This is a genomic window from Streptomyces sp. NPDC048254 (assembly GCF_043201895.1).
In the GTDB taxonomy this organism is placed as follows: domain Bacteria; phylum Actinomycetota; class Actinomycetes; order Streptomycetales; family Streptomycetaceae; genus Streptomyces.
This window is the reverse complement of record NZ_JBICZJ010000003.1, coordinates 624,471-682,141: the sequence shown is the minus strand read 5'-3', so window position 1 is coordinate 682,141 and position 57,671 is coordinate 624,471. Positions and strand designations below refer to the sequence as shown.

The following is a 57,671-nucleotide window of genomic DNA, read 5'->3' as shown; positions in this document are numbered from 1 at the left end:
TGCCCGGCGCCGTGTTCGGGCCGGTGCTGACGGCGGACGCCGCCGGTTCCGTCGGGATCATCGCCCGGATGCTCTCCGGGGCGATGCCCGGCGTGCCCCGGATCGGGCTGGAGGTGGTGGACGTCCGGGACCTGGTCGACGTCCACCTCAGGGCGATGACCTCACCGGCCGCCGCCGGCGAACGGTTCCTGGCCACCGGCGAGTTCGTGTGGATGGCGGACCTGGCGCGGTTCCTGCGGGAGGGCCTCGGCGAGCGCGGACAGCAGGTACCGACGCGTCGGCTGCCGGACTTCGCGGTGCGGTTCGCGGCCCGCTTCCGGGACCCCGCGCTGCGCGAGATCACCCCGGCGCTGGGCCGGCGCAACCGGCACACCACCGAGAAGGCGGCGCGGCTGCTGGGCTGGCAGCCGCGCCCGGCCCGGGAGACGGTGCTGGACTGCGCCGAGAGCCTGCTCGCCCACGGCGCGGTCCCGGTCCCGGCGGCTCAGAGGCCGTAACGCACCGCGAACTCGTCCGGGTCGTAGGCGTCCCGGTCCGGGTCGTGCCCGATCGCCGGCCTGGTCTCGACCATGTCCTCCGGGCGGATCCGCTCCGGCAGCGCGCCGAAACGCTGGTGCCGCAGCACCTCGTCGGCAGCGTCGACGTCCGGCTCCGCGTGCTCTTCGTGTGTCATCCTCGCCCCCATCGCCCGTGTCCTCCGCCGCGGCGGCGGCATGGTGGCCGCCGCGACGGAGTCCGGTTTCGTCCCGTCGTCCGGAAGAACGTCCGGGTCCTGGCGTGTGTTCCCGGGCTCAGGCGCCGCAGGACCGCAGGAACTGCCGGGTGCGCACCGCGATGGGCAGCGGCTTGTCCGGCTCGCAGGGGTACATGTCCTGCTCGACTATGGCGAACAGGTCGACGCCCAGCCGCTGCGCCGCCTCCATCACCGGGCCCAGCTCCGGTACCCCGGTGGGCGGTTCGCACATCACGCCCTGGGCCACGGCCGGCCCGAACGGGGTGCCCTTGGCCTGGACGTCGGCCAGGATCGCCGGGTCCACCTGCTTGAGGTGGAGGTAGCCGATCCGCTCGCCGTAGGTCTCGATCAGCTTGACGCTGTCGCCGCCGCAGTAGGCGTAGTGGCCGGTGTCCAGGCAGAGGTTGACCAGGTCCGTGTCGGTCGAGTCGAGGAAGCGCTCCACGTGCTCCTCGGTGTCGATGTGGGTGTCGGCGTGCGGATGGACGACGATGTCCAGGCCGTACGTCTCCTTCACCTCGTGGCCGAGCCGTTCCATGCCCTTGGTGAGGTGGGCCCACTGCTCGCCGGTCAGCTCGTGCGGCTCCAGGATCTCGGCGGTCTTGTCGTCCCGCCAGAAGGACGGGATGACCACCAGGTGCTTCGCGTCCATCGCCTGGGTGAGCGCGGCGACCTGGCTGACGTGCTCCCAGGTGGCGTCCCAGACGGCGGGGCCGCGGTGCAGGCCGGTGAAGACGGTGCCGGCCGAGACCTTCAGGTTCCGCCGGGCGATCTCGTCGGTGAGGCGGGCCGGGTCGGTGGGGAGGTAGCCGTACGGGCCGAGTTCGATCCAGGAGTACCCGGCCTCGGAGACCTCGTCCAGGAAGCGTTCCCAGGGGACCTGCTGGGGGTCGTCCGGGAACCAGACGCCCCAGGAGTCGGGGGCCGAGCCGACGCGGATGCGGTCGAGGGCGTTCGCCATGGGTCAGGACTTTCCTTCCGGACCGGTCACCGCGGGGGCGGTGAGGTCCTCCTCTTCCGGGAGTTCCTCGGTGTCGACTCCGCGGACCTGGGACAGTTCGTGCTTGAGGGCGGCGAGTTCGGTGCCGCCGGCCATGTGGTTGGTGAGTTCCTCGAGGGTGATCTCGCTGCGCTCGGCGGAGAGTTCGAGGGTGCCCAGGCGCAGCACGCTGAAGTGGTCGCCGACCATGTAGGCGTGGTGCGGGTTGTGGGTGATGAAGATGACGCCCAGGCCGCGTTCGCGGGCGGCGGCGATGTACTTCAGCACCACCCCGGACTGCTTGACGCCGAGGGCTGCGGTGGGCTCGTCCAGGATGAGGACCCGGGCGCCGAAGTAGACGGCGCGGGCGATGGCCACACACTGGCGCTGACCGCCGGAGAGCGTGCCGATGGGCTGGTCCAGGTCGTCCAGGACGATGCCCATGTTCCGCAGTTCGCGGTCGGCGGTCTCCTTCATCCTGGTGATGTCCAGACGGCGCACGGGCCAGGGGCCCCGGGTCATCTCGGAGCCGAGGAAGAAGTTCCGCCACACCGGCATCAGGGGAACGGTGGCGAGGTCCTGGTAGACGGTGGCGATGCCCTTGTCCAGGGCCTCGCGCGGGGTGGTGAAGCGCACCGGATCGCCGTCGACCAGGAAGTCGCCCTCGGTGTGCTGGTGCAACCCCGAGATGATCTTGATGAGGGTCGACTTGCCGGCCCCGTTGTCGCCCAGGACACAGGTGACCCGGCCGGGAAAGACCCTGAGGTCGACGCCGTGCAGGGCGCGGATGTTGCCGTAGGACTTGCCCGCGCCGCGCAGTTCCACGATCGGGGCGCTCTCGGCGGGTGCCGTGTCCTTGAGGATGGCGCCGTGGGTTCCGGTTCCGTTGTCTGTCATCGGGTCACCTCCTGGTCGCGGTGCGCTGGACCCACAGGTTGATCAGGACGGCGCCGAGCAGCATCACGCCGAGGAAGGCCTTGAACCAGTCCGGGTTCCAGCCCGCGTAGACGATGCCCTGCTGCACCATGCCGAACATGAAGGCACCGAAGACCGGGCCGATCGCCGAGCCCGCACCACCCGTCAGCAGACAGCCGCCGATCACCGCCGCGGAGATGTAGATCAGCTCCTGGCCCACGCCCTCACCGGACTGCACCGTGTTGAACGAGAACAGCTGGTGCATGCCGACGAACCAGGCACCGAAACCGACCAGCATGAACAGCGAGATCTTGGTGAAGGTCACCGGCACACCGACCGCGCGCGCCGACTCCTTGTTGCCACCGACCGCGAAGACCCAGTTGCCGTACTTCGTACGCAGCAGCACCCAGGTGGCGATGGCCGCGAAGACCAGCCACCACACGATGGTGATCTTCACTTCGACGCCCCCGATGTGGAAGGAGGACGCGAAGACGCTCCTGACCTGGTCGAAGCCGTCCATGTTGCTGATGTCGTCGGTGGCGACGTTGCCGGTGACCAGCTTGGTCACCGCGAGGTTCACGCCCTGGAGGATCAGGAAGCTTCCCAGGGTGATCAGGAAGCTGGGCAGACCCGTCTTGACGACCAGCCAGCCGTTCAGGAAGCCGATCGCCAGCGACACGACGAGCGCGACGATCACGCCCACCCACACGTTGAGGGTCAGCTGGTAGCTGAGCATGGCGGCGGTGAGCGCCGAGGTGATGACGGCGACGCCTGCCGACAGGTCGAACTCGCCGCCGATCATCAGCAGGGCGACCGGCAGGGCCATGATGCCGATGGTCGACGACTGGTAGAGGATGTTCGCCATCGAGCTGGCCTCGCGCACCGGCGGTGCGGCGACCAGGAAGAAGACGTAGACCGCGACGGCGCCGAGGAAGACGCCGACGTCCGGACGGGCCAGCACCCGGAGCGCCAGCGGGCGTTGTGCGGTGCGGCCGTCCTTCTCCTTGGGGCCGGGGGCCGGCGGTGTGGACACCGCCGGCTGTGCCTGCTGGCTCATACGATCACCGAGTGCCCTTCGCCGCGAACTGGGCGACCTTGTCCACGTTGGTCTTGTCGACGAAGGCCGGCCCGGTCAGCACCGGCTGCTCACCGCCGCCCATGTAGTTGCCGTTGTTCTTGTAGAGCCACAGCGAGTCGACCGCCAGGTAGCCCTGGAGGTAGGGCTGCTGATCCACGGCGAACTCGATGGTCCCCTTGCTGATGGCGCCGGTCAGGTCCTTGTTGAGGTCGAAGGTGGCGATCTTCGCCTTGCTGCCCGCGTCGGACACCGACTGCACGGCGATCAGCGCGATGGGGGCGCCGAGCGTGACCACGTGGTCGATGGCGCTGTCCGTCTTGAGCTTGGCGGTGATCGTGGACTTGACCGCGGTCGGGGACGTGCCGTCCACGTACAGGGTCTCCGTCGTCCCCGAGAAAGTCTTCTTCACGCCGTCGCACCGCTGGGTGAGGCCGACGTTGCCCTGCTCCTGGATGACACAGACGACCTTCTTGGCGCCTTCCGTGTTCAGCCGGTTGCCGAGCGCCTCGCCCGCCACCGTCTCGTCCTGGCCGAAGAACTCCAGCAGGCCGAGCTTCTTCCAGTCGCTCACACCGGAGTTGAGCCCGACGACCGGGATGTTCGCCGTGGTCGCCTTGCCGATGACGGTCTTGAGGGCGTCCGGCTTGGCGAGGGTGACGGCGATCCCGTCGACCTTCTGGTCGATCGCGTTCTGCACCAGGTTGGCCTGGTTGCCGGCGTTCGGGTCGGCGGAGTAGACGAGCTTGACGTTGTCCTTGGCGGCGGCCGCCTCGGCACCCTTGCGGACGATGTCCCAGAAGGTGTCGCCGGGCGCCTGGTGGGTGACCAGCGCGACCGTCATGCGCGGGGTGCTCGCCTTGCCGGCGGAGGCGGACGCACCGCCCTCCTCCGACTTCTTTCCTCCGGAGCTGCTGGAGCAGCCGGCGAGGGTCAGGGTGGCCGCCACGGCCACGGCCACGAAGGGGGCCAGTCTCCGCGGACGGATACGGGATGAGCGGTCCATCTTGCCTGCACCTCACTGTGCGACGGGAAAGAAAGGGGGATCCGCGAGGATCCTGGACCCGGTCCGGAAAGCGCCGGTCCGGGTCGGTGCTGTGCGTTGGGACGGGATACAAGTCCCTGCGCGGCCCGCTGTCAATACTTTGTTAAGACATCATTTCACATTCAGGTCCGAATGTAAGTACAAACCATTGACAGCTCGGCCTGCCCCGATCTACACCTGAGAGGCATCCCGCCCCACCCGGGGAGCCTCGCGATCCCTACCCGCTCCCGCCCGGCGTACCCCTGCACACCACCCCGCCCGAATGAGGTCCCCATGAGCCAGCCGACCACCCGCCTGACCGTCGCCCAGGCACTGGTCCGGTTCCTGTCCGCCCAGTACACCGAGCGCGACGGCGTCCGGCACCGGCTGATCGCCGGCACCTGGGGCATCTTCGGCCACGGCAATGTGGCGGGTATCGGCCAGGCGCTCCTGGAGTACGGCGACGTCATGCCGTACCACCAGGGCCGCAACGAGCAGGCGATGGTGCACGCGGCCGTCGGCCACGCCCGCCAGCTGGACCGGCTCTCCGCGCAGGCGGTGACCACGTCCATCGGCCCGGGCGCCACCAACCTGGTGACCGGCGCCGCCCTCGCCACGATCAACCGGCTTCCGGTGCTGCTGCTCCCCGGCGACTACTTCGCGAGCCACGCGCCCGATCCGCTGCTGCAACAGCTGGAGCACCCGGTCGAGTTCGACGTCTCCGTCAACGACACGCTGCGCCCGGTCTCCCGCTACTTCGACCGGATCACCCGCCCGGAGGCGCTGATCCCGTCCGCCCTGAACGCCATGCGGGTGCTCGCCGACCCGGCCGAGACCGGCGCGGTCACCCTCGCCCTGCCCCAGGACGTCCAGGCGGAGGCGTACGACTGGCCCGAGGAGTTCTTCGCCGAGCGCGTCTGGCGGGTCCGCCGGCCCGCCCCCGACCCGGTCGAGCTGGCGGCCGCCGTGAGCGCCGTACGGGCCGCTCAGCGGCCGCTGATCGTGGCGGGCGGCGGAGTCCACCACAGCCGCGCCGAGGACGCCCTGAGGGCCCTTGTGGAGGCCACCGGCATCCCCGTGGCCTCGACCCAGGCGGGCAAGGGCGCGCTGCGCCACGACCACCCGGCCGACCTGGGCGGTATCGGCCACACCGGGACCGCCGTCGCCGACGACCTGGCCCGCACCGCCGACCTGGTCATCGGGGTCGGCACCCGGTACTCGGACTTCACCACGGCATCCGGCACCCTCTTCCAGAACCCGGACGTCCGCTTCGTCAACCTGAACATCACCGGCTTCGACGCCCACAAGCTGTCCGCCCGCACCCTCGTCTGCGACGCGCTGGCGGGGCTGGGCGCCCTCACGGAGGCCCTCGCCGGGCACCGGGTGGCCGCGGACTACGAGGCCGAGTACCGGGCCGGCAAGGAGCGTTGGGAGGCCGTCGTCGAGGCCGTCTACCGCGCGGACGACGAGGACGCCGTGCCGACCCAGACACAGGTGCTCGGCGCCCTGGACGCGGTGGTGGGCGATGACGACGTTGTCATCAACGCGGCCGGCTCGCTCCCGGGCGACCTCCACAAGCTCTGGCGGGCCCGCTCACCGCGCCAGTACCACCTGGAGTACGGCTACTCCTGCATGGGCTACGAGATCCCGGCCGGCATCGGCGTCCAGCAGGCGGCCCCGGACACCGTGGTCTGGTCGCTGGTCGGCGACGGCACTTATCTGATGAATCCGACCGAGATCGTCACCGCCGTCCAGGAGGGCCTGCCCGTCAACCTGGTGCTGATCCAGAACCACGGGTACGCCTCCATCGGCGGCCTCTCCGAGTCGGTGGGCGGCGAGCGGTTCGGCACCGCCTACCGCTACCGCCTGGCCGACGGCACCTTCGGCGGCGCCCCGCTGCCGGTCGACCTCGCCGCCAACGCGGCCAGCCTCGGCATGGAGGTGCTGCGCGCCAAGACCGTGCGCGAGCTGCGCGAGGCCCTCGCCGCGGCCCGGGCGAGCGACCGGCCCACCTGTGTGTACGTCGAGACGGACCCGGCGCCCACCGCTCCCCCGGCCGAGGCCTGGTGGGACGTGCCGGTCGCCGAGACCGCCGCCCGCGAGGCCGCCGTACGGGCCCGCGAGGACTACGACCGGCAGCGCGCGGAGCGCCGTCGGCACCTGTGAACCCACGAATCCCGGAAGGAGGTGTCCCGGTGGCCCGAACCGGTGGTTCCGCCCGCACCGCGACCGTATCGGCGCTCGACTCCCTGGACTTCGCCCTGGACCGCGGCAGTCCCGTACCGCTCTACTACCAGCTCGCCCAGCAGCTGGAGGAGGCCATAGAGCACGGCGTCCTCGCCCCGGGAAACCTCCTGGGCAACGAGATCGACCTGTCGGTGCGGCTCGGCCTGTCCCGGCCCACGGTCCGCCAGGCCATCCAGTCGCTGGTCGACAAGGGCCTCCTCGTGCGCCGCCGGGGCGTGGGCACCCAGGTGGTGCACAGCCAGGTCAAGCGGCCGCTGGAGCTGAGCAGCCTCTACGACGACCTGGAGTCGGCAGGGCAGGGCCCGACCACCCGGGTGCTGCGCAACGAGCGGATCCCGGCGACCGGCGAGGTGGCCGCCGCGCTCGGCATCGCGGAGGGCGCGGAGGTGGTCGTGCTGGAGCGGCTGCGCTGCACGCACGGCCAGCCGGTGGCGTTCCTCTGCAACTACCTGCCCGCCGCCCTGCTCGAACTCGACACGGAACGTCTGGAGTCGACCGGCCTGTACCGGTTGATGCGCACGGCGGGCATCACCCTGCACAGCGCCCGGCAGACCGTGGGCGCCCGCAGCGCCACCGCCGAGGAGGCCGGCCGCCTCGACGAGAAGGCGGGCGCCGCCCTGCTCACCATGCGGCGCACGGCCTACGACGACACCGGGCGCCCGGTGGAGTACGGCAGCCATGTCTACCGGGCGTCCCGGTACGCCTTCGACTTCCAGCTGCTCGTACGGCCGTAGCACGGGCGTGGAACGGTGCGCGGAACGGTGCGTGGCGGTACGGCCGCCGCGGGTTTAACCGCTGGTCCCGCCACGGGAAACCAACATGCCCGCACACGAGCCCCCAGGGAGTTCGTCCCCTGGGGGCTCGGTTGTACCGCTCTGTTCAACAAACCGGCAGGCAACCATGTCGATTACGTTTCGGGCAAGAGACGGGTGAGAGGGACGCAGGCTATTGACGCATGAGCGGACAAGCGGCTGTTATTGCGCCCACGATGTTCGGCCGAGTTGGTTTCTGATCGGTTTCGGGACCTTTCGAAGATCAGCTCTTCCCCTTGCCGAACCCTGTTACTCAGGAGCCGCCATGCGCATCTCCCCGTCCGGTCTTCACCTGCCGGGTCCGAGCCGCCGTAACGTCCTGCGTGGGGCCGGTTCGGCCGCCCTCCTCGCCGGTGCCGGCATACCCCTGCTGTCCGCGTGCGGCGGCAGCGGGTCCTCCTCCGACCCGAAGACGGTCTCTCTCGGCTCCAACGGCTCGGACGCCGTGCCGAAGAAGGCCTACGCGGAGATGTACGCGACCTTCAAGAAGCAGTCGGGCATCACGGTCGATGTCAACACGAAGGACCACAACACCTTCCAGGAGCAGATCAACTCCTACCTGCAGGGCACGCCGGACGACGTGTTCAACTGGTTCGCCGGGTACCGGATGCAGTTCTTCGCGAAGAAGGGCCTCGCCACTCCGATCGACGAGGTCTGGGACAAGATCGGCGACGGCTTCCCCGACGCGATGAAGAAGCTCAGCAAGGGCGAGGACGGCAAGTACTACTTCGTGCCGCTGGACACCTACCCCTGGGCGATCTTCTACCGCAAGAGCGTCTTCCAGGAGAAGGGCTACAAGGTTCCCACCACCTGGGACGACTTCGTGGCTCTGTGCAAGCAGATGAAGAAGGACAACCTGGTCCCGATCGCGTTCGGCGACAAGGACGCGTGGCCGGCGATGGGCACCTTCGACCAGCTCAACTTCCGCATCAACGGGTACGACTTCCACGTCGACCTGATGGGCGGCAAGGCCCAGTGGACCGACCCGAAGGTCAAGGCCGTCTTCGACCACTGGGCCGAGATCCTCCCCTACCACCAGGACGGCTTCATGGGCCGCACCTGGCAGGACGCCGCGCAGACCCTGGTCTCCAAGAAGGCCGGCATGTACCTCCTCGGCTCCTTCGTGGCCCAGCAGTTCACCAACAAGGCCGACCTGGACGACCTCGACTTCTTCGCCTTCCCGGAGATCAACTCCGCGTACGGCCAGGACACCGTCGAGGCGCCCACCGACGGCTACATGGTCAGCAAGGCCCCGAAGAACAAGTCCGGCGCCTTCAAGCTGATGGAGTACCTCGGCACCCCCGCGGCGGAGCAGATCTACCTCAAGGCCGACTCCAGCGTGGTCGCCGCCTCCTCCAAGGCGGACACTTCGTCGTACTCCGCCCTGCAGAAGAAGGCGTACGACATGATCAGCAACGCCAAGAGCCTGACCCAGTTCATGGACCGCGACTCCCGCCCGGACTTCACCTCGACGGTGATGCAGCCCGGCCTGCAGAAGTTCCTGCAGAACCCGAAGGGCGTCGACAGCCTGCTCTCGTCGATCGAGCGCCAGAAGAAGACCATCTTCGCGTCCGAGTGAGCCTGCTGAATGACGACTGAAACCACCACGAAGTCCCAGGAGGCGGCCGCCGTGCCGCCTCCTGGGCGCGCGTCCGAGAAGAAGCGGGTCCGGCAGGGGCACAAGCGCCTGCTGACCCGCCGCGACCGCATCACGCTGGCCTTCATGGCCGGCGTGCCGACGGTGCTCCATGTCCTGCTCGTCTGGGTGACCGCACTCGCCTCGATCCTGCTGGCCTTCACCACCTGGGACGGCATCGGCTTCGACTCCATCAAGTGGGTCGGGCTCGACAACTTCCAGCAACTCTTCAGCGACAACCCGCAGTTCTGGCCCGCGGTCCAGCACAACATCATCTGGTTCGTCGTACTCATCCTGATCCCGACGCCGTTCGGCCTGTTCCTGGCCGTACAGCTGGACAAGCGGATCCGGTTCACCCGGGTCTACCAGACGGCGTTCTTCCTGCCGGTCGTCATCTCCATGGCGTGCATCGGGTTCGTCTGGCAGCTGATCTACAACCCGGACACGGGCCTGATCAACAGCATCATCGGCGCCAACAAGCCGGGCCACTACATCGACTGGATCGGTGACCCGAAGCTCAACCTGTGGGCGGTCCTGATCGCCGCGTCCTGGCGGCACGCCGGTTACATGATGATCCTGTACCTGGCCGGTCTGAAGAGCGTCGACCCGTCGCTGCGCGAGGCCTCGGCCCTCGACGGCGCCAACGAGTGGCAGACGTTCAAGAACGTCATCTTCCCGACCCTGCGGCCGACCAACACGGTCGTCCTGGTCGTCACCATCATCGAGGCGCTGCGCGCCTTCGACCTGGTCTTCGTCTTCAACAAGGGCGCCCAGGGCACCGAGTTGCTCTCCATCCTGGTGACCAACAACATCATCGGCGAGTCCAGCCGCATCGGTTACGGCTCGGCGATCGCGGTGGTGCTGCTGTTCATCTCCCTGATCGTGATCATCCCGTATCTGATCGCGACCTTCCGGAAGGAGCGGCGCGCATGAGCACCGTGAGCGCGCTGGCCAAACAGCGCACCCCGATCCGTCCGGCCCGCGTCCTGCTGCACGTCTTCCTCGCCGTCACGGCGCTGGCATGGCTCGCCCCGCTGCTGTGGGCGATCTTCTCGGCGCTGCGCCCGTACAGCGAGACCAGCGACCGCGGTTACGTGTCCTGGCCGCACACGCTGAACTTCGACAACTTCAAGAACGCGTTCACGCAGTCGGACATGACCCACTACTTCATGAACACGCTGATCATCGCGGTCCCGGCCGTGCTGCTCACGCTGTTCCTGTCGTCGATGGTCGCGTTCTACGTCAGCCGCTTCGACTTCCGGCTCAACCTGGCGCTGCTGCTGGTGTTCACGGCGGGCAACCTGCTGCCGCAGCAGGTCATCATCACCCCGCTGTACCGGCTGTACCTGCTGACGAACCTGCCGGGCATCACGGAGAGCGGCAAGCTGTACGACTCGGCGCTCGGCCTGGTGCTGATCCATGTGGCGTTCCAGTCCGGGTTCTGCGCGTTCGTGCTCAGCAACTACATGCGGTCGCTGCCGCACGAGCTGACCGAGGCCGCGCTGGTGGACGGCGCGTCGGTGTGGCGGCTGTACTGGCAGATCACGCTGCCGCTGTGCCGGCCGGCGATGGCGGCCCTGGCGACCCTGTTGTCGATCTGGATCTACAACGACTTCTTCTGGGCCCTGGTGCTGATCTCAACCGGAGAGAACATGCCGATCACCTCGGCGCTGAACAACCTCTCGGGTCAGTACTTCACCGACCCGAACCTGGTCGCCGCCGGTTCCCTGCTCACCGCGATCCCGACGCTGGTCGTGTACTTCGCGCTCCAGAAGCAGTTCGTCAGCGGTCTGACCCTGGGCTCCGCCAAGGGCTGACCGCCCCCCTCCGAAAGAGAACCCCGTGCACAACCCGTTCACCCCGGTCGCCTCCGTGCCCGTGGACACGCGCACCGCCCGTGTCCACGAGGAGGGCTGGCAGTCCTGGTCGCCGAGCGGCTCCTACGCCCTCGGCGCCGCCCCGCACCGCCCGACGAACGACAACTGGGCGACCGTGTGCTACCGCCCCGGCCGCGGTGTGCCCGCCGGGGCCTTCCAGGGCGAGGGCCTGCTGGCGCTCGACCCGGGCGACGGCTCCCCGGTCCGGCTCTGGGCGGCGACGGACCCGCTGCACGAGGTGCCGTCGATCCGGCTGACCGTCACGGGCGGTGTCGCCGAGATCGAGGCGGACGGCCCGGTCAAGGAGTGGACCGGCACGGACATCCAGTCCGTGCCGGCCGACTGGGCGGACTCCCTGGCCCTCCCGGCGCCCCGCCCGGCGCCCACCGTCTGGTGCTCCTGGTACGAGTACTTCACGGCCGTCACCGAGGACGACATCCACGAGAACCTGCGTGCGATGGACACCCTCGACCTGCCGATCGACGTGGTGCAGATCGACGACGGCTACCAGAGTGCCCTGGGCGACTGGCTGAACCTGTCCGGCCGCTTCCGCTCCCGGCGGGGCATCGCGGACGCCATCCGCGCCCGCGGCCGCCGGGCGGGCATCTGGACGGCGCCCTTCCTGGTCGACCCGTCGAGCGCGCTCGCCGAGACGTACCCGGACTGGCTGGTCCGCGACCCCGACGGCAACCCGCTGCACGCGGGCCGCAACTGGGGCCACGACCTGTACGTCCTGGACACCACCCACCCGGCCGCCGCGGCCTACCTCACCGACGTCTTCGCCACGCTGCGCGCCGAGGGCTACGACTACTTCAAGGTCGACTTCCTCTACGCGGGCGCGCTGGACGGCGTACGGCACTCGGGCGCGGACCCGCTCACCGCGTACCGGCTCGGCATCGCCCTGATCCGGGAGGCCATCGGCGCCGACGCCTACCTCCTGGGCTGCGGAGCGCCGATCCTGCCTTCCATCGGCCTGTTCGACGCGATGCGGGTCAGCCCGGACACGGCCCCGCACCGCCGCCCCGAGGCCGGCGACTACAGCCAACCGGGCCAGGACCCGGCCGAGTTCACCGGTGTCGGCCGCCAGTGGCAGCACGGCCGGCTCTGGATCAACGACCCCGACTGCCTGATGGCCCGCCCCGCCGTGGAGACCCGCGCCCGGTGGGCGGCCCATGTGGAGGCCGTCGGCGGCCTGGTCGCCTCCAGCGACCGGCTGCTCTCCCTCGACCCGTGGGGCGTGGACACGACCCGCCGCCTTCTCACCGGAGCAACCGGAGTCAACCGATGAGCGACCGCACCCTCTCCGTCCCGGGCATCGCCTACGGCGGCGACTACAACCCCGAGCAGTGGCCCGAGGAGGTGTGGGCCGAGGACGTCCGTCTGATGCGCGAGGCGGGCGTCACCATGGTGAGCGTCGGCATCTTCTCGTGGGCGCTGATGGAGCCGTCCGAGGGCGTCCACGACTTCTCGCGGATGGACAAGATCCTCGATCTCCTCCACGAGAACGGCATCGCCGCCGACCTCGCCACCCCGACGGCCGCCCCGCCGGCCTGGTTCTTCCGCGCCCACCCGGAGGCGCTCCCGGTCGACCACGACGGCCGCACCCTGTCGTACGGCAGCCGGCAGACGTTCTGCCCCAGCAGCCCCGCCTACCGCGAGGCCGCGCTCCGGATCGCGGGCGCGATCGCCGAGCGGTACGCGAGCCACCCGGCCGTCAAGATGTGGCACGTCCACAACGAGTACGGCTGCCACAACGCCGCCTGCTACTGCGACGCCAGCGCGGAGTCCTTCCGCCGCTGGCTGCGGGCCCGGTACGGCGACGACCTGGCCGCCCTCAACCACGCCTGGGGCACCACCTTCTGGAGCCAGTGGTACTACGACTGGGACGAGATCCTGCCGCCCCGCGCGACCGGTGCCGTACCCAACCCGACGCACCAGCTGGACTGGCGGCGCTTCTGCTCGGACGAGCTGCTCTCGCTGTACACGGCGGAGCGGGACGTCCTCCGGGCGGCGGCGCCCGCGATCCCGGCCACCACCAACTTCATGGTGATGCACAACTTCGACGCCCTCGACTACTGGCGCTGGGCACCGGAGCTGGACGTGGTGGCCAACGACCACTATCTGATGTCCGCCGACCCCGAGTCGGAGATCGACGTCGCGCTCAGCGGCGATCTGATGCGGTCGCTGGCGGGCGGGCCGTGGCTGCTGATGGAGCACTCGACGGGCGCGGTCAACTGGCAGCCCGTCAACCGGGCGAAGAAATCCGGTGAGTTGCGCCGCAACGCGCTCGCCCATGTGGCGCACGGCGCGGACGGCATCTGCTACTTCCAGTGGCGGGCGGCGAAGGCCGGCGCCGAGCAGTGGCACTCGGCGATGCTGCCGCACGCCGGGACCGACAGCCAGATCTGGCGGGACGTGGTCCGGCTGGGCGCGGATCTCGGGGCGCTGGCCGAGGTGCGCGGCAGCAGCGGTACGGCGGAGGTGGCCGTCGTCTGGGACTGGGACGCCCGCTGGGCGGTGGAGTTCCCCTCCCAGCCGAGCGGTGAACTGCGCTACCTGGAGCTGGCCCGCTCCTGGTACGAGCCGCTGTGGCGGGCGGGCGTGGCCGTGGACTTCGTGCGCCCGGACGCGGACCTGTCGGCTTACAAGGTGGTCCTGGCCCCGAACCTGTACCTGGTGGACGACGCGGGCGCGGCCAACCTGACGTCTTTCGCCGAGGCCGGCGGCACCCTCGCCGTGGGCTTCCACAGCGGCATGGTGGACGAGAACAGCCATGTGCGGCTGGGCGGTTACCCGGGTGCGTTCCGGGACGTCCTGGGCGTCCGGACGGACGAGCTGTTCCCGCTGCTGCCGGGTGAGCGGGTGGCGCTCAGCGAGGGCGGCACGGGCTCGCTGTGGTCGGAGCGGGTGCGGCCGGAGGGCGCCGAGGTGGTCACGTCCTTCGCCGACGGCCCTCTGGCCGGTGTCGCGGCGGTGACGCGGCACGCGTACGGCACGGGCAGCGCCTGGTACCTGGCGACCCTGCCGGACGCGGAGACCCTGGCGGGGCTGCTCGCCCGGATCCGCGGGGAGGCGGGCGTGGCCGTGGGCCGTACCGCGCCGGCGGGCGTGGAGGTCGTCCTGCGGCGCGGCACGGACGCGGACTACGTGTTCGTGATCGACCACGCCGGACAGGGCGCCGAGGTCGCGGTGGCGGCGGGGTCGGTGGAGCTGCTCTCCGGGAAGCCGGCCGACGGGACGGTCGTCGTGGCGCCGGGCGACATCGCCGTGGTGCGGGAGCGTCGGGCGTTCGCCTAGCGCCAAGCCGACAAGGCCGTTCGGCGACTGCGAGTCCGTCGTGGCTGGTCGCGCGGTTCCCCGCGCCCCTTCGGGGGCGCGGAGGTTGGCGCATGTCGAGACAGCCCCCGCGTCCTGGAAGGGGCGCGGGGGCTGGTCTCACTTGGATGCGAACGGGCCTTCCAGCGCTGCCCACTGGAGCAGCATGATCGTCTTGGCGTCGGCGATCTCGCCCGTCCTGATCATCTCCAGGGACCGGCGGAAGGGGAGTTCGAGGATCTCGATGTCCTCGCCCTCCTCGTCCAGGCCGCCGCCCTCGTGGGTGCGGGTGGAAGGGCCGTAGGCGGCCGCGTAGAAGGAGATCCGTTCGGTGACCGAGCCGGGGCTCATGTAGACGTCGAAGACGTGCTGGACGGCGCCGACCGTGTGGCCGGTCTCCTCGACGACCTCCCGGCGGACCGCGTGTTCCGGGTGCTCGTCGGCGGCGTCCAGGAGGCCCGCCGGGGTCTCGATCAGCATGCCGTCGGAGTGGCCGTTGACGTACACCGGGAAGCGGAACTGGCGGGTGAGCAGGACGGTTTCACGCTCGGCGTCGTAGAGGAGGAGCGTCGCGCCGTTGCCGCGGTCGTGGGTCTCGCGTTCCTCGGTGTGCCAGGTGCCGTCGGCGTGCCGGTAGTCGAAGGTGGTGGCCCGCTCGACGTACCAGTGGCTGGACAGCAGTTTCACCTCCCGGACCCGCACGCGCGGATTGCCGGTCAGGTCCAGGCCGGTGCGGTCGAGTCCGGTGCGGCCCCGGCGGTCGGGGGTGTCGATCCCGGCGGTCATCGGGGACCGTCCGGGCAGGCGGGGGTAGAGAGGTCACTCATGATCACCTGTCTACCACCCGCCCGCGGCAGCGCCCCCGAAGGGGCGCGGGGCTGTATCAATATGCAGCTCCGCCGCGTGGGCGCGACCAGCCACGACGGCGCCGTGGGCGACCGACAACCGACACCCGCGCCACCCGGCGGAGCGCTCAGTGCACTTCGGCCCGTGCCGGGCCCTCGTCGAGGAAACCGCCCGACTGGTGCTGCCACAGCTTGGCGTAGGCGCCCTCGGCGGCGAGCAGTTCGTGGTGCGTGCCCTGCTCGACGATCCGGCCGCGGTCCAGGACCACGAGCCGGTCCATGGAGGCGACCGTGCTCAGCCGGTGCGCCACCACCAGCGCCGTACGCCCCTCCATGAGCCGCCACAGCGCCTCCTGGACGAGCATCTCGCTCTCGGAGTCCAGCGCGCTGGTCGCCTCGTCCAGGAGCAGGATCGGGGCGTCCCGCAGGATCGCCCGGGCCAGGGCGACCCGCTGGCGCTGGCCGCCGGAGAGCTTGACGCCGCGCTCCCCCACCATCGTCTCGAACCCGTCCGGCAGCGCGTCGGCGAACTCCGTGACGTGCGCGGCCTCGGCGGCCAGCCGGATCTCGGCGTCGGTGGCGTCGGGCCGGGCGAAGGCGATGTTGTCCCGCAGGGTGCGGTGGAACATCGCCGGGTCCTGCGGGACGTAGGCGATCTGGCTGCGCAGGTCGGTCTGGCGCAGCCGGCTGATGTCCTGGCCGCCGATGGTGATCCGTCCGGCGTCGATGTCGGTCATCCGCAGCAGCAGCCGGGTGAGGGTGGTCTTGCCGCCTCCCGACCGGCCGACGAACCCGAACTTCGAGCCGCTGGGCACGTCCAGTTCAAGCCCCTCGAACAGCGGTTTGGCGCCCGCGTGGGTGAAGGAGACCTTCTCGAAGCGGACGTCGGCGGCCCGCGGCGCGAGCGGTTCCGGGGTCACCGGGTCCAGCACGGTCGGCTGCTCCAGAAGGAGTTCGGTGAACTGGGCCGCCTCCGTCATGGAGCTCTCCATGCGCCGGTAGATCTGGTTGAACTCGAACATGATCCGGGTCGCGTTGGTGTAGTAGGTGAAGGCGACCACGACCCCCTCCACACTGTGCCCGCCGCCGGCCAGGCCCACCGCGAGCAGCAGGCCCAGCGCGTTGGTCGCGACGGACATCGGCGCGACGAACGTGTCGATGCGCAGGTTGCCGTAGTCCCAGGAGCGCAGGGTGCGCCGCCTCGACTCGGCCACCCGGGACCGGTGTTCGGCGGCCTCCCGCCCCTCGGCGGCGAACGCCCGGACCGTGTCCATGTTCATCAGGCTGTCGGCGACATGGCCGGACACCCGCGCGATGGCCTCCTCCCGCTGGGCGACCAGCCGCTGCCGCCGCCGGATCAGCGGCACCACGCACACCGCGGTGACCGCGATCATCGTCAGCAGCGCGACGACCAGGAGCGGTTCGTAGCGCCACAGCACCACCGACCCGAACAGCAGGGGCACGAAGCTGCCCACGATGTTGAAGGTGAGCGTGTCGGCGAACTCCTCGAAGCGGGTGGCGAAGCTCAGCACCCGCTTGGTGAGCGACCCCGCGAAGTTGTCGTGGAAGAACGCGGAGTCCTTGGCGAACAGTTCGTCCATGCCGATGACGTACAGCTGCTCGATGCCGAGCGCGTCCAGACGGTTGAGGCAGTGCAGACCGATCCGCCAGAACACCTCCGCCAGCAGCAGGACACCGCCGAAGCCGAGGACGTACGGCAGTGCGGCGCCGAAGCCCAGGCCATGGGCGTCGGCGATCCGGCCGACCAGCTTGGCGACGACCAGCGGCGCCACGTAGTTGATTCCGATGTTGCCGAGCGCCGGCAGCAGCGTTCCGGGCAGGGTGAACCGCTTGAGCCGCGCCAGTTCCCGTCCGTAGTAACGAAGTGCGAGCACGACGGCACCTTTTTGCGGTCCGCTCGCCGGTAAATCGACCGAGGATGTCATCTCAACCCTGTGTAATCGTCGCACGGCATGCCGAGTCGGCCGCCGTGTGTGCGCGGCGGCCTGGAATCGGCAGGTCAGGAAAGGGAAGTGTGCCGCGACGGCGGGCACGGAGTCCACGTGTTTTCCGGTCGGCGGCTACTGTGCGAACACACGGTCGACGCCGCTGCGGGGTTCAGCCCAGCAGCAGGGACCTCGGCTGGGCGGAGAGGGCCTGGTCGAGGACGAGGGAGGCCGCGCCCACGGCGGCGACGTTCTCGCCGAGGGTGGTGGAGAGCACCGTCGTGGGGTGGGTCGCCTTCACGAACGGGGAGCGGGCGACCATCGGTTCGATGACGGGCAGCAGGCGGTCGGCGAGCAGCTTCCAGGTCGGTCCGCCGAACACGATGGTGTCGACGTCCAGCAGCGTCGCCGCCGCGCAGACGCCCCGCCCGATCCGGATCGCGAGGCGCTCGATGATGCCGTCCGCCTGGGCCTCGCCCTCGGCCGCGAGCACCGCGAGACGCTCCAGACCGCGCTGGGCGTCGGCCGGGTTCGTCACCGTGTACTCGGCGCCGAGCACGCCCAGGGCGACGGCCTCCTCGACGAGCGTCTTGGTCGAGGAGGCGGCGCCGAGGCCGCCGACCTCGCCGGCGTTCCCGGAGACCCCGCGCAGCACGGTGTCCTCCACCACCAGGCCCATGCCGGAGCCGGTGCCGAGGTAGAAGAAGAGCAGGTTGCGGCTGTCGGTGGCGGCTCCGGTCCAGCGCTCGGCGACCACGGCGGCCGTGACGTCCTTGTCGAGCAGCGCCGGGAATCCGGTCGCCTCGCTGAGCCGGTCGCGCAGCGGGTAGCGGCCCCAGCCGGGCAGTTCGGGCGGGTCCACGACCCAGCCGGCGTCCGCGTCGATGGGGCCCGGCGCGGCGATCCCGAGGCCCAGGACCCGCTCCCGGTCGGCGCCGGACTCGGCCACGATCGCGGACACCGAGGCCGCCATGTCCGCGGCGATCTCGTCGGTGTCGCCGCCGCTCGGCGTCACCACACTGCGCTGGGCGACGACGGTGCCGAGCAGGTCCACCAGGACGCAGGTGATGACCGCCGGGTCGAGGTGCACACCCACCGCGTACCGGGACGCGGGGTCGATTTCGAGGAGGGTGCGGGGCTTTCCGCTGCCGGTGCTCCGCTTGCCCGACTCCCGTGCGATGCCCTGGTCGATCAGCCGGCGGGTGATGTTCGAGACCGTCTGCGCGGACAGCCCGGTGGCCTGGGCGAGTTCCACCCGGCTCAGGCCGGTGGGGTGGCGGCGGATGGCGTCCAGGATCACGGACTCGTTGAAGTCACCGAGGCGCGGCAGGTTGGTACCACGCCGGATGGTGGGCTTCCCGGTGCTCGCCGTGGTCCCCGTCATGCTCGTCAACGTGCTTCTCCCTGCCTCGGCCGGCGGCGCCCCGCGTCCGCTCCTCCGACGCATTCAGTTGGTGGAATGTTATGCCACGGCTGTGCGGCCGGGGATGGTCCTGGCGCGTACACGTCAGGCACCGTCCGAGGGTCCGGCGGCCGGGCGCAGGCGCAGCGTGCGGATCTGGAACGGCCGGAACCGGAGCTGGACGGCGGCCTCGCCGGGCCGCGGCGCGAGCCGTTGTTCCGGCCGCTCCAGCAGGTCGCAGTCGTGTACGGCGGCGGTCGCGAAGCCCGCCGACAGACGTGCCGAGACCGCTCCCCCGCAGGCCTCGTACAGGCGCACCACGATGTCGCCGCTGCGGTCGTCGGCGAGCTTCACCGACTCCACGACCACATCGGTGGTGTCGAGGGCGACCAGCGGCCGGGCCTCGGCCGGGGCGGGCCGCAGCGGCAGGTTCATGGCGTAGCCGCCGGCGACGGCCTCCTCGATCCCGGCACCGGCGAGCAGTGCGTAGCCGAAACTGTGCCGGCCGCGGTCGGCCCCCGGGTCGGGGCTGTGCGGGGCGCGCAGCAGGGAGAGCCGGAGGGTCGTGGTCGTACCTCCGTCCTCGCGTGTGTCGCGGCGGACGTCGTGCCCGTAGGTGGAGTCGGTGAGCAGGGCGGCGCCCCAGTGCCGTTCGCCGACGTGCACCCAGCGGTGCGCCCACAGTTCGAAGCGGGCCGCGTCCCAGCTGGTGTTCTCGTGGGTGGGCCGCCGGACATGCCCGAACTGGATCTCGGCGCTCTCCTGGTCCGCGTGCACGTCCAGCGGCCAGGCCGCCTTCAGTACGGTGTCGCGCTCCTGCCAGTCGATGTCGTTGCGGACGGTCACCCGGCGGCTCTCGGCGGCCACCTCGATGTGCTGGACGAACCGTGAGGCGCCGTGGGCGCGCTCGACCCGCACCGCGGCGAGCAGCGGTCCCTCGTCCACGAGCGTCACCGACTCGGCCTCGTCCAGGTCGTGCACGGTGTCCCGGTAGTACGGGTCGAGGTTCCACGCCGACCACAGGTTGGGGTCGTCCGGGTGAAGTTGGAGGAGGTTGCCGGCGGCGCCGGGGGCGATGGCCTCGCGCCGGGCGGCGTGGTCGTACACCGAGGTGAGCAGACCGCGCCGGTCGACGACGACCGTCAGCACGCCGTTGCCGAGGACGAAACCGCCGTCCCGGGCGGTGGCGGTGACCGAGCCCCGGTGGTCGTCCACCGTGCCGCCGGAGGCGAGCGCGCCGGCCTCGGCGAGGACGGCCGTACGCCCGTCCGACAGACGCTGGCCGCCGGCGGACCCGGCGACGACCACCACCTCACGGCGGGCGTACGGCCCGGCGTTGAGCAGGGCGGCCGGGCCGGGGAGAGCGGCGACGGCCTCGGCGATCAGTGTCTCCAGCTCCGCGTGGATCTCCGCGTACTCCCGCTCGGCCTGCTGGTGCACCCACGCGATGGACGAGCCGGGCAGGATGTCGTGGAACTGGTTGAGCAGCACCCGCCGCCACAGCGACTCCAGCCGCTCGTACGGGTACGGCGCCCCGGCCCGGACGGCGGCCGTGGCGGCCCACAGCTCGGCCTCGCGCAGCAGTGCCTCGGCGCGCCGGTTGCCGCGCTTGGTGCGGGCCTGACTGGTGTAGGTGCCGCGATGGTTCTCCAGGTACAACTCGCCTCGCCACACGGGTAGTTGGTCGTGCTCGGCGCGGGCCGCGGCGAAGAACGCGTCGGGGGACTCGATGACGACCTTGGGCGAGCCCTCCAGGTCGCGCAGGCGGCGGGCCTTCTCCAGCATCGAGCGGGTGGGACCGCCTCCGCCGTCGCCGTGGCCGAACGGGGCCAGCGAGCGGGTGGCCACCCCCTTCTCCGCGAAGTTCCGCTCGGCATGGGCGAGTTCGGCCGCCGTGAGGGAGGCGACGTAGCTGTCGACGGGCGGGAAGTGGGTGAAGATCCGCGATCCGTCGATGCCCTCCCAGGCGAAGGTGTGGTGCGGCAGCTTGTTCGTCTCGTTCCAGGAGAGCTTCTGCGTGAGGAACCACTGGGCGCCGGCCAGCTTGGCGAGCTGGGGGTAGGCGGCGGTGTAGCCGAACGAGTCGGGCAGCCACACCCCGTGCTGCTCGACGCCGAACTCCTTCTCGAAGAACCGGCGTCCGTGGACGAGTTGGCGGGCCAGCGCCTCGCCGCCGGGCAGATTGCCGTCGGCCTCCACCCACATGCCGCCCACCGGCACCCAGTTGCCGTCGGCGGCGGCCTTCTTCATCCGGGCGAAGATCTCCGGCCGCTGCTCCTTCATCCACGCGTACTGCTGTGCCGAGGAGCAGGCGAAGACCAGCTCGGGGTACTCCTGCGCCAGCGTGGTCATGTTGGTGAAGGTGCGGGCGCACTTGCGCACGGTCTCCCGGACCGGCCACAGCCACGCCGAGTCGATATGGGCGTGGCCGACCGCGGCGACCGTGTGCGCGGAGGCGTGCGCGGGCCGGGACAGTACCTCGACGAGGTGCCGGCGGGCCGCGGGCGCCGTCCTCGCCACGTCGGCCGGGTCGACGGCGTCGGCGGCGCGGCGCAGCGCGTGCAGGATCTCGTGCCGTCGGGAAGAGCCCAGCGGCAGCTCGTGCATCAGTTCGTCCAGCACCTCGATGTCGTGGACGAGGTGCCACACCTCGTCCTCGCGCACCGCGATCTCGGCCTGTACGAGCCGGTAGAGAGGCGCGGTACCCGCGGTGTCGAGGGAGCCGTAGTGGATGCCCACGCCGGCGCTGGCGACGATCGGCGGGTTGGCGGCCAGCTCGACCAGCAGGTCGACCGGGGCGCCGCCGGTGGCGGGGTCGGCGAGGAGCACGGTCCGGTGGTACGGGTGCAGGCCCTGGATCGGCGTGCCCTGGGCGTCGTGGACCAGGCCCTCCGCCTGGCCGCCGGGTCCCTTGGTCAGGTCGAAGCCCAGGTCGAAGACGGCCTCGACCCGGTGGCCCGCCCACTCCTCGGGTATGTCCGCGGTCGCCCGCAGCCAGGTCGTCGCCCAGGGGCCGCCCCAGGTGGAGCCGAGCGTGAAGGGCGTGTAGTCGGCGCGCAGCGCGTCGGCCACCGGGACCGGTTCGCCGTCCACGAACCAGGCGTTCAGCTCGAAGGGGCGCGCGGCACTGTAGAGGGCGGGGCGGACGACCCGGTCCAGCAGCTTGCGGATCCGGGTCTCGATGATCCGGCGGTCGTCATGCACGGTGCGGGTCCTTCCGGACGTCGTGCTCGGGGTCGGGCAGCCGGACGGTGTCCTGAGCGCCGTCCGGCCAGGTCACGTCCGCGAGCAGGGTGGTGCCCTCGGCGCGGGCGGTGATGCGGGGCAGGACGGCGGGGTCGGCGCCGCCGAGGTGGATCAGGGCGATGTGCAGGGTGCCGTGGGCGACGGGTCCTTCGGTCTCCACGACAGGGGTCGCGGACGGGGAGCCGAGGGCGTTGCTGTCGATGCCGGGGACCACGGCGGCGCGGGGCAGTCCCCGCACGCCCACGACCAGCGAGACCAGCCCGTCCTCGCCCACCACCCGGGCGGCACCGCCGTCCGCCCGGCCGGCCAGGGCCCAGCCGCCGATGCGCAGCACATGCCCGGCCCCGGGATCGCCGTCGACGCGTACGGCCCGTACCTCGACCGGACCGCGCAGCGCGGACCCGACGGTGATCCAGGGGCCGGGCGTGTAGCGGGTGTCGGGGCCGCCGAACGGGTCCCAGGTCGTGTCCTCGGGCCAGTGCGCGCGGGAGCGCGAGACCGCCGTGCCGCCGTCCAGGGACACCCTGGTCGCGGGGCGCCGGTGCGAGGCGCGGCCGGCCGCGTCCAGCAGCACGACCGCGTTGTCGAGCGGGTCGGCTCGCACGGCGCCGGCCGTGGGATCCCCGGGTGTCTCGGGTGCCGTGTGCGTGGAGTAGGCGAAGCGCGCGTAGCAGGGGTCGTCGGCGTGTGGCCGGCCCGGGTCGGCGTGGTCGCCGCCGTGGTTGACGACGCGGACGACTCCGTCGTCGGCGGTGCCGGAGACGAGCCAGCCGGGTGCGGCCAGGGATCGGGTGAAGTCGCCTTGCTCCACGGCGAGTCGGGCCTCCTGTTCCGTCCACACCGGGTGGTCCGGCGGCAGCAGGAGGCCGATGAAGCCCTTCGACGCCCAGTACGGGGAGGCGGGGCCCGAATACACCTGGAGGATGCCGCGGAACGGGCGCCGCCAGCCGAGGGTGAGCAGCCCGTCCGTGTCCGTGCCGGAGGAGCCGAGGTGGTCGAGCATCCGGTTGGCGATCGCCCGGGTCTCCCCCGGCGCCAGCGGTGTGGCGTCGAAGAGCGCGCCGGTCCACAGCGGGGCGAGTGCCGCGTGGCGGTAGGTGAGCGAGCGGCCCTGGATCAGCGGAGAGCCGTTGGCGCCGACCAGCAGCCGCTGGTCTTCGAGGAAGCGGTGCAGCCGGGCGCGGTAGCGGTCGAGGAGTCCGGTGGGCGCGGCGGTGCCGAGGATGCGGCAGAACCACAGCGGGTACAGGTGCATGGCCCAGCCGTTGTAGTGGTCGAAGTTGCGGTGCTCGCCGCCGGTGAGTCCGTCGGAGTACCAGCCGCCGCCCGCGTACCAGCCGTCGGTGAGCGCGATGACCCGGTCCAGGTCCTGCTGCCGCCACGCTCCGCCGGCCGTGCGGGCGAAGGCCTCGGTGACGCCCTGGAACCAGATCCAGTTGTTGCCGGGCATCGGGTCGCCGGTCATCGGGGCGAGCCAGTCGAGGATCCGCTGTCTGACCCGGTCGTCCAGGCGGTCCCAGATCCAGGGCCGGGTCTCGTGCAGCGCGAGGGCGACGGACGCGGCCTCGACCTTGGCCTGGTCGCACTCGGCGAAGGTCGGCCAGCGGCCCGGGTTCTCCGGGTCGGTGCCGGCGGCCAGTCCGGCCGCGTACCAGCCGGCCAGGTCGTGCGGGTCGGCCCCGCCCGCCCCCGCCAGCCGGAGTCCGGCCAGCAGGAACGTGCGGGCGAAGCCTTCCAGGCCGTCACTGCGTACGCCGTTGGCGCTGGGCACGCCGGGCAACTGGACCAGGGCGTGGTCCTCGGTGGCGTACGGCCGTACGGCGAGCAGTATCCGGTCCGCGGTCCGCTCCCAGTGGGCGCGGTCCTCGGCGGGGGTGCGGTTCATGAGGTGCGGGTCTCCCATGCCTGTTCGAACTCGGCGCGGATCTGGTCGCCGGCTTCCTTCCGCCAGTTCTTCATCGCGTCGTCCCAGGCGCTGAGCGGGAGGCGGCCCTGCATGATGCCCTTGCGGGTGTCGTCCAGGAGGGTGCCGAACAGCTTGGACTTCTTGGAGTCGGTCGGCGAGTACAGCGGCTCGGCGGGGTTGGGGATCAGTACCTTGACGGCTTCCTTCTGGAAGGCGTACTGCTCGCGCACGATGTCCGGCTCGGCCGGGTAGTACAGCGTGAACGGCGCGTCCGTCGCGAAGATGGTCGGCAGCGTGGCCTCGGCCTGGCCCTGCGGGGTGAGGACCGGGTCGGTGCCCTTCAGGGTGTGGTCGGGGCCCCGGACCCCGTACTTGCGCAGCAGGTAGGCGTCGGTGCCGAAGGGGGCCGCCAGGGCGTTCATGGCGCGCAGGATCTGCTGGATGCGGGACTTGGGGGCCTTCTTGACGATGAGGGTGGCGTAGTTGGCCGAGCCCTGCCACTGGCCGCCCCTGCCGCCGTCGTAGCCGGGCGCCATCATGTAGCCGAGTGCGAAGCCCTTCGTCGCCGGGGCGTAGTTGGTGTAGTAGTCGTTCCACGCGGCGGGCGCGTCGGGGTTGATGACGGTCTGTCCGCCGCCGAACCAGTCCTTGGCCTTGCCGAGCACGCTGTACGTGTCCGGGTGCATGACCCCGGCCCTGGTGAGCTGCCGGACCGCGTCGAGGGACCGCCTGGCCTCCTCGGTCTCGTAGTACCAGGTGAACTTGCCGTTCTCCTCGCGCCAGTTGTTGGGGGCCTTCAGCATCTGCATCACGAGGTTCCAGGCGGTGATGCTGTCGCCGAGGGCGTACTGGTTGTGCTTGGGGTCCGTGACGTCCTTGCACAGCTGGACGAACTCGGTCCAGCTCTTCGGATTCGGGTCGAGCCCGCGCTTGTTGATCAGGTCGAGCCGGGTGTAGGCGGGACCGCCGGAGAGCGGGCGGGGCATGGGCAGCGCGTAGATGCCGCCGTTGCGTACGCACGGCGCCCAGGAGGCGGAGGGGATGTTGGCGAGGTAGGGGTAGTCCCGGATGCGGTCGCCGGACAGGTGCGGGGTGAGGTCCTCGAAGAGGGTGTCCAGCATGTCCGGCGTGGCCGCCGAGTTCTGGTCCGGCCTCAGCATCAGCATCGTGTCGGGCAGATCGCCGCCCGCGACGGTCACGGCGAACTTGGCCGGGTAGTCGCCGACCGGGGTGATCTCGAAGTTGAGGTCGCAGCCGACGCTTCTGTTCAGGTTCTGCCAGAGGACGTTGCGTCCGGCCGGCGGCGGCACCGGGTTGAAGATCAACGTCATGATGTCGATGGCGGGGCCCTTGGCGGGCGGCCCGTCCGGGAAGGCCGTGACCGGGTCGGCCGGGTAGTGCAGGTAGCCGGGTGCGACCCCGTCCGCGGTGGCCGGCATCGATGTCGGCACGCCTTTGTACGGGATGTACGTCGGCAGTGGCGCCTGGGCGTTGGCCTCACGCGCGGTGGCGGGGCGGTGGTCCCCGCAGCCGGCCAGGGTCAGGCCCGCCGTGACACCGGCGGCGGAGGCCAGGAAGCCGCGCCGGCTCAGTCGTCGCGTTCGTGGCTTCATCGGGCTGCTCATCCCTTCACCGCCCCGATCATCACGCCCTTGTTCATGTGCCTCTGCAGGAAGGGGTAGATGACCACGATGGGCACGATCGACAGAACCAGGATCGCCGCCTGCAGCGACTGGGCCGGCGGCAGCGGCGCCCCGGCCGTGACATCCACCTGGCCGCCGCTGAGTGCCGCGTTGTTGACGACGTACGTCCGCAGCACCAGTTGCATGGGCCACTTCGACGCGTCGTTCATGTACAGCAGGGCGTTGAAGAACGCGTTCCAGTACGTCACCGCGTAGAACAGGCCGATGACGGCGACGGACGCCTTGGACAGCGGCAGGACGAGCCGGGTGAGGATCTTCCACTCGGAGGCGCCGTCGATCCGGGCCGCGTCGATCAGCTCGGCGGGCAGGCCCATGAAGAAGGAGCGCAGGACGATCACGTTGAACGCGTTGATCATGGTGGGCAGGATCAACGACCAGTAGCTGTTGATCAGATGGAGCTGCTTGACCATCAGATAGCTCGGGATGACACCGGGCACGAACAGCATCGACATCAGCAGGAGCAGCAGCACGGGCTTGTGCCCGAAGGATCCGGGGCGGCTGAGGCCGTACGCCAGGAAGACGGAGGAGACCAGGCTGAGGCCGGTGCCGACGACGGTGACACCGACGCTGACCAGCATGGCCTTGGAGACGATCCCGCCGTTGAGCAGGGCCTGGTACGCGAGGAGCGTGGGGTGGTCGGGCCACAGGACGTAGCCGCCCGACTTGGTGACCTCCGCGGTGTCGGCGAGCGAGGTCGAGACGATCGCCACGAAGGGCAGCACGACCAGGATCACGCAGACCAGCAGGATCAGTGACTTGACGGACCGCCAGGGCAGCGAGCCGGGGGTCTCCCCGGGGACGGCGCTGTAGGCGCGGCGCGGGCGGCGGCGCACGGGGTGGGCCGGTGACAGCGTTGTCATGACCGGTAGACACCTTCTTCCCCGAAGAAGTGGGCGATCTTGTTGGCGCCCAGCACGAGCACCACCCCGACCAGGCCCTTGACGAGACCGACGGCGGCGCTGACGCCCCAGTCCCCGGCGATCAGGCCGTGGTTGTAGACGTACGTGTCGAGCACCTCGCTGTTGTCCAGGCCGACGCCGGTCTGCTGGAGCAGGATCTGCTCGAAGCCGACGGACAGCGCGTCGCCGAGCCGGAGGATCAGCAGCAGGATCACCAGGCCGCGCAGGGCGGGGAGGGTGACGTGCCAGGTCTGCCGCAAGCGGCTGGCGCCGTCCATGGCGGAGGCCTCGTAGAGGTTGTGGTCGACGCGGGAGAGGGCGGCGAGGAAGAGGATCGTGCCCCAGCCGGTGTCCTTCCAGATGACCTGCGAGGTCAGCAGCGTCTTGAACAGCTCGGGGTTGCCGATGATGTTCCAGGTGCCCATGTCGTGGGCCTGGAGGAACAGGTTGACCATGCCGCTGCCGCCCAGCAGCTGCTGGAACAGGGAGACGACGACCACCCAGGACAGGAAGTGCGGCAGGTACAGCACGTTCTGCACCCACTTCTTGACGCGTTCGCTGACCAGGCTGTTCAGGGCGAGCGCCAGGAGGATCGGCGCGGGGAAGACGAACACGACCTGGATCAGGGTGAGTTCGAGGGTGTTGACCAGCGCGTGCAGGAACTGCTCGTCGCCGTTGAACAACACGTCGAAGTTCTTCAGCCCGCTCCACGGGCTGTGCATGATGCCGATGTACGGCTGGTAGTCCTGGAACGCGATGACGTTGCCGAGCAGCGGGATGTAGTGGAACAGCAGCAGGACCGCGAGGCCTGGTATCACGAACCAGAACAGGCCCAGGTCCCGGCGGCGCCCCGGCCGGCCCTGCCTCGGGCGGCCTCTGCCCGGCGGCCCGCCCTCCTCGGCCGGACGAGCGGCCGGTTGTTGCAGCGTTGTCATGACGAGAGAGCCCTTTCGCCTAGAGAGACGTGAGACGGGCGTGTTCCGGCCACCCCCAGGGACCGGCAGAAGTATGTAAATCCAATCGATGGGCTAACGTCAATGCTTCCGACAGGTAAATTCATGCGGCGGGTTCGGCGCTTGTGAGGAGGCGGCGTTGACGCATGCGGGAGGGCGGGCTCGGCGGCCTCCGGAGCCACGAAGTCGCCGGGATCCGGGCGGCCGCCGCTCCTCGGGTGCGCGTGCGGCGGGAGTCGGCCGCTCAGGCGGCCGGGGCGCTCAGGCCAGTCGGTCCAGCGCCTCGCGGGTCACCTCTCCGAGGAGCGGCTCGCCCGACACCCAGCGCCCGGCCTCCGCCAGCGCGTACCGCCCGAGCCGTCGCAGCTCGCTGCCCTGGGCGCCCGCGATGTGCGGGGTGACCAGCACATTGGGCAGGGACAGCAACGGGTGGCCGGGCGGCAGCGGTTCGGGGTCCGTCACGTCGAGATACGCCTCCAGCCGTCCGGACGCGCATTCACGGGTCAGCGCCTCCGTGTCGACGACGGCACCCCGGGCCGTGTTGACGAGCACCCCGCCGTCGGCGATGAGCGCCAGCATCCCGGCGTCGAGCAGACCGGTCGTCTCCGGCAGCAGCGGGGCGTGCACGCTCACCACCGCCGACCGGCGGCACAGTTCGGCCAGTCCGACCCGCTCGGCACCCAGCCGGCGCGCCTCCTCGTCCGTCACGTACGGGTCGCTCAGCAGCAGCCGGTGGCCCGCGTCGGACCGGCGCAGCCCGGCCAGCACCCCACGGCCGATGCGTGACGCGCCGACGATGCCCACCGTGCTGCCGTCGGCGCCCGTACGGCTGCCGAAGGCCGGCCATCCGGCGCCGTGGCCGGCCGCCATGGTGAGCGTGCGCCGCGCGGCGAGCGTGACGAGGGCCAGGGTGTAGGAGACGACGGGGCCGGCGTTGGCGTCGGCCGCCGACGACACGACGATGCCGCGCTCCCACACCGCGTCGCTCACCAGCCCCTTGACGGTGCCGGCGGCGTGCATGACGGCCCGTAGGCGCGGTGCCCGTGCCAGGACGTCGGCGGTGAGGCGCGGGCACCCCCAGCCGCTGATCAGGACCTCCGCCTCGGCGAAGGCGGCCGGGAAGGCCGCGGTCACCGGGCCGGGGGCGAGCCGGACGAGCCGGGAGAGCCGGTCGCGCAGCTCCGCGGGGAGCACCTGATCGGCGACGAGGGGATCCATGACGGAGACGGCCGTGGGCCGGCCGGAGGGGGCGGTCACTGTGCTGGGTCCTCTTTCGATGCGTACGGAAACGGCTCCGGGCCCGGCGGACGCGCCGGGCCCGGAGTGACGGAGCATCACGTCAGGCGCGCGGCAGCCGCAGCGTCACCATCTGGAACGGCCGCAGCGCGAGGACGACGCCGCCGTCCGCCGTGCCGGGCCGTTCGGCGTCGGCGAGCCGGCGCTCCAGGAGGTCCGTGAGGACGGCCCGGTCGGCCGCGAACCCGTCGGCGCGGACGACGGCCCGGGCCCGGCCGCCGCTCGCCTCGTACAGCCGTACCACCAGGTCGCCGCCGCGGTCGTCGGCCTGCTTCACCGCGCTGACGACGACGGCGTCGTTGTCGACGGTCACCAGCGGTGCCACCTCGGCGGCGGCTCCGGTGACCCGGCGCTCGGGCAGGTTGGCCCGGTAGCCCTCGCGGACCGCGTCCCCGACCGTCGCGCCCGGCACCAGCGCGTGCCGGAAGCGGTGCACGCCCTGGTCGGTCTCCGGGTCCGGGTAGCGGGGCGCGCGCAGCAGCGACGCCCGTACGGTGGTCGTCGTACCCGCGTCCCCGCTGCCGGTCCGTACCGCACGGGTCACGTCGTGGCCGTACGTCGAGTCGTTGACGACGGCGACGCCCCAGCCCGGCTCGTCCAGGTGCACGAACCGGTGGTTGCAGGCCTCGAACTTGGCCCACTCCCAGCTGGTGTTCTGATGGGTGGGCCGGTACACATGCCCGAACTGGGTCTCGGCGGCGTACCGGTCGGCCCTGACGTCCAGCGGGAAGGCCAGCTTCAGGAAGCGCTCGGTCTCGTGCCAGTCCACCTCGGTGTCGATGTCGAGGCGCTTGGCGTCCGCCGGGACCGACAGCAGCTGGATGACCCGGGACTTGCCGAAGACCCGCTCGACACGCACCGCGTCGCCCTCGACGCCGAGTTCGGCCACGTCCGTGAGGTCGCTGCCCACGTTCCGGTAGAAGGCGTCGACGTCCCAGGCGTCCCACTGGTTGGGGAAGTCGGGGTGCAGCTGGAGCAGGTTGGCCGCCTGCCCGGGGGCGATCGACTCCCGGTCCGCGGCGATGTCGTACGCCGAGACCACCAGTCCGCGCCCGTCGATCTCGACCCGCAGCAGGCCGTTGTCGAGGAGGTAGCCGCCGTCCGCGCGCGGGACGGGGGTCACGGTGCCGCCCGCCGCGACCGGTGTCGCGGCACCCCCTGCGGGGACCGCACTCCGTTCGTGCGGTGCCGAGTTGAAGACCAGACTCCGCGTCCCCTCCCCCGCCAGGGCCCGCTGGGCCGCGTCGATGATCCCGCCGAGTTCGGCGGCGACCCGCTGATACGTCGCCCGGGCCTCACGGTGCACCCAGGCGATCGACGAACCCGGCAGGATGTCGTGGAACTGGTGCAGCAGGACCGTCTTCCAGATCCGGTCCAGCTCCTCGTACGGATAGGGGAACCCGGTCCGCACCGCCGCCGTGGCCGCCCACAGCTCGGCCTCCCGCAGAAGGTGCTCGCTGCGCCGGTTGCCCTGCTTGGTCCCCGCCTGGCTGGTGAGGGTGGCACGGTGCAGTTCGAGGTACAGCTCGCCGACCCACACCGGCGGGTCGGGGTACTCGGCCTCGGCCTTGGCGAAGAAGTCGGCGGGCGCCTCCCAGGTGACGGCCGCCGAGCCCTCCAGGCTGCGCAGCCGGGCCGCCTTGGCGACCATCTCGCGGGTCGTGCCGCCGCCTCCGTCGCCGTAGCCGGTCGGTGCGAGGGAGCGGGTCGCGGCGCCCTTCTCCTTGAAGTTCCGTGCCGCGTGCGCGACCTGACGTCCAGTCATCTCGCAGTTGTAGGTGTCGACGGGCGGGAAGTGGGTGAAGACGCGGGAGCCGTCGATGCCCTCCCACCGGAAAGTGTGGTGCGGGAAGCTGTTGGTCCGGCTCCAGGAGATCTTCTGGGTGAGGAGCCGGGTGGAGCCCGCCGCCCTGATGATCTGCGGAAGGCCGGCGGCGAAGCCGAAGGTGTCCGGCAGCCACGCCTCGTCGTTCTCGATCCCGAACTCGTCCAGGAAGAACCGCTTCCCGTGCACGAACTGACGGGCCATCGCCTCCGAACCCGGCATGTTGGTGTCCGACTCCACCCACATCCCACCGGCCGGCACGAACCTGCCGTCCGCGACCGCCTTCTTCACCCGCGCCCACACCTCGGGCCGGTGCTCCTTGATCCAGGCGTACTGCTGCGCCTGAGACATGGTGAAGACGAACTCGGGCTCCTCCTCCAGGAGGGCGGTCATGTTGGAGGTCGTACGGGCCACCTTGCGGACCGTCTCGCGCAGCGGCCACAGCCACGCCGAGTCGATGTGCGCGTGACCGACGGCGCTGATGCGATGCGCGGTCGGGCCGGCCGGGACGGCGAGTACTTCGGCGAGGCACGAACGGGCCTGCTGGGCCGTGCCGTTCACGTCCTGGAGGTCCACGGCGTCCAGCGCCCGGCCCACCGCGCGCAGGATCTCCCAGCGGCGGGCGCCGTCGACGGGCAGCTCCGCCATGAGTTCGCCGAGGACCTCCAGGTCCATGACCAGGTTCCACACCGTCTCGTCGAAGACGGCCAGCCGCATCTCGCCGAGCACGTACTGGGGCGCGTCACCGGCGGTCGCCCGGTCGCCCATCGGGGTCGGCCGGAACGGCACACCGCTCGCGTCGAGGTCGGGATTGGAGGCGGCCTCGATGTGCCAGTGGACCTGTTCCCCGCCGGCCACGGGAGAGCCGACGCGGACATGGGAGTTGCGCGGGTGGAGGCCCTTGACCGGGGTGCCGTCGGGCCGGTACACGAGACCCTCGCACTGGAATCCGGGGGTGCGCGGGGTGAAGCCGAGGTCGAGGACGGCCTCGACGGTACGGCCCGCCCAGTCGGCGGGGACCGTGCCGGTGACCTTGAACCAGCTGGTCCCCCACGGCGTGCCCCACGGGGTGCCCGGGGTGATGGGCCGGGTGGGGGCGGCCAGCCCCTCGGCCACCGGGACGGGTTCGTCCGGGGTGGACCAGATCTCCACGGTCAGGGGTGTGGTGACGGGGTGGACGGCGGGACGGACGCGCTCCCTCAGGACGCGTTCCAGGCGTGCTTCGACCAGGTTCCGGTCGTCGTGCATGAAGGGGGTCTCCTGTTGGTCGTTCAGTGGGCGGGGCCGGTCACCGGGGCGGGGCGCTCGCAGGTGCTGGTCACCGGGAGTGCGCGGCCCTCGTCCGCCGCCTCCATGAGGGTGAGCATGACGTCCAGGACGTGGCCGGCGAGTTCGGCCGACGCGCGGTGCGGGCGCCCCTCGGCCAGGGCCTCGGCGAGATCGGCGAGGCCGACGCCGCGGCCGGCGTCCCGGTAGCCGGCGGACACGGGCAGGGTCTCCCAGCCGTCGCCGCGGTGGAGTTCCACGGCGCCGTCGAAGCCGTTCGGGTCGGGCACCGACAACGAGGCCTCGGTGCCGTGCACCTCGATGCGGGGCAGCCGGGCGGCGCGGACGTCGAAGCTCATGATCAGGGTGGACAGCGCGCCGCCCGCGTGCTCCAGGACGCCGGTGATGTGCGTGTCCACCTCCACCGGGAAGACGGTCCCCGCGCGCGGACCGCTGCCGATCGTCCGCTCGGCCCGCGGCCGCGAGGAGGCACCCGTCACCTTCACCACCGGGCCCAGCAGATGGACCAGGGCGGAGAGGTAGTAGGGGCCCATGTCGAGCAGGGGGCCGCCGCCGGGCCGGTAGTAGAACTCCGGGTCCGGATGCCACTTCTCGTGCCCGGCGCCGGTCATGAAGGCGGTGGCCGCCACCGGCCGGCCGATCAGACCGTCGTCGACGGTCTTGCGGGCGGTCTGCGTTCCGGTGCCGAGGACGGTGTCGGGCGCGCAGCCGACCCGCAGTCCGGCCTCCCGGGCCGCCACGAGCACGGCGTCGGCCTCCTTGCGGTTGGCCGCGAGCGGCTTCTCGCCGTAGACGTGCTTGCCGGCGCCGAGCGCCGCGAGGGCGACCTCCGCGTGGGCAGCCGGAATCGTCAGGTTGAGTACGGCGTCCACGTCGTCGCGGGCCACGAGCGCGGCGACGTCCGGCGCCGGCTCCGCGCCGGTCTGCTCGGCCACGCTCCGCGCACGGTCCTGGTCGAGGTCGGTGACGGCGGTCAGCCGTACGGACGTCAGCCGGTCCAGCGTCGAGAGATAGGCGCCGCTGATCTTCCCGGCGCCGACGATCCCGATGTTCAAGGGCTTCAGCGGCTCGCCCACAGCAGTCCCCTTTCGGTCAGCGTACGGACCTCGGGCACGTCGAAGTCGTCGGGCTTGTGCCCGATGGCCGAGACGAACACCCGGCCCGCGCCCCAGGTCCTGGTCCACACGGCGGGCATCACCGCGGGCCGGTCGCGGAGTTCGTCGGGCGGGAAGGTCGTGGTGGCGAGGACGTCGATGTGCGGGTCGGTGAGCAGCCAGTACTGCTCGGTGTGCACGGCGAAGTCGTCGAGCCCGGCGATGACCGGATGGTCGGCGCGCTCGGGCAGCAGGTGCACGGTGTGGTCGTGGAAGCCCGGCGGGTGCATGACGAACTTGCCGCCGGTCAGCAGGTGGTAGCCGTGGTCGTGGAAGCTGTCGACGATGCCGCCGTGCCAGCCGGCCAGGCCGGTGCCCGCGCGCACCGCGGCGGCGAGGTTCTCGCTCTGCTCCCGGGTGATGGTCCCCATGGTCCAGCACTGCACGACCAGGTCGGTGGCGGCCAGGCGCTCCGTGTCCTCGTACACCGCCAGGTCCTCGGAGGTCTCGACGGTGAATCCGTGTTCCTTGAGGAACGGGACGAATCCGTCGCTGATCGTCACGGGCTGATGCCCGTCCCAGCCGCCGCGGACGACGAGCGCCCGCCGGATGTCGGTGGTCAAGGTGATCGCACGCTCCCATCGGCGCCGCGCTGCCGGGCGCGGCGGTCGGCATTGAAAGGGCGGGTCAGAGTGGATGCCATGTGAACCTATGAATGGCCGCCACAGTTTGTCAATACGTTTTATGAACTCCGTGCAGGGACCGGGCGGGGCCCGGCTCGGGACCGAGGAGTGCGGTCGGGTCCGGGCCCCGTACGGGAGCACGGACCCGACCGCGAGGCCGGAAAGGGTGCTTCTCAGCCGCCGATGCGGAACGTGGACGGCGAGTCGTTCTGGGTCGCGACCTGTCCTGCCCGCAGGTTCTGGATCGTGTTGCCGGAGAAGGTCCCGGTGCCGGTGACCCCCGACGCGATCCAGATCCCCTGGTCGGCCGGAGCGTCGATCGTGTTGCCCGTCAGCGTCACGTCGACGTTCTTGCGGTCGATGTAGAGGCCCGCGCGGAAGGCTCCGCGCAGGACGTTGCCGCTGAGGGTGACGTTCGTGCAGGCGTCCGGATACAGCGAGGTGCCGGCCGGCGAGCTGATCCGTACCCCGTGCCGGACGCCGTTCCAACCGCCGCCGCCGATCAGGACGTTGCCGCTGACGGTGGCCGACTCCAGCGGGTGGCCGGTGTCGCCGAACACGCCGATGTCCAGGGCACTGTTGGACGACACGCTGTTGACCAGGTTGTTCGTCATCTCGACGTTCCGGCCGCCGGCGATCCGCAGGCCGTTGGCCCACCAGGGTGCGATCGCGGTGTTGCCGAGGATCTTCGCGCCGTCGACCTGGCCGTTGGTGCCGCTCGCGCCGGCGTCGGAGTAGGTCGCGAAGGAGTCGTCGCCGGTGCCCCGGGCGAAGTTGTTCTGGACGGTGATGTGGTAGCCCAGCTTGTCCGGGTTCGGCGTGTTGCTGTTGTTGATGTTGAAGCCGTCGCCGTAGGAGTCCGCGGTCCGGCTGTCCCGGACCGTGCCGTTGGAGCCGGAGAGCCAGTTGGCGTCGGTGTGCCGCGTCCAGATCCGCTCGACCAGCCAGCCACCGGCACCGCTGGCGTTGATGCCGTAGTCCGCGCCGCCGGAGCCGCCGACGCCGCGCCACACGGCGTTGGAGTCGATCTGGAGGTCCCTCAGCGTGGTGCCCGAGCCCACCAGGATCTGCGACCGCCAGGTGGCCGGCAGCGGCGGCTTGCGGTAGATCGTCGTGTACCACATGCCGGCGCCCTCCACCGTCACGCCGGTGAAGTCGAGCGTCGTACCGGAGAGGCTGTTCGTCAGGTACTTGCCCGGCGGGATCCACACCGACTTGCCCTGTGTCCTGGCGGCGTTCACGGTGTTCTGGATGGCGGCCGTCGCATCGGTCCCGAAGTCCGGATCCGCGCCGTAGTCCAGGACGGACAGCGAATCGGCCGGTCGGGTCCGGGCCGCTGCGACGTTCTCCAGGTCGACGGAGTCGACGTCGTAGACCGCGGCCGTGTTGACGGAGTCCTTCCGGAGGGTGATGGTGCTGCCCGCGGGGACGGCCGCGCCGGTGACCCGGACGGGGAACTCGTTGTAGAAGCGGTAGGGCATTCCGCCCGCGTGGGGGTCGTCCGGGTTCGTGGTCGCGTCGCGGTAGTTCCAGGCCTGCTTGGAGCTGAGCGTGATCGCCTGCCGGTAGGTGCCGTTCACGTACAGGTCCAGCGTCGCGTCGATACCGCCACCCGTCGCCGCGTCGGGGATCGAGGCGCGCACCACCAGGCTGTTGGCCTGCTTGCCCGAGGTGTTCTTCAGGGTCACCGAGTCACCGGTGTTCCCCAGTTCGACCAGCGCGTTCCCGGAGGCCTCGGTCTCCAGGGTGGCCACGGACGGCACCGTGGCCCCCGGCTTGAGGGAGCGGACGGCCGCGGCGCCGCCGAGGGTGCCGGCTTCCGCCTCCACCGTCACGAAGGGCGTCGTGGCACCGGCCGTCGCGGCGACCGGCTCGGCATCGGCGCCGACCGTGACGCCCTCGGTGCCGGGGAGAACGAAGAGGGCACCGGCGGCCAGGGAGGCTGCGCCACCGAGCCAGAACGAGGATCGTCGGAATCTTCGGAGCATGTGTCACCTCTTGAAGAGATCGGAGGCAGCACGGACCGGCGGGTCGCGTACTCCCTCGCTGTCCATTGGGTGCGGGACGCATACTTTTCGGCGCACGAACGCACGCGCATGCCGGCACCGGCGCACGCCCCTACCGGCCCACGCCGAACCCGGGAAAGGCGAAACCCACGGAAGGGCGCGGTCCACGGGAACGCCCTCGGCTGCCGCGCAGGCGAAGGCACACAGGGGGGATCACATCGCCGAACAGACGCCCACGCCCTGGAAACGCCGTCACGGCTACGACCATCTGCACCGCACGGAGCCCGCGACCGGACCCCGCTCCGGGAGCACGATCAGCCGCATCCCTCCTCGGTCCGGCACACAGCTGGATCATGGCATGACCGACGAGGCCGTCCCGTACCCCGCCCATCGCGCTGGCGAGTCTAGCGACGGCCCACCGATTATTCCATCGCCTTGATTAACTAACTTCGCACCGCCCTGAAGCCTTGTCGTCCGCGCCGCCCCGGGCCTCGTACCGCTCCCAGTCCGCGTCCGCGAGGCCGAGGAGCCGCTCGGTCTCCTCCGCCTCGGGCAACGGACCGTGATCCCCCGTCACCTTGAGCGCGGAGACCGCGGTGATGTGGCCGAGCCGCAGGGCACGGGGCGTCGTCTCGCCGCGCAGCAGCCCGGCCAGGAAGCCCGCCGCGAACGCGTCGCCCGCGCCCACCGGTTCCACCACCGCCGTGCGCAGCGCGGGTACCGTGCAGAAGCCGTCCGCGGTGACGGCCGTGGCGGCCAGGGCACCGTCCTTGACGACGAGGATCCGCGGACCGGGCAACAGGTCCCGCACGCCGGTGACGGTCAGCTCCTCGCCCCACAGGTGCTGTGCCTCGTCCAGGCCCACGAGCACGATGTCGGCTCGGTCGGCGAGGGCCCGCAGGGTCCCGGGTGCCGTGCCGTGCGGCCACAGGGCGGCGCGGTGGTTGACGTCGAAGCTGATGGCGTACGGCCGTTCGGTGGCCGGCGTGGCGAGGGCGCGGGTCACCAGTTCGCGGCAGGACGGCGAGAGGGCGGGGGTGATGCCGGTGAGGTGCAGGAGGGCTGCGGAGCGCAGCGGTTCGCCGTCCAGCAGGCCGGGCCCCAGGGCCGAGGCCGCCGAGCCCGTGCGGTAGTAGTGGACGCGGGTTCCGGTGGGGCCGGGGTTCTTGACGAGGAGGCCCGTGGGCCGGTGCGGGTCGGTCCGTACATGTCTGACGTCGACCCCGGCGGCGGCGACTGCGGCGCGCACCCGGTGCCCCAGCGGATCGTCGCCGACGGCCGAGAGCCAGACCGCCGGGATGCCGTGGTCCGCGAGGTACATGGCCACGTTGGACTCGGCGCCCGCGGTGGACAGCCGCAGTTGCTCGGCCTCGGCCAGCGGTCGGGGCGGGTCGGGGGCCAGGGCCGCCATGGTCTCGCCGACGCAGACGACCCGTCCCGGCGCCGGCCGCCAGGGAGCCGTCATGCGTGTCCGTCCTCCGCCACCACGGAAAGGAACGCCCGGACCCGGTCGCGCAGGCCGGCGATGTCGCCGCCGTCGGCCGCGTCGCCGACCAGGGGGGAGCCGACGCCGACGGCGGTCGCCCCGGCGGCCAGGTAGGCCCGGGCGGCGGGCACGTCGACACCGCCCACCGGGACCAGCACGGCGTCGGGGAACGGGCCGCGCAGCGCCTTCAGATAGGCCGTTCCCCCGGCCTCGGCGGCGGGGAAGAGCTTCAGGGCGGCCACGCCCCGGGCCTGCGCGGCGATGACGTCGGTGGGGGTCAGCACGCCCGCCAGGACCGGGATGCCGAGCTGCAGCGCGGTGTCGACGCCGGCGCCCAGGCCGGGGGTGACCGCGAAGGTGGCGCCCGCGTGGTGGGCGGCCCGCGCGTCGTCGGCGGTGAGCACGGTGCCGGCGCCCAGCGGCCGGTCGGGGCCCAGCTCCTTGCGGGCACGGGCGACGACGGTGAGCGCGTCCGTGCCGCTGAGGGACACCTCGATCAGTTCGATGCCCTCCTCGGCCAGGGTCAGCACGGTGCGCAGGGTGGCGTCCGGGTCGCTGCCGCGCACGATGGCCAGCAGTCGGCGGGAGGTGAGGGCGGCTCGCAGATCCACGGCCAGGGCTCCTTCTACGGTTCGGTTTCTCGGGAGGGCGGCGGTCGCCGGCTCAGGGGCAGCGACAGGCGGCGCGTACGGTGAGCCGCCAGCGGACCTCGCCCGAGGCGCCGACACGGGCCGCGTCGTCCGGGCCGGCGTCGGCGAGGTCGAAGACCCGGCCGAGCATGGGCTCGACGCCCGTGCTGCGGTAGGGCCGGCCGGCCGGGAAGCCGCCGAGGTTGCGCCACAGGGCGACGGAGACCGGCTGCCCTTCGGCCTCGACGGCGAAGGACAGCCGGTCACCGTCGTCGTGCACACAGCACCGGCCGTCCGCCACCACGGCCCCGGCCGCCGTCCCGTCGTCCGGCCCGAACCGGTCCAGGCGCAGCCCCAGCGGCGCGGGCCAGTCGCCCTCCAGCCAGCGGGCGCCGTCCGGCCAGGGGCGGTTCACCAGGGGCGCCGCCTCCGGGAACAGCCGGGTCGGCGCCCCGTCCCGGGCCTTCACCACGGCCTCCGCGGAGAGGTCCAGCAGCGCGTGGGCGGCCCACAGGAAGCGGAAGCCGGGCTCGGCCGTCAGGACGTAGTCGGCCTGCACACCGTCGGCCGTACCGCTCAGCTTGCGCGTCAGGGTGAAGCGTTCGCAGCGGACGCGCTCGCCGTCCCCCTCCCGGGTCCAGGCCCGGGACCAGGCGTCCCCGTGGTCGGGAGTGCCGCGCACGGTGGGGACGCACTCCTCCAGTCCCCCCGCGTCCACGAACGCGTCGCCCGGCGCCACACCGTCGCGTTCGGCGGCCTCGCGCCGCCACAGCCATTCGCGGCCGCCGTGCCGCAGCGAGGTCCAGCGGCCACCGTGGGCGAGGTCGGTGACGACGTCCATCACCACTCCGCGAACGAGCCGTCGGGGTGCCGCCACACCGGGTTGCGCCACTGGTGGCCGGACCGGTCGGCCGCACGGACGGCCGCCTCGTCGACGGTGATGCCGAGGCCGGGGGCGTCACCGCGCCGCGCGTGCCCGTCGACGAACCGGAAGGGTTCGGGGTCGACCAGGTAGGAGAGGAGGTCGGCGTCCTTGTTGTAGTGGATGCCCCGGCTCTGCTCCTGGATCAGGAAGTTCGGTGTGGCGAAGGCGACTTGGAGGCTCGCCGCCAGCGCGATGGGCCCGAGCGGGCAGTGCGGGGCGAGCTGTGCGCCGTAGGTCTCCGCGAGCGAGGCGATGCGGTGCACCTCGGAGATGCCGCCCGCGTGGGACAGGTCCGGCTGGGCGACCGCGATGCCGGCGGCGAGGACCGGCAGGAACTCGGCCCGCGAGTACAGGCGTTCACCGGTGGCCAGCGGTACCGGGCTCGCGGTGACCAGGCCGGGCAGCAGGTGGCCCTGCTCGGGGACGACGGGTTCCTCCACGAACAGCGGGTGCAGGGGGGCGAGTTCGGTCAGAACGCGGCGGGCGCTGGCGGCGGTGAAACGGCCGTGGAAGTCGACGGCGACATCACGGTCGGGGCCGAGGGCGTCCCGGGCGGCCGCCACCCGGGCGACCACCGCCGCGGTCTCCGCCGCCGTGGTGATCGGCGAGGTGGCCCCGGCCGCGTTCATCTTCACGGCGGTGAAGCCCGCCTCCACCTGGGCCGTGACCTGCTCGGTGAGCTGGGCCGGTTCGTCGCCGCCGACCCAGGCGTAGACCCGGACCCGGTCGCGTACGGGACCGCCGAGCAGGGAGTGCACGGGTGCGCCGTAGGTCTTGCCGGCGATGTCCCACAGCGCCTGGTCGAGTCCGGCGACGGCGCTGGACAGGACGGGGCCGCCCCGGTAGAAGCCGCCCTTGGTGAGCACCTGCCAGTGGTCCTGGACGCGCAGCGGGTCCTGCCCCACCAGGTACTCGGCGAGCACCTCGATGGCCGCGCGCACCACCTCGGCGCGGCCCTCGACGACGGGTTCGCCCCAGCCCACCACGCCTTCGTCGGTCTCGACGCGGCAGAACAGCCAGCGTGGCGGGACGAGGAAGGTCTCTATTCGTTCGATCTTCACTGGCCGCCGCTGCCTTTCGGTTCGTCGTCGGTGCCGCCCAGCCGGGCCAGGTCGCGGCCCGCCTGGTCGAGCAGGGCCCGCATGGCGCGCTCGGCCGCCTCGGCGTCGCCGTCGCGGACGGCGTCCAGGACGGCGCGGTGGGCGGGGACGGGGGGCTCGCTGTGCGGGGAGCTGTGCACGATGCGGTCGCGGTGGGCGAGCCCCGACTCGATCACCATCTCCATGCGTTCGAGGAGTTCGTTGTGGGTGGCGGCGAGCAGGGCGCGGTGGAAGGCGAGGTCGGCGTCGACGGCGTGGCCCGGGTCGGCGGCGTCGTGCCGTCCCATGGCGTCCAGGGCGTCCTCCAGGGCCACCAGGTCGGCCTCGGTGCGGCGCTGGGCGGCGAGCCGGACGGCGGCGGGTTCGATGATCGCCCGGACCTCGGCGAGGTTGTGCAGCAGCGACCGGTCGGCGTCGGCGGTACCGGCGCCCTCGAACTGCCAGCGCAGCACGTCGGCGTCGAGCAGGTTCCAGTCCGCTCGGGCGCGCACGAAGGTGCCGCGTTTCTGGCGGGCGTCGACCATGCCCTTGGCGGCGAGCACCTTGAGGGACTCGCGCAGGGCGGTGAGGCTGACGCCGAGTTCGCTCTGCAGCGCCACCAGGTCGAGGGTGGCCCCTTCCGGGATCTCGCCGCCCAGGATGCGGCGCGCCAGGGCCTCCACGGTCTGGCCGTGCACACCGCGGCGGGCGTAGGGCGTCATGTCGTACAGCCTTTCTGTTCACGACGTGGTTCGGCGGCGCTCACACGGAGTCCTTCACGACACTCCAGCCGCCGTCCACGACCAGCCTGGCCCCGGTGATGAAGGAGGCCTCGTCGGCGCAGAGGAACGCGATCGCCGCGGCCACCTCCTCGGGCGTGCCGAACCGGCGGGCGGCGGTCTGCGCGACGCTGCGCTCCCGCTCCTCGGGTGTCACCCCGTCCCAGGCGCCGGTCAGGATCGGCCCGGGCAGCACCGCGTTGACGCGTACCTCGGGCCCGTACTCGACGGCGAGCTGCCCGCACAGGGAGAGCAGGGCGCCCTTGGCCGCCGCGTAGGCGGGGTGTCCGGGGATACCGGCATGCGCGTGCACCGACGAGGTGAGCACCACGGCTCCGCGGCCGGCCCGCAGGTCGGGCAGGACCGCCTTGAAGCCGAGGAAGCTCGCGGTGAGGTTGACGGAGAGCTGCCGCTGCCAGGACTCGGCCGACAGCTCGTGCGCCGGTGCGACGTCGACGGTGTAGGCGTTGCTGACGAGCACGTCGACCGGCCCGTAGGCGTGGGCGGCGGTGACGATCCGGGCCCAGTCGTCCTCGGCGGCGACGTCGGCGTGCACGTACCGGGCCTGGCCGCCGTCCTTGGTGATCCCGTCCACCACGGCCTGCCCGCGTTCGTCCGCGATGTCGACGAGGACGACGGCGGCCTCCTCGCGGGCGAGGCGTTCTGCGGTGGCGGCGCCGATGCCGGAGGCGGCACCGGTCACCACGGCGGTACGGCCGGTGAAGCGGGCACCGTACCGTCGTACGGACTGGTCCATCGGGCTCCTTAGAGGGTGAGCTTGCTGGAAACATATGCGTCCTACCGGCGCGTCAGCACCACCAGGTCCGCATCGTGATCGGCGCTCCAGGCGAACGGCAGGCCGTAGTGGAGCAGATGGGCTCCGCTGTACGAGGTTCCCGTCGCCGTGTCCCGGTAGCGCGCCGCCGGGTCCAGGCCCCGCAGCCGGAGCCGGTCGGGGCGGCCGGGCAGCAGCGGGGCGCCGTCGACCCGGCCGGTGGAGAGCGCGGCGACGACGGTACGGTCACCGCGGTCGTACTGCACTCCGCAGCTGGTGTCGTCCGGGGTGCCGAGGAGCCGGGCCTCGCCGTGGTGGACGACGTCCCGGACCTCCTTGTAGCGGGCGATCCACCGGGCGGCCTCGGCCCGCTGCTCCGGCGTCCAGGCGCGCAGGTCCGCGCCGATCCCGAGGGCTCCGCACATGGCGTTGACGAACCGGAAGGCGAGGCTGCGCGGGCGCGGGTCGAAGACGCCGGGGGCGTCGGTGACCCAGGAGCTCATGACGTGCGGCGCGTGGGCGTGCAGGAAGCCGTGCTGGATGCGCAGCCGGTCCAGGGGCGCGGTGTTGTCGCTGGGCCAGACGACGTCGGTGCGGGCGAGGGTGGCGTGCTCGATCCGGCCGCCGCCGCCTGCGCAGCCCTCGACGGTGACGTCGGGGTGGGCGGTGCGCAGGTGGTCGAGGACGCGCAGGTATCCGGCGACGTGCTCGGCGTCCAGGTCGACGGGGCCGGCACCGGGGCGGCCGCGCTCAGTGGGCGGCCGGTTCATGTCCCACTTCAGATAGCCGATGTCGTAGTCGCCGAGCAGCCGGTCCAGGGTGCCGATGACGAACTCCTGGACGTCGGTCCGGCCCAGGTCGAGGAGCAGCTGGTTGCGGACCAGCCGGGAGGGGCGGCCATCGACGCGGTAGACCCACTCGGGGTGTTCGGCGTGCAGCCGACTGCCGGGGCTGATCGCCTCCGGCTCGACCCACAACCCGAAGTCCAGGCCGAGGGCGCGGACCTCCCGCACGAACCGGTCGAAGCCCTGCGGGAACGCCTTCGGGTCCGGATACCAGTCGCCCAGTCCCCCGGTGTCGTCGGCGCGGCCGGTGAACCAGCCGTCGTCCACGACGAACAGCTCGGCGCCGATGTCCGCGGCCGCCTTCGCCAGCTCCAGCTGTCCGGCCGCGTCGACGTCGAAGCCGGTGGCCTCCCAGGAGTTGTAGAGCACCTTGCGGGGGCGGTGCAGCCGGTCGCCGGTGAGCCGGCGCTCGTAGCGGTGCCAGACCCGGGACAGGCCGTCGAGGCCGTCCGGGCTGAACGCGCAGGCGAGCCGGGGGGTTGCGAGGGTCTCCCCCGGGGCCATGAGGACGGCGCCCTCGTGCGGGACCCGTCCGGCGCGCACCCGCACGGCACCGCCGGGCTCGGCCTCCGCCGTGATGTGCCAGTTGCCGGACCATTCGAGGGCGATGCCGTACGCCGCGTCCTCGCTCTGCACGGCCAGCCAGGGCGCGTACGCGTGCCCCGGCGCGCCCTGGAGGCTGCCGATGGTGAACGTGCCCCGGGTCAGGTCGAGTCGGGTGAGCTGGAACTCCTGCGACCACTGTCCGCAGAGGTAGGTCAGCCGGGCCGGGCCGACCACCGGGATGTTCACGGCGGCCGAGTCGAGCCGTTCCAGGCGGAGTTCCTCCCTGGCCGTGAACTCGGCCCAGCGGAGGATCACATCGGTGCCCGGCACGGTCTCGTAGCACAGGACCGTGCGCAGCCCGGTCGTCCCGTCGGTGAAGGCGAGCCGTAGCGCGCCGTCCGTCTGCTGCGCGCCGTCGAACTCCCACCACACGCCCCGCTCCGCCCCGGCGATCAGCTCGGAGCCGGTGAACGGCCGCAGCCCGTACGGCAGATACTCGGCCGGGGCCGCGTCGGCGGGCGTGATGAAGTGGGTGCGGTGGGACCAGTCGAGGGCGGAGGGCCCCTCCTCCACGCCGAGCGGGCCCCAGGCGTCGAGCTCGGCCCACGGGCCGTCCGGGGAGAGGCGGACCGTGTAGGAGGTGTGCTCCGTACGCAAGGTCCAGCGCTTGTAGGTCACTTGACCGCTCCCAGGTTGAGTCCGGCCACGAAGTGCCGCTGGAAGCGCAGGAACACGGCGACCGTGGGTGCGGCGGCGATGACCGACCCGGCGGCGATCACGTTCCACATCGACACGAACTGGCCCTGGAGTCCGATGAGGGCGGCCGTGATCGGCATCTTGGAGTCGCTGCGCAGGACGGTGATCGCCCAGAGCAGGTCGTTGAAGATCCAGGTGAAGGACAGGGCGCTGAGGGCGGCCAGGGCGGGGCGGGTCAGCGGGAGGATGATCCGCCAGAAGATCTGCCACGGCCCGGCACCGTCGACGACCGCCGCCTGCTGGATCTCGACCGGGATCGACCGCATGAACCCGTGCAGGACGAACACGTAGAAGCCGACGCCGAAGCCGATCTGCACGCCGATGAGCGCGGGCAGGGTGTCGTAGACGCCCATCACCTCGCTGAGCTTGGACACCGGGATGAGCAGGATCTGCGGCGGCAGCAGGTTGCCGCCGAGCATCAGGAGCAACAGGGTGCGCCGGAAGGGGAGTTCGTAGCGGCTGAGGCCGAACGCGGCCATCGCGGCGAGGGCCAGGGTCACCAGGACGCAGGGGATGGTGACGAGCAGGCTGTTGATCAGGGCCTGCTGCTGGCCGCCGTCGGTCCAGGCCTGGCCGAAGTTGGACAGGGTGAAGGAGTGCGGCCAACTGCCCAGGCCGTGGGCGGCGATGTCGTCGAAGGTGCGCAGGCTGGTGACCAGGACCAGCACGATGGGCAGTAGCCACAGAACGGACAGAGCGCCCGCGCCCAGATGGAATCCGGCGGTGGCGGCCCGCTTGCGGCGCAGTGCCGTGGAGTTGGCGGACATCAGTCGGCCTCCCGGAACGCGCGGACGAGGTAGGAGGCGATGACCCCGAAGGCGAGGACGAAGATGACGACGGCCAGGGCGGAGCCGTAGCCGAGTCGCAGGGACTGGAAGGCGGTCGAGTACATGTAGGTGCTCAGCAGTTCGGACGAGTGGTAGGGGCCACCGCGGGTGAGCGACCAGACGACGTCGAAGGAGCGCAGCGAGTCGATGACGATGACCGAGAGAACGACCGCGTTGACACTGCGCAGTTGGGGCAGCGTCACGTGCCGGAACCGTTGCAGGGCGCTCGCGCCGTCGACCTTGGCGGCCTCGTAGAGCGCCGGGTCGATGCCCTTCAGGCCGGCGAGGTAGAGCACCATCACATAGCCGATCTGCCGCCACAGCGCGGGCACGATCACCGCGTACAGGGCGGTGTCCTGGTCGGCGAGCCAGGCGTGCCGGAGGCTGCCGAGGCCCACGCCCTGCAACAACTGGTTGAGGACGCCGTCGGGCTGGTAGATCGCCTGCCAGACGAGGGCGGTGGCGACCAGGGAGAAGACCACCGGCAGGAACAGCGCGGCCCGGTAGAAGCCGACCCCGCACCGCTCCTGCTGGAGCAGCAGCGCGACGGCCAGGCCCAGCACGGCGGACAGGCCGCCGAACAGGACCAGCCACAGCACGGTGTGGCCGGCCGCGCTGCGGAAGACGTCGTCGTGGGCCATCTCCCGGAAGTTGTCCAGGCCGACGAACTGCGGCGGGGAGACGCCGTCCCATTTGGTGAGGGCGAGGTAGAAGCCCTGCAGGGCGGGCCAGAACACCCACAGGGCCTCGGCGAGGAGCGGGACCAGGACGAAGGCGAGGACCAGGGGCGGGGTGCGCCGGGGCCCCCGGCCCGCCCGCCACGTACGGGCGGGCGGGCGGGCCGGGGACTTCCGGTCGGGCGCGGTCAGGACGGCCATCTCAGGCGTTCCAGATCTTCTCGGCGTCGCGCTGCCAGTCGGTCAGGATGCTGCCGATCGACTTGGGCTTGGCCAGGAACTTGGTGAGCGCGGTGTCCGCGGTGGGCTGGAGGGCGTCACTGGAGTCCCGGTTGAAGAACTGGGTGATCTCGACGGCCGCGTCGACGTGCGCACGGCCCTTCTTCACGAGTGCCGTGCCGGCGTCCTTGGCGTCCGGGTTGCAGGGCAGCACGGTGCCGGAGGAGCCCTTGATGTAGATCTCCTGGGCCTCGGCCGTGGCGAGATAGCTCATCAGGTCGCGGACCTGGTCGCCGCGGCCGGTCCGGGCGCTGGCGAAGTAGCCGTCGACAGGAGCCTCTTCGGCGAGCGGGACCTTGGAGTCGATGACGGGGAAGCGGAAGAAGTCGATGTCGTCCAGGGCGCTCTTGGGTGCCGCGTCGGCGAAGAAGGTGCCGATGAGCATCATGCCGGTCTTGCCGCTGAGCAGGGCGGTCGTGGCGTCCTGGAAGGCGACGGCGGTGCCGTTCGGGTCGAAGTACGGCAGCACCTCCTGCCAGCGGTCGAAGACCTTGCGCACCTCGGGGTCGTCGAACCGGTGCTTCCCGGCGAGGAGTTCACGGTGGTACTGGGCACCGTTGATCCGGATGTCCAGGTAGTCGAACCAGGCCGACGCCACCCAGGGGGTGTTGCCGCCCGCGCCGAGTCCGATCGGGGCGACGCCCTTGCTCTTGAGCTTGTCGCACAGGTCGAGGAAGTCGTCCCAGCTGGTGGGCTCGCTCACGCCCCACTTGGCGAAGTGGGACTTCCGGTAGAACATGCCCCACCAGTAGTAGGTGTTGGGCACGAAGACCTTCTTGCCGGAGCCCGCCGTGCACAGCGTGTTCAGCGCCTTGGAGTACCGCTTGAGGTCGGGCGACGAGCTCCACACCTCGTCGAGGTCGAGCAGCAGGTTCTTCTTCGCGTAGGCGTCCGCCACCGAGCCGGGGTACCAGGTGTACACGTCCGGCGGGTTGGCCGAGGTGAGGTAGGTCGGCAGCTGGGTGCGGAAGGTCTCGGCGGCGACCGTGTTGAGACTGGCGCTGCCGGACCCCTTCTTCCCGTACGCCGCGACCAGGTCCTCCATCGCGGCCTTGGCCTGCGGGGCGGACAGGTTGGACTGGAGGGTCACCGCGCCCTTCGAGGAGCCCTTGCCGGAGGAGGTGTCGGTGACGCAGCCGCTGAGTAGGGCCGCTGTCCCGGCGGCCCCGAGTCCGGCGAGGAACCGGCGTCGGCTGGGCTGTTGGTTGGCCATGGTTGTTTCCTCAGTCACTTGAGTCGGGTGCGGTACACGTGGCCGTCGACGCCGCGGAACACCGCGTCGACGGCTCCGTCCGGGCCGGCGGCCGCGCCGAGCGCACCGTCGAAGGCCGCGCTCGGGAACTCCTGCCGTTTGCTCCAGCCCTGCCAGGCGCCGTCGCTGTACCACTGCTGCCAGAGGGTGTAGTCGGCGGCCCGCACGTACAGCAGCACCGCGTCCCCGGCGGCGACCAGGGTCGGGCTGCCGCTGACGGTCCCGCCGAGGGCGGCCCAGTCCGACCACGCCCCGGAGGTGTCCCGGGTCCGGGTCCAGACGTCGTCGGCGGCGGTGCGTACGGCGACGTGGACGCGCCCCTGCGCGTCGACGACGGCGGACGGGCGGCCGTAGACCTGCCGGTCACCGGGGGCGCCGAGCGAGGACCAGCCGGACGCCGGACCGCGCTGGACGACCGTGCCGTCGGAGCCACGTGCGAACAGCGTCCAGTGCGCGGGATCCGTGAAGGCTACGGACGGTGCGTCGGTCAACTGCCCGCCCAGGGACTGCCAGTGCCCCCAGCGGCCGTCGGCGTAGACCCGCCGGTAGGCCCGGGAGTCGGCGCCGCGTACGAAGACGTCGAGCCGGCCGCCGGCGGTGGCGTGGACGGCGGGCTGGCCGAGGATCCCGCCGCGCGCCGGGCCACCGAGGTCCCGCACCCGCCCGTCCGCCGTCTCGACGAGCGAGCCGTGCGGTCCGCGGAAGAACGTGGCGCCGCCGCTCGCCACGGCCGGGCTCGCCGTGGCCGTCACGCCGAGGTCGGTGCCCGGCAGGGCGTCGGCGCCGGTGAGCTTCAGGAACGCGGTGCCGTGGGCGGGGACCTCGACGGTGTACGACCCGGTGTGCGTGCCCCGGTCGGCACGTGCCCGCAGATCGCGGACGCGCACCGGGCCGCCGAGGCCGGTGTCCGAGAACTGCACGGTGCGCTGGGCGGGCTGGTCGGACCGGTTGAGCAGGACGACCGCGCGCTGTCCGCGCCCCCGCAGCACCTTGCTGTAGACGTCACCGACCGAGTCGGTGGCGACCCGCACGCCCTGGACGGCGAGGGGGTCCTGGTCCACGGCGATGATCTCCGGGTTGCGCAGGGTCGCGAGCATGGAGTCGGACAGCGTCCGCGGGTCGGAGCCGAGCACCAGCGGCGAGCCCATCTCGGCCCACATCACGAACTGGCTGGTGGACTCCTCCTGCGTCAGCTCGTACGACCCGTCGGTCATCTTCCGCATGGGGATGAGGTAGTCCGGGTCGTTGTAGTGGCCGGGGCCCTGCGCCTCGGGGTGCCAGGCGTTGGCGTCCATGTTGCGCAGGATGTTGGGCCACTCGCCGGGGCTCGGGGTTCCCCAGGCGATGTCGGTGCCGGTGCGCCAGGAGTCGGCGATCGCCGGGGCGTAGACGTAGGTGTTGTGGGCGTCCTGCTCGGGGGTGTGCGGCAGGCCCCAGTCGTCGGTGAGCGGGTTGCAGAGGTTCAGCAGCATCTTGCGGCCGGACTTGGCGACCGCGTCGCTGAACTCCTTGTAGGCGGGCCCCGGATCGAGCTTCGCGCCGATCCCGCAGAGGAAGTCGACCTTGATCGCGTCGATCTTCCAGCTCGCGAACTGCCGTGCGTCCTGGTCGTAGTAGCCGCGGCTGCCGAGGCCGCAGCTCTTGCCGCCGTCGTAGGTGCCGCCGTCGGTGTAGATGCCGGCCCGCAGTCCGCGCTTGTGCAGATAGGAGACGAGGGCCGGGATGCCGGACGGGAAGCGGTCCGGGTTGGCCGTCAACCGCCCTTGTGCGTCACGGGGGTTGTCGGCCTGCCAGCCGCCGTCCAGCCACACGATGTCGTATCCGCTGTCGCGCAGACCGCTGCTCACCAGCCGGTCGGCGACGGAGCGCACCTCCTTCTCGGTGGGCGCGCCCAGTCCGTAGTAGGTGTTCCATCCCATGTAGGGAGTCGGCGCGAGGCCGCTGTCGTAAGCGGCGGGTGCGCCTTGGTCGACGGCCGTCCGGGCGACGGCGTCGGGGGTCACGGTGGCGGCCAGGACCGCCGCGATCGCGGCCGCGAGTGCGGGCCGGGTGAACCGGTGGTGCGTGGGTCTGTGTACGGGCGGGTGCAAAGTCACGTACCTCTCCCGGGGAGTGGGATGCAGGAGAACGTGACGCGGGCCGCTCCGCGGCAGAGGCCTACGACGTCACGGCGATGACTGTGGCCTGTGGCCGAAACCGTGTCAAGATTAATTACTAATTTAGTAGAAGCAGCGTAGAAGCAGCTCGGATGATCGCCACGGACACGGCATCGGCGGTCCCCTCGCCAACCGGGCTGCTCGAACCGCATGTTCGTGATCTGCCGGTCCGGCATCCTGTCCTTCGGCGTCTGCCACCGTCGGCGCCGAGCAGCGGTCCGAACGCTCGACGAGCCAGTCCCCCCTACCCACGAACCCCCGTACTCCCAGGAGCCCCGTTGTCCCCCACGTCACCGTCCGCCGGCACCCGCGTCATGCTGACGGCGGCCCTCCTGCTGCCGGCGGCCTTCGCCGGCGCGTGTTCCGCCGTCGGCGAGGACGGCTGCGACGACACGGGCACCGAACTCAGGCGGCTGGCCGACCAGCCGCTGCTCAGCTCGGCGCCCGCCGGTGCCTCGGCACCCGCCAACTACCGTGGCGTCGGCGTGACCACCGGATGCGACGACGACAGCAGTGGCGCGCCCTGGCTGCACGCGGACCGCCTGTATGTTTTCCCGGGCGGACCCGACGACGTCATCGCCTACTACACGAAGGCGGCCGCCGCGGCCGGCTGGCACTCCGAGCCCGACCCCGCCAGGGTGGCGGAAGCCTGCTGGACCAGGATCGACCGGGGTCGGCACCTGCTGCTGGACGTCGACCTGCGCCCCAGGGGCTTCTCGCCCGAGCCCGAGGCCGGTACGGGCCTCGCCTACTCGGTATCGGTCGGCACCGAACGGGACGGCGGCGAGGAAACCTGCCGGGACTGAGTGGGGTCGGGATGGTCCACGACCGCGGCGAAGTGGGGCCAGCCGTCCACTTCGAGGTTCTGCCGCAGCGGCGGGATGTCCAGGACGGGCGCCGCGGCATCGAGCAGGCGCCTGGCCGTTCCCGGCTCGTAGAGGTTCAACCAGGCGCGGTCGGGCAGGCGCACGACCGTGCCCGCCTCGAAGTACGAGTTCGAGACGATTCTGTCCGGCCCCGGAGTGAAGACCAAGGACAATCGGCGTCGAGCACCCCACCTCGGCACCTGCGCGACGAAAGAGATCGTCAGACGGCAGTCGGCGTAGTCAGGTCTCACCCGCTGCCGGAGGGTCCAGTTCCAGACAGTCCCGTCCACCACGAGGCGGCGGACGCGTCGGTCGCTCCGCATCGAGCCACCGTAGAACGTCGAGGCGACAGCAGCGACAGCATTTCTTCCTACGGCTCACTCCCCCCGTGATCATTTGCCCGGCAGGCCCTGACGGTGCCTCAGGCCGAGCCGTCGCCCCTCATGGTCACCCTGCAACGGGCTTGTGGACGTGATGTGTGGGCACACGGGATTCACCCCTCTGAAAGGAGCCTTCTTATGATCGGCATCGTCGCGGCGGTGTTGTTCTTCATCGCCTTTCTGATCAACGCGGCGGACATCAGCACCAATGACACGTTCACCTCCACGAACCTGATGCTGCTGGGACTGACCGCCCTGGCTCTGCACGTGGCGGGCATCGGCAGCGGATGGTCGTACCGGAGGCGCCGCTGATCGCGCACTCCACGACCGTGGGCCCGGTGACACCCCGCCGCCGGGCCCACCTGCCGGACGCCTGCACCCTCGGACATGACCGCACCGGCCCTCCGGGCCAGAAGGTCACTCCAGGGCGCTGGAGACGTCGGACGTGGGCTGTTCATCCTGAAGTGCGGCCAGGGCGGCGGCTAGCTTGCCCCGGCCGGTGATGCCAAGGCGTGGATAGATGCGGTACAGGTGTGCTCCGACGGTGCGGTGCGAGATGAACAGGCGCTGGCCGATTTCCCGGTTGCTCAGCCCCTGTGACGCCAGCACGGCTATCTGCATTTCCTGGGCGGACAGCTGCTCGCCGGTGTTCGCATGCCGTCGACCGCTCGACTCGCCGGTGGCACGCAGCTGCTCGCGGGCCATCTCGGCCCAGGGCTGCGCGCCGACCCGGTCGAATCCGTCGCGGGCGAGTCGGAGCGGATGCCGAGCGTCCACGTTGCGGCGTTGGCGGCGCAACCAGCGGCCCTGGTGCAGATGCAGCCGGGCACGCGCCGGCGTCCAGTCGGCCGGCAGTACGCCAAGGGCCGCGGCGTAGCGCTCCTCCGCGGTGTCGTCCGGAGCGAGCACCGCGTCGGTGTAGGCGTGAGCCACCACCATCATTTCCGAAGGCAGCCGTCCGGCCAGCTCCGGAAGGTCGGCCAGCAGTTCCCGGGCCTGCTTGACGGTGCCCGCGGCGACCGCGGCGTCCGCGAGGTCCGGCGCGAGCAGCCAGCGGCTCACCGAGTGGTAGTGCGGGTCAACGGGATCGAACGCGCGAGAGAGAACGTCGTACGCCTCCGTGGCGCGGCCGTCGAAGAGGGCGAGCAGGCCGTCGGTCTGCTGCGCCATCGCGGCGACGAACGGCATACCCGGGAACAGGCTGTGCATGCGTAGTTCGCGGATCATCAGCGCCGCTTGCTCGGTTTCTCCGCGCAGCGCCGCCACCAGGCCGGCCGTGGCCTTCAGCCCCAGCCAGACGATCCACTCCCCGGTCTCCTCGGCCAGGGCGAGCCCCTCGGCGGACTCCTCACGAGCTCGCTCGAGCTGGCCGAGGTACACCTGTGGCCAGCTGGCGGCCAGCGACCGGGCGAGCAGCCCGAGTCGGCCCTGTGACCGCCACGCCGCGGCCGCCAGCGCGAGGTACTGGACGGCGCGGCCGATGTCGCCGATGACCATGGCACCGCTACCGAGAAAATGCAGGATCCGGCCGTCTTCGGGGTCTGCTCTGATTCCGTCGAGCCGCGCGATCACGTCGGCCCCGTGCCGGTACGGCTCGGTGTACGCCCGCACCGCCAGCACGTGGGGGGCATCCGGATCGGGATTCCACCGATCGAGTTCCGCTGCGGCCTCCGCGCGCACCTGCGCGTCGCCGTCCTGGAAGAAGCATCGTGCGCTGGCTCGCCACAGCAGGTTCTCCGCGACGTCTCCGGCTCCTGCGTCGAACGCACCGGCCGCCGCGGTGACCATGTCCTGGATCAGCCGCTGCGGCGCGCCCGGTTCGATTGCGCAGTTGTCGGACACCACCATGAGACGAGCCCGCTCGACCCGGCCCAGCATGCTCATGTCGGTGCGGTCCAGCAGCGTCTGGACGCTGATGCGGTGGTTGATCTCGCTGGACAGCTCGGCCGCCCGGACCAGGATGCCGGTCCGGCGCTGCGCGTCGAGGACAAGATCGGCCGCCTGACGCAGCGCCGGGACGGCAGCCGCCACCTTCCCTCGGGCCTGCGACGCATCGGCGAAGCCCTCCAGCCGGGCGGCCAGCTCCTCGTCCGGCCCGATCGTGGCCGCCGCCTCGTGAGCGAGTTGACGCTCCGGGGTGTCGTCCATCACCGAGGCGAGGGCGCGGTGAGTGGCCAGCCGATCGGCGAGCGTGGCGTGGGTGTAGATCGCCGTGCGCATCAGCGGATGGCGGAACTCCGCGCTGTAGCCGACCAGGGTGACCAGATCCGCGTCGACCGCCTCCTGCACCGCGTCGACGGAGACCGCCGAGCCACAGAGGCGACTCGACACGTCCAGCAGCAGGTTCAGGGGCGCGGCCGGCTCGGCGGCAAGGACCAGGAGCAATGTGCGGCATTCGCGGCTCACCGAGTCGGTACGTGCGGAGAACGCGTCCTCCAGCCGCTGAGTCAGCGGCAGGTCGTCCATCTGCGGGGGCACGCCCTGCACGGCCTTGGGCAGCTCCACCAGGGCCAGCGGATTACCCGCGGCACGCTCCAGGATGAGCGCCCGCAACGGCGCCGGCAGGTCGGGCGCGCCGGCGTCGAGCAATTCGGCGGCGGCCGGTCGGCCGAGCGGCTCCAGGGGGAGATCCAGGAGCACGTACGATTCGGAGTACTGGACCCGGGCGGCAGCGAGCACCTGTATGGCGTGGTCGCGGGTGCGCCGGGCAACGAACTTGAGCACGTCCCGACTCGACGAATCGATCCACTGCAGGTCGTCGACCAGCAGCAGGAGCGGCTGTCGGCTGGCCGCGTCGGCGAGCAGTTCGAGTACGGCCAGTCCGACCCGGTATATCTCGGGCTCGGTGTCCCTGACGCTGAACGCGCCGCTCAGTGCCAACCGGTGCGGAGTCGGCAGGTCCTTCACGCCACGGGCGACCGGTTGCAACAGCATCTGCAGCGCGGCGAACGGCAGCCACTGCTCGGGCTCCACTCCGGATGTCCGCAGCACCTTGAAGCCGCTTTCGACGGCCTCGGCCCCGACGGTGCGCAGCAGGGCCGACTTGCCGACGCCGGCGGCGCCGTGGACCAGCAGTGTGCTGCCGTGCCCAGCCGCAGCGTCCGCGAGCAGCCCGCGAAGGGTGCGCAGCTCCCTGTCCCGCCCGATCATCGCACCCGTGCGGATCCCGCCCTCTGCGAGGTTCCCAACAGCCCCGTCCCGACGGGTACGCCCGCTGTGACCGTGAGCTTGCGGACCTGGGCAGGCCGTACGAAGACGAAGCCCGCTGCCGTCCGGCGGTGCCCGCCTGCGGTGCTTCCGTTGACCGTGGCGACGGGATGCTCTGGCAGGGCCGGGCGTTCACTCACCGGCACAGCAGGCATGGCGCACAGCACGTGAAGCTTCTCTCCATCAAGGGGTCGTTCCGGCCACCATCGTACTCGTCAGGTACGGCCGCCCTTATCGGCGAGGCTCAACCATCAGTCAAACGACTCTCGGAACAACACAGCGCACGGCGAGTCCCGGCCGATTCCGGGCGGACCCGCGACTGCCGAGCATGGTCCCGACGGGGGCGGAGAACTGGCGAGGTGGTCCGGCCGTGACCTGAGCTCTTTCAGCGTTGCCACTGCGGGGCGAGGGCAACCGCGGTGATGGACGACATGCGATGCGAGCCGGAGCGGGCCTTACGGAAGACGGGCCCGGACTTCAGGCGGGCCACGCCCTGCCGCACGGGGGCCCTGAACCGCCGAGAGAGCGCGGTTGACTGTGCGTCGGAATCGGCGGCGGGCTGCCGCCCGGATGGGCGCGGTCGGCGAGGACCGGATGCCCTGGCGTTCACGGATCCGCATGACCCGGTGGGCGAGGGCAGCGGTCGGACCTGGGCTCGCCCGGGCAGGACGGATGAGATCCACGACAGCTGCCCTGCCGGATCGGATCGATCAGCAAGGATCGATCAGCACCTGCACGTTCGCCCCCATGCCGAGAGCTCCGCGAATCCGCCGGCGGACCGCCCGGCTGTCGCCTGTCGCGGCGAGCAGCCCCAGTCGTCCGGTCCGGATCGCGCGTAGGGGAGACACCGCCATCAATGAGCGTCTCGAACCTACGACGAGGTTCTCCGGGGACGGGCAGCGCACCCTGCAGGAGCGGAACCACCGGCCGACCAGCGCTCGTCCCAGAGCGGCGCCCACAGCTCATCAAGCCCGCGGCGAGAGGGGATCTTCCCGCTGTCGCACGTCCCAGCAATAGCGGGCCATTACACGATCAAGCCCGATGACGTCACACTTCATCCGACAACTGACTGACGAAACTTTCGACACCCAGAAAGCTTCTCTCCTCTCCCAGGGAAACAACCTCGAAGGTGCGTTTCAGGAATTCGTCGATCACCACTGCTGATGCAGCTACAACAAACGTCTCCCAGCCCGATCTGAACGCCATGTACACCAACTCATGACCGCGGATTTCGGTGGGCCAAATTTGAATATCACCGAAACCGGCGAGCCACTGTCGGCCGGAAGCCAGGAGCTCCCGACCAAATTCCCACTCAATGACCAGATCGGTGCCTGCATTGAATGCCATGACTATTGAATACGGCTCTGCGCTGTCATATCGGAGATCAGCCATGACCGGCAGAGTCACCTCCTCTTCGAGAAGCGCAACGACCGTCCGACATGTCACCGGATCGGGCCGGATGTCCCACTCCGCATGGCCATTTTGCCGACGTCTGCGATCTTTGTGAGCGCACCCGGGCTCATCATCGGTGTCGAAGACCTTCCCACTCATCATTCGTCCTCTCTCCTCTTCCCGCCACGACGGCTCGCGGCCGGCGTCCACGTCACGAGCCTGGGGGCCGACTGAGACCTGATGCATCAGTCAAGTGACCGTCAACGGACGAGTCACGCTCTTGGCGAACCTGGAACCCACGACCGCCCGACCGCCCGGCTCCACCCTTCTGCGAGCGCACACTCAGTTTCAAGTGAAACCGTATCGAATGCACATATGGCTGTAATGTGACCTCGTGACCACCCACTTCCCTCACAGAGCCGCCCCTTCGGCCGGCTCGCGTGCAACCGACCGTCCCGGGGACACCTCGCCTTTCGCTCTCGCCCTGCTGCTGCGGCGGGCGCACTGGCGGGTGGCCGGGGTGATGACGGAGGCACTCCGCCCGCTCGGCATGGAGTTGCGGCACTTCGCGGTGCTTCTCGTTCTGGTCGACCGCGGGCCTACGGTGCAGCGGGACCTGGGGGCGGCGACGGGGTCGGACAAGGTGGGAATCATGCGGGTCGTGGACGACCTGGAGCGCATGGGGCTGGCGGTGCGCAAGGCGGTTCCGGGTGACCGGCGGGTGAGGGCGGTGGAGATCACGCCTCGGGGTGTCGAGCTTTTCGATGCGGCGCATGTGGCGGCGGAGCCGCTGGCCGAGGGCCTGGTCGCCGACCTGGGGTCGGGTGAGCGCGAGCAGCTGACGGGATTGCTGACCCGGTTCGCCCATCCCGCGGAGAACGAGGCGTAAGCGCGCCCGCGCCGCACCGGCCACGCAGCACGCCCCTGAGCGAAACCCCTTCTCCACGCAGGCCACCCAACTCGCCCGAGATAGTATTGAGTGATACCGTCAAGAACGAGACGGTTACAGATGTACCGGATGGAAAAGGGGCGCAAGGCGATCATGAATGTCTATGAAGCGGTCACGAGTCGGCGCGCTGTGCGGGAATTCACCGACCAGCAGGTCCCGCGGGAGGCACTGGAGCGTGTGCTGTCCGCCGCGGCGTGGGCGCCGTCCGCATCGAACCTCCAACCGTGGCACGCCTACGTGCTGACCGGCCGACCACTGGCTGAGCTCAAAAAGCGCGCTGGTGAGCGCATAGCCGCGGGCGACCCCTGGGACGAGCCGGAGTACGAGCAGTACCCCCCGGTGCTCAAGAGCCCCTACCAGGAGCGCCGATCCGCCTTCGGCGAGCAGCGCTACGGCGCACTCGGCATTCCGCGTGCGGACCTGGAGGCGCGTCAGAGGGCCGCTGCCGCGAACTGGGACTGCTTCGGGGCACCCGCCGCACTGTTCTGCTACATCGACCGCTGCATGGGCCGACCCCAGTGGTCCGACGTGGGCGTGTACCTGCAGTCCGTCATGCTGCTGCTCCGCGCCGAAGGGCTGCACAGTTGCACGCAGATGGCCTGGGCCAAGTATCACAGGACCGTCGCGGAGGTCCTGTCGCCCCCGGATGAGCTTCTCCTCTTCTGCGGCATGTCGATCGGGTACGAGGACGTCACGGCAAGCCAACCCCGGATCGGCCGGGCGCCGCTCGAGGAGACAGTGACGTTCGTCGACGGTTGCTGACACGTCCCCGACGCCACCTGGGCCGAGCTGAAGAAGGGCCGCGCGGCAACGCCCGGAGGCGATCAGAGCCGGCCATCGCCTCGCTGTGACGGGCGTCCGGGCGAGCCGGGGTCGCCCTGGGTGGGGAGCTGGTTCCAGGAGCGCAGCTTGTCGGGATTGAGGACAACCCAGACCTGTGCGACCTGGTGATCGGCGATGTCGAGGCTGACGACGGCGGCGACCTGGTGGTCGTAGCGGGCGATGAGACCGGTACGTCCGTTGACGGACTGGCTGGTCAGAGTGGTGCGGGGGTGTCGGGCCAGGAGTGTCAGCAGGCTGTGAGCGACCTGACGGCTGCCGTGCACGGGCCTGCTGAGTGCGCGGACCTTGCCGCCGCCGTCGAAGAACGCCGTGGCGTCCGGACACAGCAGCGACTCAAGCAGTTCGGCATCCTCGTTCACGCAGGCCTGACGGACGGTGCGGGCGAGGAGATCGTGCTCGTCCGGTGGGGTGGAGTGCGAGCGCTGCCTCCGAATACTGTGCCGGGCACGGTCGGCGAGCTCGACGCACTCGGACTCCGGGCGTCCCACGATGTCGGCTACCGTACCGGAGGCCATCCCGAAGACGTCGTTGAGCACGAAGGCCGCCCGCTCGGCCGGCGACAGAGAGTCCAGCGCGTTGAGCAGAACCCGGCTGACCTCCTTCGCCAGGCCCGCCTGAGCTTCCTCGGCGTCGCCCGTCTTCGTGTGGTGCTCCTCTTTCTGGTCCCGCTGACCGGTCGCACCCCGGTGGGGGTGAGCGAGCAGGACCAGACAGAGCCCGCCCGCGGTCTTCGCGAGCCAGTGTCGGGGAGTTGGGATTTCCCCACGCTCCGCCTCGGACAGCCCGTACCACCGACGGTAGGTCTCACCGACGACGCTTTCCGCCTCACGGGAGCTGCCCAGCATCCAGTAGGTGACTTCCAGCAGGTGCCGGCGCTCGTCGAGCAACTCCGCGACCGGCACCGAGTCAGCGTGGTCCATACGGCATCCTCCCCCTCACTAGGCACGGCACTGCACTCAATCCTTTGACCGGGCGTGCACGGGTCGTGTGACATCAGCTGTCCCACATGGCTGCAACGGGCAGTACCCGGAGGAGCGGTTACCGACCTCGCTCACGGCCCGTCGGGCCGCCTCGTGCACGAAGCTGATCTCGGCGGCACTCAGAACCGTTGCTCCGCCGGACATGCCACGTGCCCGCTTCGTCGCGGCGCCGGCCGAAGCACACCGCCCTTGCCGACCACCACCAGACTTGTCTCCCACCTCGGGCAGGTTTCGGTCGGGGGCCTCAATCAGGGTGAACGACACGTCGTCGGTGCTCAGTTCCGGGTAGAACATGGCCATCGCAACCGCCGGCAACAGCAGCTCGCCGACGGCCTCGAC

46 protein-coding genes (2 of these 46 cut by a window edge) are annotated in these 57,671 nt (G+C 71.0%); 12 read left to right on the top strand and 34 right to left on the bottom strand.

The window, feature by feature from the left end; genetic code table 11:
• Nucleotides 1-497, top strand: the 3' portion of a protein-coding gene (locus tag ACGFZQ_RS12825; RefSeq protein ID WP_393840351.1) for an NAD-dependent epimerase/dehydratase family protein. Its footprint begins 544 nt before the window's first position; the window shows 497 of its 1,041 coding nt (coding positions 545-1,041); its start codon lies off the left edge, out of view; the stop codon is at nucleotides 495-497.
• Here the strand turns inward: ACGFZQ_RS12825 and ACGFZQ_RS12820 are convergent.
• From ACGFZQ_RS12820 to ACGFZQ_RS12800, 5 genes are all read right to left on the bottom strand, one after another.
• The gene (locus ACGFZQ_RS12820) at nucleotides 485-673 is read right to left on the bottom strand and encodes a hypothetical protein (RefSeq protein WP_382538914.1); all 189 of its coding nucleotides are present in this window, start codon (nucleotides 671-673) and stop codon (nucleotides 485-487) included. The two genes, ACGFZQ_RS12825 and ACGFZQ_RS12820, sit on opposite strands and share 13 nt — an antisense overlap.
• A gap of 118 nt (nucleotides 674-791) precedes the next feature.
• On the bottom strand, nucleotides 792-1,694 hold the full coding sequence (locus tag ACGFZQ_RS12815) for a sugar phosphate isomerase/epimerase (RefSeq protein WP_351745999.1): 903 nt from the start codon (nucleotides 1,692-1,694) through the stop codon (nucleotides 792-794).
• Nucleotides 1,695-1,697: 3 nt separating this feature from the next.
• Nucleotides 1,698-2,609, bottom strand: coding sequence for an ATP-binding cassette domain-containing protein (locus tag ACGFZQ_RS12810; protein ID WP_393840350.1), 912 nt, complete (start codon nucleotides 2,607-2,609; stop codon nucleotides 1,698-1,700).
• 4 nt (nucleotides 2,610-2,613) lie between these two features.
• Complete coding sequence (locus ACGFZQ_RS12805) at nucleotides 2,614-3,684, bottom strand: ABC transporter permease (RefSeq protein WP_393840349.1); 1,071 nt, start codon at nucleotides 3,682-3,684, stop codon at nucleotides 2,614-2,616.
• Nucleotides 3,685-3,688: 4 nt separating this feature from the next.
• Entirely contained in the window at nucleotides 3,689-4,708 is a 1,020-nt protein-coding gene (locus tag ACGFZQ_RS12800) for a sugar ABC transporter substrate-binding protein (RefSeq protein WP_393840348.1), read from the bottom strand.
• Nucleotides 4,709-5,020: 312 nt separating this feature from the next.
• Between ACGFZQ_RS12800 and iolD the strand changes: the two genes are divergently transcribed.
• From iolD to ACGFZQ_RS12765, 7 genes are all read left to right on the top strand, one after another.
• Complete coding sequence (gene iolD, locus ACGFZQ_RS12795; protein ID WP_393840347.1) at nucleotides 5,021-6,892, top strand: 3D-(3,5/4)-trihydroxycyclohexane-1,2-dione acylhydrolase (decyclizing); 1,872 nt, start codon at nucleotides 5,021-5,023, stop codon at nucleotides 6,890-6,892.
• A 29-nt stretch (nucleotides 6,893-6,921) separates the two neighbouring features.
• Complete coding sequence (locus ACGFZQ_RS12790; protein WP_351748918.1) at nucleotides 6,922-7,707, top strand: GntR family transcriptional regulator; 786 nt, start codon at nucleotides 6,922-6,924, stop codon at nucleotides 7,705-7,707.
• Between the two features lie 343 nt (nucleotides 7,708-8,050).
• Entirely contained in the window at nucleotides 8,051-9,364 is a 1,314-nt protein-coding gene (locus ACGFZQ_RS12785) for an ABC transporter substrate-binding protein (RefSeq protein WP_393840346.1), read from the top strand.
• Between the two features lie 9 nt (nucleotides 9,365-9,373).
• Nucleotides 9,374-10,354 carry a sugar ABC transporter permease gene (locus ACGFZQ_RS12780; protein ID WP_351705786.1) on the top strand — a complete coding sequence of 327 codons (981 nt, stop codon included), beginning with the start codon at nucleotides 9,374-9,376 and terminating at the stop codon, nucleotides 10,352-10,354.
• A complete protein-coding gene (locus ACGFZQ_RS12775) occupies nucleotides 10,351-11,238 on the top strand; it encodes a carbohydrate ABC transporter permease (RefSeq protein ID WP_351748913.1) in 888 nt (295 codons plus the stop codon). The genes ACGFZQ_RS12780 and ACGFZQ_RS12775 overlap by 4 nt, the downstream gene beginning before the upstream one ends.
• 25 nt (nucleotides 11,239-11,263) lie before the next feature.
• A complete protein-coding gene (locus tag ACGFZQ_RS12770) occupies nucleotides 11,264-12,586 on the top strand; it encodes a glycoside hydrolase family 36 protein (RefSeq protein WP_393840345.1) in 1,323 nt (440 codons plus the stop codon).
• A complete protein-coding gene (locus tag ACGFZQ_RS12765; protein ID WP_393840344.1) occupies nucleotides 12,583-14,595 on the top strand; it encodes a beta-galactosidase in 2,013 nt (670 codons plus the stop codon). Before ACGFZQ_RS12770 ends, ACGFZQ_RS12765 begins: the two co-directional genes overlap by 4 nt.
• A gap of 138 nt (nucleotides 14,596-14,733) precedes the next feature.
• Here the strand turns inward: ACGFZQ_RS12765 and ACGFZQ_RS12760 are convergent, their stop codons facing one another.
• From ACGFZQ_RS12760 to ACGFZQ_RS12645, 24 genes are all read right to left on the bottom strand, one after another.
• Nucleotides 14,734-15,399 carry an NUDIX domain-containing protein gene (locus ACGFZQ_RS12760; RefSeq protein ID WP_393840343.1) on the bottom strand — a complete coding sequence of 222 codons (666 nt, stop codon included), beginning with the start codon at nucleotides 15,397-15,399 and terminating at the stop codon, nucleotides 14,734-14,736.
• Nucleotides 15,400-15,586: 187 nt separating this feature from the next.
• The gene (locus tag ACGFZQ_RS12755; RefSeq protein ID WP_393840342.1) at nucleotides 15,587-17,404 is read right to left on the bottom strand and encodes an ABC transporter ATP-binding protein; all 1,818 of its coding nucleotides are present in this window, start codon (nucleotides 17,402-17,404) and stop codon (nucleotides 15,587-15,589) included.
• 172 nt (nucleotides 17,405-17,576) lie between these two features.
• The gene (locus tag ACGFZQ_RS12750) at nucleotides 17,577-18,788 is read right to left on the bottom strand and encodes an ROK family transcriptional regulator (protein WP_393840341.1); all 1,212 of its coding nucleotides are present in this window, start codon (nucleotides 18,786-18,788) and stop codon (nucleotides 17,577-17,579) included.
• Between the two features lie 123 nt (nucleotides 18,789-18,911).
• Nucleotides 18,912-22,010, bottom strand: coding sequence for an alpha-mannosidase (locus ACGFZQ_RS12745; protein WP_393840340.1), 3,099 nt, complete (start codon nucleotides 22,008-22,010; stop codon nucleotides 18,912-18,914).
• Nucleotides 22,003-23,937 (bottom strand): DUF2264 domain-containing protein, encoded by a 1,935-nt coding sequence (locus ACGFZQ_RS12740; protein ID WP_393840339.1) that lies wholly within the window; start codon nucleotides 23,935-23,937, stop codon nucleotides 22,003-22,005. Before ACGFZQ_RS12740 ends, ACGFZQ_RS12745 begins: the two co-directional genes overlap by 8 nt.
• Nucleotides 23,934-25,571, bottom strand: coding sequence for an ABC transporter substrate-binding protein (locus tag ACGFZQ_RS12735; RefSeq protein WP_393840338.1), 1,638 nt, complete (start codon nucleotides 25,569-25,571; stop codon nucleotides 23,934-23,936). Before ACGFZQ_RS12735 ends, ACGFZQ_RS12740 begins: the two co-directional genes overlap by 4 nt.
• Nucleotides 25,572-25,579: 8 nt before the next feature.
• Nucleotides 25,580-26,521, bottom strand: a complete 942-nt coding sequence (locus tag ACGFZQ_RS12730; protein WP_393840337.1) for a carbohydrate ABC transporter permease — start codon at nucleotides 26,519-26,521, stop codon at nucleotides 25,580-25,582.
• Nucleotides 26,518-27,495, bottom strand: a complete 978-nt coding sequence (locus ACGFZQ_RS12725) for an ABC transporter permease (RefSeq protein WP_393840336.1) — start codon at nucleotides 27,493-27,495, stop codon at nucleotides 26,518-26,520. Before ACGFZQ_RS12725 ends, ACGFZQ_RS12730 begins: the two co-directional genes overlap by 4 nt.
• Before the next feature lie 279 nt (nucleotides 27,496-27,774).
• Nucleotides 27,775-28,731, bottom strand: coding sequence for a hydroxyacid dehydrogenase (locus tag ACGFZQ_RS12720; protein WP_393840387.1), 957 nt, complete (start codon nucleotides 28,729-28,731; stop codon nucleotides 27,775-27,777).
• A 121-nt stretch (nucleotides 28,732-28,852) separates the two neighbouring features.
• Nucleotides 28,853-31,882 carry an alpha-mannosidase gene (locus ACGFZQ_RS12715; protein ID WP_393840335.1) on the bottom strand — a complete coding sequence of 1,010 codons (3,030 nt, stop codon included), beginning with the start codon at nucleotides 31,880-31,882 and terminating at the stop codon, nucleotides 28,853-28,855.
• Between the two features lie 23 nt (nucleotides 31,883-31,905).
• Entirely contained in the window at nucleotides 31,906-32,997 is a 1,092-nt protein-coding gene (locus tag ACGFZQ_RS12710; RefSeq protein WP_393840334.1) for a Gfo/Idh/MocA family protein, read from the bottom strand.
• Nucleotides 32,982-33,638 carry a ThuA domain-containing protein gene (locus ACGFZQ_RS12705; protein WP_393840333.1) on the bottom strand — a complete coding sequence of 219 codons (657 nt, stop codon included), beginning with the start codon at nucleotides 33,636-33,638 and terminating at the stop codon, nucleotides 32,982-32,984. Before ACGFZQ_RS12705 ends, ACGFZQ_RS12710 begins: the two co-directional genes overlap by 16 nt.
• Before the next feature lie 233 nt (nucleotides 33,639-33,871).
• The gene (locus ACGFZQ_RS12700; RefSeq protein WP_393840332.1) at nucleotides 33,872-35,686 is read right to left on the bottom strand and encodes a glycosyl hydrolase family 28-related protein; all 1,815 of its coding nucleotides are present in this window, start codon (nucleotides 35,684-35,686) and stop codon (nucleotides 33,872-33,874) included.
• A gap of 457 nt (nucleotides 35,687-36,143) precedes the next feature.
• Nucleotides 36,144-37,169 (bottom strand): sugar kinase, encoded by a 1,026-nt coding sequence (locus ACGFZQ_RS12695; protein ID WP_393840331.1) that lies wholly within the window; start codon nucleotides 37,167-37,169, stop codon nucleotides 36,144-36,146.
• Entirely contained in the window at nucleotides 37,166-37,801 is a 636-nt protein-coding gene (locus ACGFZQ_RS12690; RefSeq protein ID WP_393840330.1) for a bifunctional 4-hydroxy-2-oxoglutarate aldolase/2-dehydro-3-deoxy-phosphogluconate aldolase, read from the bottom strand. Before ACGFZQ_RS12690 ends, ACGFZQ_RS12695 begins: the two co-directional genes overlap by 4 nt.
• Nucleotides 37,802-37,853: 52 nt before the next feature.
• Nucleotides 37,854-38,660: a hypothetical protein gene (locus ACGFZQ_RS12685; protein WP_393840329.1), complete on the bottom strand. Its 807-nt coding sequence runs from the start codon at nucleotides 38,658-38,660 to the stop codon at nucleotides 37,854-37,856.
• The gene (gene dgoD / locus ACGFZQ_RS12680) at nucleotides 38,660-39,805 is read right to left on the bottom strand and encodes a galactonate dehydratase (RefSeq protein WP_393840328.1); all 1,146 of its coding nucleotides are present in this window, start codon (nucleotides 39,803-39,805) and stop codon (nucleotides 38,660-38,662) included. Before dgoD ends, ACGFZQ_RS12685 begins: the two co-directional genes overlap by 1 nt.
• Nucleotides 39,802-40,545 carry a FadR/GntR family transcriptional regulator gene (locus tag ACGFZQ_RS12675; RefSeq protein WP_351748893.1) on the bottom strand — a complete coding sequence of 248 codons (744 nt, stop codon included), beginning with the start codon at nucleotides 40,543-40,545 and terminating at the stop codon, nucleotides 39,802-39,804. The genes dgoD and ACGFZQ_RS12675 overlap by 4 nt, the downstream gene beginning before the upstream one ends.
• A gap of 40 nt (nucleotides 40,546-40,585) precedes the next feature.
• Nucleotides 40,586-41,359 (bottom strand): SDR family NAD(P)-dependent oxidoreductase, encoded by a 774-nt coding sequence (locus ACGFZQ_RS12670; protein ID WP_393840327.1) that lies wholly within the window; start codon nucleotides 41,357-41,359, stop codon nucleotides 40,586-40,588.
• Nucleotides 41,360-41,400: 41 nt separating this feature from the next.
• Nucleotides 41,401-43,446 (bottom strand): alpha-galactosidase, encoded by a 2,046-nt coding sequence (locus tag ACGFZQ_RS12665; protein WP_393840326.1) that lies wholly within the window; start codon nucleotides 43,444-43,446, stop codon nucleotides 41,401-41,403.
• Nucleotides 43,443-44,291, bottom strand: coding sequence for a carbohydrate ABC transporter permease (locus tag ACGFZQ_RS12660; RefSeq protein ID WP_351748887.1), 849 nt, complete (start codon nucleotides 44,289-44,291; stop codon nucleotides 43,443-43,445). Before ACGFZQ_RS12660 ends, ACGFZQ_RS12665 begins: the two co-directional genes overlap by 4 nt.
• Nucleotides 44,291-45,229: a carbohydrate ABC transporter permease gene (locus ACGFZQ_RS12655; protein ID WP_393840325.1), complete on the bottom strand. Its 939-nt coding sequence runs from the start codon at nucleotides 45,227-45,229 to the stop codon at nucleotides 44,291-44,293. Before ACGFZQ_RS12655 ends, ACGFZQ_RS12660 begins: the two co-directional genes overlap by 1 nt.
• 1 nt (nucleotide 45,230) lies before the next feature.
• Nucleotides 45,231-46,520 carry an ABC transporter substrate-binding protein gene (locus ACGFZQ_RS12650; protein ID WP_393840324.1) on the bottom strand — a complete coding sequence of 430 codons (1,290 nt, stop codon included), beginning with the start codon at nucleotides 46,518-46,520 and terminating at the stop codon, nucleotides 45,231-45,233.
• Between the two features lie 14 nt (nucleotides 46,521-46,534).
• Entirely contained in the window at nucleotides 46,535-48,649 is a 2,115-nt protein-coding gene (locus tag ACGFZQ_RS12645) for a glycoside hydrolase family 27 protein (protein WP_393840386.1), read from the bottom strand.
• A 344-nt stretch (nucleotides 48,650-48,993) separates the two neighbouring features.
• Here ACGFZQ_RS12645 and ACGFZQ_RS12640 point away from each other — a divergent pair, with 344 nt between their 5' ends.
• Nucleotides 48,994-49,521, top strand: a complete 528-nt coding sequence (locus ACGFZQ_RS12640; RefSeq protein WP_393840323.1) for a hypothetical protein — start codon at nucleotides 48,994-48,996, stop codon at nucleotides 49,519-49,521.
• On the opposite strand, the gene ACGFZQ_RS12635 is transcribed toward ACGFZQ_RS12640, so the two are convergent.
• The gene (locus ACGFZQ_RS12635; protein WP_393840322.1) at nucleotides 49,464-49,754 is read right to left on the bottom strand and encodes a hypothetical protein; all 291 of its coding nucleotides are present in this window, start codon (nucleotides 49,752-49,754) and stop codon (nucleotides 49,464-49,466) included. The genes ACGFZQ_RS12640 and ACGFZQ_RS12635 overlap by 58 nt on opposite strands.
• A gap of 345 nt (nucleotides 49,755-50,099) precedes the next feature.
• On the opposite strand from ACGFZQ_RS12635, the gene ACGFZQ_RS12630 reads away from it, so the two are divergent.
• Nucleotides 50,100-50,273, top strand: coding sequence for a hypothetical protein (locus tag ACGFZQ_RS12630; RefSeq protein WP_351746614.1), 174 nt, complete (start codon nucleotides 50,100-50,102; stop codon nucleotides 50,271-50,273).
• A gap of 105 nt (nucleotides 50,274-50,378) precedes the next feature.
• On the opposite strand, the gene ACGFZQ_RS12625 is transcribed toward ACGFZQ_RS12630, so the two are convergent.
• Both ACGFZQ_RS12625 and ACGFZQ_RS12620 read right to left on the bottom strand, forming a co-directional pair.
• Nucleotides 50,379-53,111, bottom strand: a complete 2,733-nt coding sequence (locus tag ACGFZQ_RS12625; RefSeq protein ID WP_393840321.1) for an ATP-binding protein — start codon at nucleotides 53,109-53,111, stop codon at nucleotides 50,379-50,381.
• Nucleotides 53,112-54,215: 1,104 nt separating this feature from the next.
• A complete protein-coding gene (locus ACGFZQ_RS12620; RefSeq protein ID WP_393840320.1) occupies nucleotides 54,216-54,770 on the bottom strand; it encodes an SsgA family sporulation/cell division regulator in 555 nt (184 codons plus the stop codon).
• A 184-nt stretch (nucleotides 54,771-54,954) separates the two neighbouring features.
• Between ACGFZQ_RS12620 and ACGFZQ_RS12615 the strand changes: the two genes are divergently transcribed.
• On the top strand, nucleotides 54,955-55,449 hold the full coding sequence (locus ACGFZQ_RS12615; RefSeq protein WP_393840319.1) for a MarR family winged helix-turn-helix transcriptional regulator: 495 nt from the start codon (nucleotides 54,955-54,957) through the stop codon (nucleotides 55,447-55,449).
• Nucleotides 55,450-55,602: 153 nt separating this feature from the next.
• The gene (locus ACGFZQ_RS12610) at nucleotides 55,603-56,271 is read left to right on the top strand and encodes a nitroreductase (protein ID WP_351746643.1); all 669 of its coding nucleotides are present in this window, start codon (nucleotides 55,603-55,605) and stop codon (nucleotides 56,269-56,271) included.
• A gap of 62 nt (nucleotides 56,272-56,333) precedes the next feature.
• Here the strand turns inward: ACGFZQ_RS12610 and ACGFZQ_RS12605 are convergent, their stop codons facing one another.
• Both ACGFZQ_RS12605 and ACGFZQ_RS12600 read right to left on the bottom strand, forming a co-directional pair.
• Nucleotides 56,334-57,272 (bottom strand): RNA polymerase subunit sigma, encoded by a 939-nt coding sequence (locus ACGFZQ_RS12605; RefSeq protein WP_393840318.1) that lies wholly within the window; start codon nucleotides 57,270-57,272, stop codon nucleotides 56,334-56,336.
• A 36-nt stretch (nucleotides 57,273-57,308) separates the two neighbouring features.
• Nucleotides 57,309-57,671, bottom strand: partial view of a hypothetical protein gene (locus tag ACGFZQ_RS12600; RefSeq protein ID WP_393840317.1) — the 3' portion only. 21 nt of this gene lie beyond the right edge of the window; 363 of the gene's 384 nt are visible here — the last part of the coding sequence; its start codon lies off the right edge, out of view; the stop codon is at nucleotides 57,309-57,311.

Bases quoted from the DNA above. Each gene is read 5' to 3' on its own strand.
- ACGFZQ_RS12660 (WP_351748887.1), bottom strand. From the start codon at position 44,291: ATGTCCGCCAACTCCACGGCACTGCGCCGCAAGCGGGCCGCCACCGCC.
- ACGFZQ_RS12675 (WP_351748893.1), bottom strand. From the start codon at position 40,545: ATGACGCCCTACGCCCGCCGCGGTGTGCACGGCCAGACCGTGGAGGCC.
- ACGFZQ_RS12625 (WP_393840321.1), bottom strand. From the start codon at position 53,111: ATGATCGGGCGGGACAGGGAGCTGCGCACCCTTCGCGGGCTGCTCGCG.
- ACGFZQ_RS12755 (WP_393840342.1), bottom strand. From the start codon at position 17,404: ATGACATCCTCGGTCGATTTACCGGCGAGCGGACCGCAAAAAGGTGCC.
- ACGFZQ_RS12810 (WP_393840350.1), bottom strand. From the start codon at position 2,609: ATGACAGACAACGGAACCGGAACCCACGGCGCCATCCTCAAGGACACG.
- ACGFZQ_RS12685 (WP_393840329.1), bottom strand. From the start codon at position 38,660: ATGGACGTCGTCACCGACCTCGCCCACGGTGGCCGCTGGACCTCGCTG.
- ACGFZQ_RS12630 (WP_351746614.1), top strand. From the start codon at position 50,100: ATGATCGGCATCGTCGCGGCGGTGTTGTTCTTCATCGCCTTTCTGATC.
- ACGFZQ_RS12765 (WP_393840344.1), top strand. From the start codon at position 12,583: ATGAGCGACCGCACCCTCTCCGTCCCGGGCATCGCCTACGGCGGCGAC.
- ACGFZQ_RS12655 (WP_393840325.1), bottom strand. From the start codon at position 45,229: ATGGCCGTCCTGACCGCGCCCGACCGGAAGTCCCCGGCCCGCCCGCCC.
- ACGFZQ_RS12610 (WP_351746643.1), top strand. From the start codon at position 55,603: ATGAATGTCTATGAAGCGGTCACGAGTCGGCGCGCTGTGCGGGAATTC.
- ACGFZQ_RS12785 (WP_393840346.1), top strand. From the start codon at position 8,051: ATGCGCATCTCCCCGTCCGGTCTTCACCTGCCGGGTCCGAGCCGCCGT.
- ACGFZQ_RS12815 (WP_351745999.1), bottom strand. From the start codon at position 1,694: ATGGCGAACGCCCTCGACCGCATCCGCGTCGGCTCGGCCCCCGACTCC.
- ACGFZQ_RS12695 (WP_393840331.1), bottom strand. From the start codon at position 37,169: ATGACGGCTCCCTGGCGGCCGGCGCCGGGACGGGTCGTCTGCGTCGGC.
- ACGFZQ_RS12760 (WP_393840343.1), bottom strand. From the start codon at position 15,399: ATGACCGCCGGGATCGACACCCCCGACCGCCGGGGCCGCACCGGACTC.
- ACGFZQ_RS12805 (WP_393840349.1), bottom strand. From the start codon at position 3,684: ATGAGCCAGCAGGCACAGCCGGCGGTGTCCACACCGCCGGCCCCCGGC.
- ACGFZQ_RS12725 (WP_393840336.1), bottom strand. From the start codon at position 27,495: ATGACAACGCTGCAACAACCGGCCGCTCGTCCGGCCGAGGAGGGCGGG.
- ACGFZQ_RS12820 (WP_382538914.1), bottom strand. From the start codon at position 673: ATGACACACGAAGAGCACGCGGAGCCGGACGTCGACGCTGCCGACGAG.
- ACGFZQ_RS12740 (WP_393840339.1), bottom strand. From the start codon at position 23,937: ATGAACCGCACCCCCGCCGAGGACCGCGCCCACTGGGAGCGGACCGCG.
- ACGFZQ_RS12800 (WP_393840348.1), bottom strand. From the start codon at position 4,708: ATGGACCGCTCATCCCGTATCCGTCCGCGGAGACTGGCCCCCTTCGTG.
- ACGFZQ_RS12720 (WP_393840387.1), bottom strand. From the start codon at position 28,731: ATGGATCCCCTCGTCGCCGATCAGGTGCTCCCCGCGGAGCTGCGCGAC.
- ACGFZQ_RS12730 (WP_393840337.1), bottom strand. From the start codon at position 26,521: ATGACAACGCTGTCACCGGCCCACCCCGTGCGCCGCCGCCCGCGCCGC.
- ACGFZQ_RS12715 (WP_393840335.1), bottom strand. From the start codon at position 31,882: ATGCACGACGACCGGAACCTGGTCGAAGCACGCCTGGAACGCGTCCTG.
- ACGFZQ_RS12650 (WP_393840324.1), bottom strand. From the start codon at position 46,520: ATGGCCAACCAACAGCCCAGCCGACGCCGGTTCCTCGCCGGACTCGGG.
- ACGFZQ_RS12605 (WP_393840318.1), bottom strand. From the start codon at position 57,272: ATGGACCACGCTGACTCGGTGCCGGTCGCGGAGTTGCTCGACGAGCGC.
- ACGFZQ_RS12750 (WP_393840341.1), bottom strand. From the start codon at position 18,788: ATGACGGGGACCACGGCGAGCACCGGGAAGCCCACCATCCGGCGTGGT.
- ACGFZQ_RS12670 (WP_393840327.1), bottom strand. From the start codon at position 41,359: ATGGACCAGTCCGTACGACGGTACGGTGCCCGCTTCACCGGCCGTACC.
- ACGFZQ_RS12735 (WP_393840338.1), bottom strand. From the start codon at position 25,571: ATGAAGCCACGAACGCGACGACTGAGCCGGCGCGGCTTCCTGGCCTCC.
- ACGFZQ_RS12780 (WP_351705786.1), top strand. From the start codon at position 9,374: ATGACGACTGAAACCACCACGAAGTCCCAGGAGGCGGCCGCCGTGCCG.
- ACGFZQ_RS12700 (WP_393840332.1), bottom strand. From the start codon at position 35,686: ATGCTCCGAAGATTCCGACGATCCTCGTTCTGGCTCGGTGGCGCAGCC.
- ACGFZQ_RS12775 (WP_351748913.1), top strand. From the start codon at position 10,351: ATGAGCACCGTGAGCGCGCTGGCCAAACAGCGCACCCCGATCCGTCCG.
- iolD (WP_393840347.1), top strand. From the start codon at position 5,021: ATGAGCCAGCCGACCACCCGCCTGACCGTCGCCCAGGCACTGGTCCGG.